This window comes from Saccharothrix carnea, assembly GCF_003014735.1.
Taxonomy (GTDB): domain Bacteria; phylum Actinomycetota; class Actinomycetes; order Mycobacteriales; family Pseudonocardiaceae; genus Actinosynnema; species Actinosynnema carneum.
Window position 1 is genome coordinate 115343 of the sequence record NZ_PYAX01000016.1, and the last position, 52595, is coordinate 167937.

At 70.2% G+C, this 52595-nt stretch carries 32 protein-coding genes and 2 pseudogenes; 16 read left to right on the forward strand and 18 right to left on the reverse strand.

The features are described 5' to 3' along the window. Positions 1-130 precede the first annotated feature (130 nt). From B0I31_RS43175 to B0I31_RS33635, 12 genes and pseudogenes are all read right to left on the reverse strand, one after another. A pseudogene (locus tag B0I31_RS43175) lies at positions 131-298 on the reverse strand (hypothetical protein); the annotation flags it as partial. 218 nt (positions 299-516) lie between these two features. Continuing rightward, the gene (locus B0I31_RS33580; RefSeq protein ID WP_106619423.1) at positions 517-930 is read right to left on the reverse strand and encodes a hypothetical protein; all 414 of its coding nucleotides are present in this window, start codon (positions 928-930) and stop codon (positions 517-519) included. Between the two features lie 285 nt (positions 931-1215). Continuing rightward, positions 1216-3939, reverse strand: coding sequence for a beta-L-arabinofuranosidase domain-containing protein (locus tag B0I31_RS33590; RefSeq protein WP_245950617.1), 2724 nt, complete (start codon positions 3937-3939; stop codon positions 1216-1218). A gap of 91 nt (positions 3940-4030) precedes the next feature. After that, positions 4031-5395, reverse strand: coding sequence for a CE1 family esterase (locus B0I31_RS33595; RefSeq protein ID WP_106619425.1), 1365 nt, complete (start codon positions 5393-5395; stop codon positions 4031-4033). Positions 5396-5607: 212 nt separating this feature from the next. Then, positions 5608-6885: a cellulose binding domain-containing protein gene (locus B0I31_RS33600; protein ID WP_106619426.1), complete on the reverse strand. Its 1278-nt coding sequence runs from the start codon at positions 6883-6885 to the stop codon at positions 5608-5610. A gap of 74 nt (positions 6886-6959) precedes the next feature. Next, the gene (locus B0I31_RS33605; protein ID WP_106619427.1) at positions 6960-8324 is read right to left on the reverse strand and encodes a glycoside hydrolase family 10 protein; all 1365 of its coding nucleotides are present in this window, start codon (positions 8322-8324) and stop codon (positions 6960-6962) included. Positions 8325-8851: 527 nt separating this feature from the next. Beyond that, positions 8852-10945, reverse strand: a complete 2094-nt coding sequence (locus B0I31_RS33610) for a family 43 glycosylhydrolase (protein ID WP_106619428.1) — start codon at positions 10943-10945, stop codon at positions 8852-8854. Between the two features lie 78 nt (positions 10946-11023). Continuing rightward, complete coding sequence (locus tag B0I31_RS33615) at positions 11024-12547, reverse strand: non-reducing end alpha-L-arabinofuranosidase family hydrolase (protein WP_106619429.1); 1524 nt, start codon at positions 12545-12547, stop codon at positions 11024-11026. A 46-nt stretch (positions 12548-12593) separates the two neighbouring features. After that, a complete protein-coding gene (locus B0I31_RS33620) occupies positions 12594-13976 on the reverse strand; it encodes an endo-1,4-beta-xylanase (protein ID WP_425444451.1) in 1383 nt (460 codons plus the stop codon). Between the two features lie 287 nt (positions 13977-14263). Further along, positions 14264-15058 (reverse strand): carbohydrate ABC transporter permease, encoded by a 795-nt coding sequence (locus tag B0I31_RS33625; RefSeq protein ID WP_106619465.1) that lies wholly within the window; start codon positions 15056-15058, stop codon positions 14264-14266. Continuing rightward, positions 15055-15897, reverse strand: coding sequence for a carbohydrate ABC transporter permease (locus B0I31_RS33630; protein WP_106619431.1), 843 nt, complete (start codon positions 15895-15897; stop codon positions 15055-15057). Before B0I31_RS33630 ends, B0I31_RS33625 begins: the two co-directional genes overlap by 4 nt. Further along, positions 15894-17240, reverse strand: coding sequence for an ABC transporter substrate-binding protein (locus B0I31_RS33635; RefSeq protein WP_106619432.1), 1347 nt, complete (start codon positions 17238-17240; stop codon positions 15894-15896). Before B0I31_RS33635 ends, B0I31_RS33630 begins: the two co-directional genes overlap by 4 nt. A gap of 103 nt (positions 17241-17343) precedes the next feature. On the opposite strand from B0I31_RS33635, the gene B0I31_RS33640 reads away from it, so the two are divergent. From B0I31_RS33640 to B0I31_RS33670, 7 genes are all read left to right on the forward strand, one after another. Then, positions 17344-18450: a LacI family DNA-binding transcriptional regulator gene (locus B0I31_RS33640; protein ID WP_106619433.1), complete on the forward strand. Its 1107-nt coding sequence runs from the start codon at positions 17344-17346 to the stop codon at positions 18448-18450. A 309-nt stretch (positions 18451-18759) separates the two neighbouring features. Further along, complete coding sequence (locus B0I31_RS33645) at positions 18760-20415, forward strand: glycoside hydrolase family 27 protein (protein WP_106619466.1); 1656 nt, start codon at positions 18760-18762, stop codon at positions 20413-20415. Beyond that, the gene (locus B0I31_RS33650; RefSeq protein ID WP_181320666.1) at positions 20412-21791 is read left to right on the forward strand and encodes a glycoside hydrolase family 43 protein; all 1380 of its coding nucleotides are present in this window, start codon (positions 20412-20414) and stop codon (positions 21789-21791) included. Before B0I31_RS33645 ends, B0I31_RS33650 begins: the two co-directional genes overlap by 4 nt. Positions 21792-22056: 265 nt before the next feature. Further along, positions 22057-23322 (forward strand): extracellular solute-binding protein, encoded by a 1266-nt coding sequence (locus B0I31_RS33655; protein ID WP_106619435.1) that lies wholly within the window; start codon positions 22057-22059, stop codon positions 23320-23322. A gap of 4 nt (positions 23323-23326) precedes the next feature. Then, positions 23327-24280: a carbohydrate ABC transporter permease gene (locus B0I31_RS33660; protein ID WP_245950618.1), complete on the forward strand. Its 954-nt coding sequence runs from the start codon at positions 23327-23329 to the stop codon at positions 24278-24280. Beyond that, positions 24277-25125 carry a carbohydrate ABC transporter permease gene (locus B0I31_RS33665; RefSeq protein ID WP_106619436.1) on the forward strand — a complete coding sequence of 283 codons (849 nt, stop codon included), beginning with the start codon at positions 24277-24279 and terminating at the stop codon, positions 25123-25125. The genes B0I31_RS33660 and B0I31_RS33665 overlap by 4 nt, the downstream gene beginning before the upstream one ends. 24 nt (positions 25126-25149) lie before the next feature. After that, a complete protein-coding gene (locus B0I31_RS33670) occupies positions 25150-26691 on the forward strand; it encodes a glycoside hydrolase family 43 protein (RefSeq protein ID WP_219910925.1) in 1542 nt (513 codons plus the stop codon). A gap of 77 nt (positions 26692-26768) precedes the next feature. On the opposite strand, the gene B0I31_RS33675 is transcribed toward B0I31_RS33670, so the two are convergent. The 5 genes from B0I31_RS33675 to B0I31_RS33695 form a co-directional block, all read right to left on the reverse strand. Further along, the gene (locus tag B0I31_RS33675; RefSeq protein WP_245950619.1) at positions 26769-28085 is read right to left on the reverse strand and encodes a ricin-type beta-trefoil lectin domain protein; all 1317 of its coding nucleotides are present in this window, start codon (positions 28083-28085) and stop codon (positions 26769-26771) included. 45 nt (positions 28086-28130) lie between these two features. Beyond that, the gene (locus tag B0I31_RS33680; RefSeq protein WP_106619437.1) at positions 28131-28793 is read right to left on the reverse strand and encodes a hypothetical protein; all 663 of its coding nucleotides are present in this window, start codon (positions 28791-28793) and stop codon (positions 28131-28133) included. Next, positions 28790-32257, reverse strand: coding sequence for a ThuA domain-containing protein (locus B0I31_RS33685; protein ID WP_106619438.1), 3468 nt, complete (start codon positions 32255-32257; stop codon positions 28790-28792). Before B0I31_RS33685 ends, B0I31_RS33680 begins: the two co-directional genes overlap by 4 nt. 301 nt (positions 32258-32558) lie before the next feature. Beyond that, positions 32559-33344 carry a FadR/GntR family transcriptional regulator gene (locus tag B0I31_RS33690; RefSeq protein ID WP_245950620.1) on the reverse strand — a complete coding sequence of 262 codons (786 nt, stop codon included), beginning with the start codon at positions 33342-33344 and terminating at the stop codon, positions 32559-32561. 157 nt (positions 33345-33501) lie between these two features. Then, positions 33502-36360, reverse strand: a complete 2859-nt coding sequence (locus tag B0I31_RS33695; RefSeq protein WP_106619439.1) for a glycosyl hydrolase family 95 catalytic domain-containing protein — start codon at positions 36358-36360, stop codon at positions 33502-33504. Positions 36361-36787: 427 nt separating this feature from the next. Between B0I31_RS33695 and B0I31_RS33700 the strand changes: the two genes are divergently transcribed. From B0I31_RS33700 to B0I31_RS33710, 3 genes and pseudogenes are all read left to right on the forward strand, one after another. Next, positions 36788-39583: a PQQ-dependent sugar dehydrogenase gene (locus B0I31_RS33700; protein WP_219910926.1), complete on the forward strand. Its 2796-nt coding sequence runs from the start codon at positions 36788-36790 to the stop codon at positions 39581-39583. Positions 39584-39605: 22 nt separating this feature from the next. After that, positions 39606-41303, forward strand: a complete 1698-nt coding sequence (locus tag B0I31_RS33705) for a ThuA domain-containing protein (protein ID WP_106619441.1) — start codon at positions 39606-39608, stop codon at positions 41301-41303. A 172-nt stretch (positions 41304-41475) separates the two neighbouring features. After that, a pseudogene (locus B0I31_RS33710) lies at positions 41476-42684 on the forward strand (RICIN domain-containing protein); the annotation flags it as partial. A gap of 105 nt (positions 42685-42789) precedes the next feature. On the opposite strand, the gene B0I31_RS33715 reads toward B0I31_RS33710, so the two are convergent. Continuing rightward, the gene (locus B0I31_RS33715) at positions 42790-43845 is read right to left on the reverse strand and encodes a LacI family DNA-binding transcriptional regulator (protein ID WP_106619443.1); all 1056 of its coding nucleotides are present in this window, start codon (positions 43843-43845) and stop codon (positions 42790-42792) included. 275 nt (positions 43846-44120) lie between these two features. On the opposite strand from B0I31_RS33715, the gene B0I31_RS33720 reads away from it, so the two are divergent. From B0I31_RS33720 to B0I31_RS33745, 6 genes are all read left to right on the forward strand, one after another. Beyond that, positions 44121-45392, forward strand: coding sequence for an ABC transporter substrate-binding protein (locus B0I31_RS33720; RefSeq protein ID WP_106619444.1), 1272 nt, complete (start codon positions 44121-44123; stop codon positions 45390-45392). Positions 45393-45458: 66 nt separating this feature from the next. Further along, a complete protein-coding gene (locus tag B0I31_RS33725; protein ID WP_245950621.1) occupies positions 45459-46337 on the forward strand; it encodes a carbohydrate ABC transporter permease in 879 nt (292 codons plus the stop codon). Further along, positions 46337-47164: a carbohydrate ABC transporter permease gene (locus B0I31_RS33730; protein WP_106619446.1), complete on the forward strand. Its 828-nt coding sequence runs from the start codon at positions 46337-46339 to the stop codon at positions 47162-47164. The genes B0I31_RS33725 and B0I31_RS33730 overlap by 1 nt, the downstream gene beginning before the upstream one ends. 1 nt (position 47165) lies before the next feature. Beyond that, positions 47166-48356, forward strand: coding sequence for a mandelate racemase/muconate lactonizing enzyme family protein (locus tag B0I31_RS33735; RefSeq protein ID WP_106619447.1), 1191 nt, complete (start codon positions 47166-47168; stop codon positions 48354-48356). A 62-nt stretch (positions 48357-48418) separates the two neighbouring features. Next, positions 48419-50797 (forward strand): RICIN domain-containing protein, encoded by a 2379-nt coding sequence (locus B0I31_RS33740; RefSeq protein WP_106619448.1) that lies wholly within the window; start codon positions 48419-48421, stop codon positions 50795-50797. 251 nt (positions 50798-51048) lie between these two features. Then, positions 51049-52164 (forward strand): RICIN domain-containing protein, encoded by a 1116-nt coding sequence (locus B0I31_RS33745; RefSeq protein WP_106619449.1) that lies wholly within the window; start codon positions 51049-51051, stop codon positions 52162-52164. Positions 52165-52595 lie beyond the last annotated feature (431 nt).

Here is a 52595-nt window from a genome sequence, read left to right on the forward strand (position 1 = left end):
CGGTGGAGTCGACGTTGATGTCCCAGGTGATCAGGTCCTTCGCGTCCGCCCGGGCCTGTAGTTGGGTGACGATCCGCTGCCAGACGCCGTTTCGCTGCCAACGGCGGAACAGGTCGTACACCCGGCCCCACGGCCCATACTCCTCGGGTACGTCCCGCCAGGGGATGCCGGTGCGGACCCGGAACCGTATGCCGTCGACCCACCTACCCCGCACCGCCCGCACCGAACTGCATCGCCTGCTCACCCCGCTGGACGAGGAATCCCGCCGGCGAACCTTGCCAAACCCGCACTCGACCACCCCAGGCCACTGGTGGCGCCGAAGACTGTACGACCGCGACTAGACCTCAATGCTCTGACCTGCACCTTCGCGAGTCACCAGTTCCACGATCGGGTGATCATGCTCCCGACTTCAAAGAACACGGTGTTATTATTCAACTGAAACGTCGGGAGAAACAACAAGGCCCGCCTCGACCGGCCGCATGCCCGCCACGGGAAGGGCCTCGCGAGCGTCCGGGTTCAGCCGAAGTCCAGCCGGCGCCGCCCGCCATGGGCGACATCGTCCCACCAGGCGCCGGCCGACTCGGCAGCTGCGGCCTCGATCGCCTCGATCCGGTGCGGGCCGTCGCGCACGTGGACGCGGACGGCGGTGGCCGCCTCGTGGACCCTGGCGGCGCCGAGGCCCGCCGGCACGGCGAGGGTGGTCCTGGTGATGATGGCCCCGGTCGTCCGGTGCTGTCCGGCGGCTGGCTGCGGTGGCCGAGTGCGGTGGCTGCGTGCGGTGGCCGCGTGCGTCGGCTGAGTGCGGTGGCCGAGTGCGCTGGCCGACTGCGCGCTGGCACGGGTGAGGGCGCGGGCCCGTTGGGTCAGCTGCATCGTGCGGTCGTCGACCTGCCGGGCCCAGTGGTGGTCGGGTGCGGTGCGGTCCTGCACGGGGGTCGGCCGAGTCGGCGGTCACGGGCATCGGTTGCGGCCGCGGTGGATCGTCCTGGCGCGGGGGCGGCAGGTGCTGGGTGCGTTGACGCCACGGTGGGCACGGGAGTGGTGGGCGCGAGAACGGCGGTTGAGGCGCGGGAGCGGCGGGTGTGGCGGCGGTGGGCGGGGCGGTGGGTGCGGGAGTGGTGGGTGGGTGCGGGAGTGGTGGGTGGGGTAGTGGGTGGGTTTGGGCGGCGTCGCACCCGGGGGAGCGGGTGCGACGCCGGGGGTGGGTGGGGGTGGTCAGATGAAGCGCCAGAGGTGGTCGGTGGTGCCGTTGTCGTCGTACAGCACGACCTGTGTGCCGCGGGCGGTGGAGGCGTTGGTTAGGCCTAGGACTCGGCCGCCGTTGGCGCACTGGATGCGGAAGTAGCCGTTGGTGCCGTGGCGCAGGCGCCACTTGTGGTCGGTGGTGCCGTTGTCGGACCACTGGAGCACTCGGGCGTTGTTGGCGTTGGCGCCGTTCTCGACGCCGAGGACCTTGCCGCTGTGCGAGTTGCGCAGCCGGAAGTAGCCGTCGGGGTCGAGAACTGCGGTCCACAAGTGGTCGGCGGTGCCGTTGTCGTCCCACTGCACGACCAGCCCACCATCCGAAGTGGACATGTCTTGCACGCCGAGAACCAAGCCACTGGCACGGTTCTGCACGCGGCGGGTGCCGGTCGGTACGAAGCGCCACCGGTTGTCGGCCGAGCCGTTGTCCGAGTCCTGCACGGCCTGCGCGCCCTGGGCCGTCGAGGCGTTCAGGATGCCCAGCACCTTGCCGCTGTTGGCGTTGCGCAGCTTGTGGGTGCCGTCACCGTGGTCGACCACGGTCCAGCGGTGGTCGGCCGTGCCGGTGTCGCCCCACTGCAGGACGCGGGCGTTGTCGGCGGTGGACATGTTCTCGACGCCCAGCACCTTGCCGCTGTGCGAGTTGCGCAGCCGGACGTCGCTCCCGTCCACCACGATCTGCCAGTTGTGGTCGGCGGTCCCGGTGTCGCCCCACTGCACGGCCGGCCCACCATCCGAAGTGGACATGTCCTGCACGCCGAGCACCAGGCCGCTCGCGGCGTTGAACAACCGGTAGGAGGCTTCCGAGCCGCCCCCGCCACCGGCGGTGGTCCAGTAGACGGTGTAGTTGAAGCCGTGGGCGTCGTGGAACGGGCCGAGGTTGACCGTCGCACCATCGGCCTGCGCGGTGAACGCCAGCGACGACGTGCTGGTGCGGGTGATGGAGCCGACGTTGAGCGCGGGCGGCCGGGACAGGGCGGTGTTGCCGTAGTTGCCCGCCAGGACCGCCGGTCCGTAGCTGATCGCGGCGACGGCGGGGTTGTCGTTGGCGGCCTGCATGATCACCCGCATGGGCAGGCGCAGGGTCACCGCGTCACCGGGAGCCCACGACCTGGTCAACGAGGCGTAGCTGCCGGGAGTCGCGGTGACGCCCTGGGCGACGCCGTTGACGCTGACGGTGGCACCGGTGGTCCACGCGGGGATGCGCAGGCGCATCGTCCACGACCCCTCCACGCTGCCGCTGACCGTGATGGTGGTGGTGTCGGACGCCGGGTAGGTCGTGGTCTGGGTGACCGTGATGCCCCGCTCCGACCAGGTCAGCACGGACGGCGCGTAGAGGTTCACCGTGAGCGTGGTGCCGCTGCGGAAGTAGATCGAGTTGGCCAGGGACGTGTTGACCTCCAGGGCGGTGCCCTGGCAGCACCAGAACGTGGTGTAGTCGGTGCTCCAGTTGCCGCCGCCCCACGCGGGCCCGGTGTTGCCGCGCCGGTGGCCGGGGTTGAGGCCGGTGAAGTAGCAGATGTGGCCGTGCGGGTCGGCGGTGTTCTGCTGGCCGATGAGGTGGTTGATGAGCGCGCGCTCGTAGAAGTCGAAGTACGCCGCGTTGTCCGGTTGCAGCAGCCACAGCTCGCGGGTCAGCTTGAGCATGTTGTAGCTGTTGCACGCCTCGGCGGTGTCGGTGTTGAGGTAGGAGGCGATGGCGTTGGGCGCGCGGAAGTGCTCGGCCTGGCTGTTGCCGCCGATCGCGTACGTGTGCGCGCCGACGGTGATGTTCCACGCGTTGGACGCGATGTCGCGGTAGCGGGTGGTGCCGGTGGCCTTGTACTCGCGCGCCGCGCCGATCCACTTGGCCACCTGGGTGTTGGCGTGCAGGCCGTTGAGCCGGTCCTGGTTCGCGGCCAACGGGTCGAACACGGCCGCGTGGTCGAACCGCTGGGCGGTCGCGAGCCACCGGGCGTCCCCGGTCTGCTGGTACAGGTCGGTCAGCACGGCGTTCATGCCGCCGAACTCCGTGCCCAGCACGCGCTGCATCTGGCTGTAGGACAGCCTGGCCGTGCGCCAGTCGACCCAGCCCGCGAACCGCAGCAGCACGTCGCGCGCCTGGGTGTTGCCGATGTGGCGCCACACGTCCAGCAGACCGGCCAACGTCTTGTGCAGCGCGTAGTACGACACCGACTTGGGGCTGCCCGCCTCCATCGAGTCGAAGTCGGACTCGGGGAAACCGGACAGGTAGCCGGTGTTGAAGCCCGCTGCCGCGTTGTTCGCCTGGCACTTCGCCAGCTCGGCGACCATGAGGTTCGCCCTGTCGCGGCACGTGGTGTCGCCCAGCACGGCCCACGCCTGCGCCCACGCGCTGAGGAAGTGACCCTGGCTGTGGGTGCGGAAGGGGAAGTTCGGCGCCTCCCACCCGCCGAGTGCCGCCGCGCCGTTGGTGGACAGCCGGTGGTTGGCCCGGAAGTTGTAGAGCAACCGGTTCACGTCCACGAAGCGCAGGTAGGTCAACGTGCGGTTCTGGTTGTCCAGCCAACGCCCGGAGGTCAGCCGGACCTGGCTCAGGTCGAACGGGTGGGCCGCTACCCCGATGTCCCCGCGGACCGGCGGAACGGAGGCGGCGTGTGCCGTTCCGACGATCAGGGACGGTGCGGTGGTCGCGACGGCGGCGACCCCGGCGGCTTGCAGCAGTCTGCGTCGGCTCAACGATGAGGACGACATGGCACTCCTGTCGTGGGCCGCCCCGGGCGTCGCGAGTCGTACGAGCCCGGGGCGGCGTGGTCGGTCCTCGGTGCCCTCAGCCGGTCGTGCAGGTGTTGCCGTTGAGGGTGAACGAGGCGGGTGCGGCGGTGTTGCCGGTGTGGTTCGCCTGGAAGCCGATGGTGACCGAGGCGTTCGGGGCGAGGTTGGCGTTGTAGGAGACGTTCCGGGCGGTCACCTGACCGGAGGTCGGGGAGTAGGTGGCGTTCCAGCCGGAGGTGATGGTCTGGCCACCTGGCAGCGTGAACACCAACGACCAGCCGTTGACCGGGGTGGTGCCGGTGTTGGTGACGGTGATGCTCGACGTCAGGCCGGTGTTCCAGGCGTTGACGGTGTCGGTGACGCGGCAGGTCGTGCCGGGCACCGAGGTCGTCGTCGTTGTCGTGCTGGTGGTCGTGGTGGTCGTGGTGGTCGTCGTTGTGGTGGTGGTGGTGGTTGTCGTCGTCGTGGGGCCGGTGCCCGCGAACTGGTTGACGAACTTCCACACCTCGGCCGACGTCCAGGTCCGACCGCCGTCTTCGCACGCGCACCCGTCGACCGGAGCCGGGGTGTGGCCGTTGTCGAACGCCGCCCACACGACCGGGTACCCGGCACGGCAGCCGCTGTAGGTCGTGACCACGTGGGACAGGCTGCCCTGGCGGGGCTCCGGCGGGTTCTGCGCGGTGCAGCCGTTGTTGCGCACGAACGTGTCGCGCATCGTCCGACCCTGGGAGATGTTGAGCACGTTGTCGGTGAGACCGTGCAACCCCATGTAGGCGATGGGCTGGGTGCCGCCGTTGCACCCGCTGAGCAGTCCGCCCGCGTAGACCACGACCGCGCGGAACGTGGTGGCGCGGGCGCAGGCCACCGCGTACGACATCGCGCCGCCGTAGCTGAAGCCGCCGGCGAAGCGCTGGGTGGTGTCGATGCACAGGGCGGCGTCGAGCTGCCGGAGCAGGTCGTCGACGAAGGTCAGGTCACGGCCATTGGTGTTCGCCCAGCCGTTGCTGATGCCCTGCGGTGCGACGAAGATCATGGAGTTGTTCGCCGCGTCCGCTTGCTTGCGCAACCCGTAGTAGGACCAGTTGTACCCGGAGCCACCTCCCGAGTCGACGTCGTTGGCCGTCCCGTTGAGCCAGTGGAAGCCGACGAACAGCCGGTACTGGCGGTTGGGGTCGTAGTTCGCGGGCACCCGCAGGATGTAGGTGCGGTTCTGGCCGCCGCTGGTGATCGTGTGCGTGCCGCTGGCCAGACCGGGCGCCTTGCCGCACCCGGCCGTGGCGGCTGCGGCGCCGACCTGGTCGGCCTGCGTGCCGCCGAGCGCGACGCCGCCCGCTCCCAGTAGGAACAGGGCACCGGCCGCCGCGGCGGCTATCAGGGACCTGCGCCGGGACGTGGCGCGGCCCGCGTGTTGGTGGAACATCGTTGTCCCTTTCGTTGTCGGATGAGTCTGCCCCGTCATGTTCACGCTCACAAGTGCTTCCACCCTGGTTTCAGGGAGGTTGCACCATTAGATGGAACTGCGGTAGTTAGCGATAACATTGGATGGCGGAGTTGGCGGGAGACGACGAACGGCCGCCTGCGCACGCGGGTGACGCGTGCCCGTGGCGGCCGTTGCCCTCGGTGTTGTCCGAGTCAGAAGTTCTTCGTGGACACCGTCCAGGGCGCCTTGGCCGCCAGCCCGGAGGGGCTGAGGATGTAGGTGCGCGCTGCCTGGTTGCCGTTGAGCACCATGTCGAGGAACTGCACGACCGTCGTCATGCCGTCGCTCAGCTGGCTGCCGGTGATGAAGCCACCGTGACCGGCCTGCGGGTGGCGGGCCAGCACGGACGGGACGGTGGCCAGGTCGTAGGTGGCCTGGTTGTTGGCGTAGGCGACGTCGGAGGGGCCGCCGTCCATGAACAGGGCGGGCGTGTGCAGCTCGCGGACCTCGGAGCGCGGGTAGCCGAAAGAACCATCGGCGAAGAACCCGCTGTTCAACGAGACGACCGCGGACACGCGGCCGTCCTGGCCCGCGACCATGGCCTCCAGGCCGCCGCACGAGTGGCCCGCGGTGGCCACCTTGGTCAGGTCCAGGCGCTGGCGCAGCGGCGCTCCGGAGCGGTTCTGCTCCCGCTCGGCCCACGTGATCGCGTCCGTCAGCAGGGAGGGGATCGGAGATCCGCTCGGCACGCCGTTGGGAGAGCCGTCGACGGAGCCGGTGTCCACCACGACGAAGCCCTTCGACGCGATGAACGTCAGGATCCGGGTGACCTCGCTGTTGTCCGTGTGCGCGCACGCGCCGTTCCCGAACGCCAGCACGGGCAGCGGCCGGTCGACCGCCTGCGGGTTCGCCGGGCGGAACACGGTGTAGCGGTTGTCGCCGTACGCGCCTTCCCGGGTGACGGGGAAGTTGTTCTCGATCAACGGACGGCCCGGTTGAGGCGTCGTGGTCGTGGTCGTCGTCGCGGTGGTGGTGGTGGTGGTGGTCGTCGTCGTCGTCGTGGTCGTCGATCCCGTGCACACGGTGCCGTTGAGGGTGAACACAGACGGAGGCGTCGAGCGGGCGCCGGACGCGGCGTTGAAGCCGAACGACACCGTCGCACCGGTGGCCATGGAGCCGTTCCACGGTGCGTTGACGGCGGTGACCTGGGCGCCGGACTGGGTGTGCGACCCGTTCCACCACTGCGTGATCCGCTCGTCACCCGAGAACGACCACGACAACCGCCACCCGCTCACGGGGTCGCCGAGGTTCGTCACGACCACGTTGGCACCGAACCCGCCCGGCCACTGGGAGGCGATGGCGTAGTCGACCCGGCAACCGGCTGCGGCCGATGCGGACTGCGACCCGAGCAGGGCCGCGGTGGTCGCGGCGAGGGCGACGGCGGACACCAGCGCGGCCGACCGTGACGCGGGGGAGTGGTTCCTGCGCATGGGATTGCTCCTTCCCGGCTCATCCGGTTCGAGGGGTGGGAGGACCCGGGGCGCCGGGCCCTCCCACCGCGTGCTCAGCCGACCTGGCAGGAGACGCTGGGCCAGTTCCAGTTGCCCCCGTGCTGGACGGTGAAGCCGAACGTGTTGCCGTTGCCGTTGGGGCGGGCCACCATCACGTTGGCCGAAGGCCACGTCGCGGTGGTGTTCCAGGTGGCGATGATCCGCTGCGGCGAACTGACGGTGACCGTGACGACCCAGTTGTTCGTGCCCGAGACGGTGACCTCGCCGTTGAAGCGGTCGTTCCACTTCTGGCCTTCGCGGTACGTCGCGGTGCAGCCGCCGGGGTTCTGCGGCGTGGTCGTCGTGGTCGGGCCGGTCGGGTCGGTGGTGCTGGTCGGCGTGGTCGGGACGGTGCTCGAAGCGTTGTTCAGCACGTTGAGGACCGACGTGTAGGCGGCCTTCTTGTTGCCCGAGCCGTCGAACAGCAGCGGGGTGCCGGAGGCGCGCCACGAGTCGGTGTCGCGGATGCCCCAGACGGTGATGCCGGTGCAGCGCGTCACCGAGAGGCAGGCCTGCACGACGCCCTGGTACTGCTGCGCCTGCGTGGAGCCGGAGCCCTCGATGTCGAGCTCGGTGATCTGCACGTCCACGCCCAGGTTGGCGAAGTTCTGCAGGGTGGTGTGGTAGTTGGAGGGAACGGGGTTGCCGCTGTTGAAGTGCGCCTGGAAGCCGACGCAGTCGATCGGCACGCCGCGGGACTTGAAGTCCTGCACCATCCGGTAGACGCCCTGGGTCTTGGCGTGCGACCAGTTGTCGGTGTTGTAGTCGTTGTAGCAGAGCTTGGCACCCGGGTCGGCGGCGCGGGCGGCGCGGAACGCGGCCTCGATCCAGTCGTTGCCGGTGCGCTGGAGGTTGGAGTCACGGCGTCCGCCGCTGCTGCCGTCGGCGAACGCCTCGTTCACCACGTCCCAGGCGTAGATCTTGCCGCGGTAGTAGCTGGCGACCTGGGTGACGTGGTTCAGCATCGCGTTGCGCAGCGCGGTGCCGGACATGTTCTGCATCCAGCCGGGCTGCTGCGAGTGCCAGGCCAGGGCGTGCCCGCGGACCCGCTTGCCCTGGTTGCGCGCCTGGTTGACGATCCGGTCCGCGTTGCCGTAGCTGAACTGGCCCTGGCTCGGCTCCGTGGCGTCCATCTTCATCTCGTTCTCGGCCGTGACCATGTCGAACTCACGGTTGAGAATCCCGACGTACGTGGAGTCGCTCAGCTTGTTGGCCGCGACCGCGGTGCCGAAGTAGCGGCCGCTCTGCTGTGCCGCCGCGGCGAGGGTCGAGGCGGCGCCACTGGCGGGTGACGCCACGAGGACCGCGGCGCCCGCGGCGGCGGCGACCAAGGTGGACACGAGCGCGGCTCGTGCGACTGACTTCGATGTCAGCGTCATGTTCGGCGCTTTCTGAGGAGCACCCGCGAAGAGCACGGGTGGGGACGGATGGGGTGGGAGCGGTCGATGGTCCGCTCGTGTGGGTGGCCTGGAATGCCTGGCAGCCACACGCTGTTCGGTTCGAAACGTTAAGCAGTATTAACCGAAACAGTTTGGGCAATCAAGGCCACCCTGACCCGCTCATCCGCCGAGGTTTACATCCGTGAACCGATGCGAATCGGTTAAGTGTGATCTTGGAGTTGGGGTGAACGTGCTGGTGAAAGGCCCAATAGTGCTGCTGGGGACGGTGGGGGCGTCGAGGTCTTGAAGTGGGGTGCGCCGAGGTATTCTTTCGCAAAAATTCGAAACAATATTCGCAAATTTCGAGTGCGCGCACCGGCCTTCTTCGCCGGGTGTTGAGCCGTTCGGTCGAATACCGTGCGCCCGCTCGCCGCGGAAGTTCGGGAGCAGGCCGAATCGGCGGCGGTCCCGGCGGACTCGCGTCGTGCCGGGACCGCCGCCGTCTGCGGTTGTCGCTGGAGCGGCGGTCAGGGAGTGGTCAGGTCGAACTCGCGCACGGTGACGGAGCCGCCCAGTGCCTGGGTGGCGTGGTTGAAGATGCCGAAGCGGTAGCCCATGAAGAACTGCCAGGCGTTGTTGAGGGTGAAAGACGGCCCGAGCGCGGTGAAGTTGGTGCCGTCCGTGCTGTAGGAGAAGCGGGCGACGCGGTTGGACCCCGGTTGGATGTCGGCGTTGACCCGCAGCCAGATCCGGCCGCCGCTGACGGCCGCGCTCGCGGCCTCGGTGCCGGTGCTGGTGGTGCGCCAACTGCTGTCCATCGCCAGCCCGGTGGTCATGGACACGCGGGTCTGGCCGTTCTCGCGCTTCACCCCGATCCAGGCCGAGGACTGGCGCAGCATGGCCAGGCCGGACCGGTCGCCGTCGCGCATCGCGCTGTAGTCCAGTTCGACGGTGGCGGTCGACGTCGGCCCCTGGATGCGGTGGGTCAGCGTGTTGCGGGCGGCGTAGAGGTCGTTGGTGACGGTGGCCGTCTGCAACGTCAGCCCGTTGTTCACCGAGTACCGGCTGGTGTCCGGGTCGTGGTTCCACTCCCACTGCGGGCCGAGCGCCGTCCCCGCGAACGTGTCGGACCCGGTGAGCGGTTTGACCGGTCGGGTCGGCAGCGGCGAGGGGTAGTTGACGCCCCACCGGCCGTTGACCGTCTGCAGGGTCGGCCACCCGTCCGCGGTCCACGTGATCGGCGCGAGCGCCGGGACGCGACCGCCCGGGTAGGCGTCCACGAACGACATGTAGTACCAGGACCCGTTCTGGGTCTGGACCAGGCCGCCCTGGTGCGGCACGCCGCCACCGGGGATCGGGCCCGGCAGGTCGAGCAGCACCTGCCTCAGGGTGTACGGGCCGAACGGGTTGCTCGCCTTGAGGACGTACTGGCCGTTCGCGGGTCGGGTCAGCCAGATGTAGTAGCTGCCGTTGCGCTTGTAGAACCGCGCGCCTTCCAGCGTGCCGATGTTCGACGGCGTCTGGAACACCTGCTGCGCGCGGACCTGGGTGCGGCCGTCCGCGGAGAGCTGGGCGACGCTGATCGTGCCGTTGCCGTACGCGACGTACATCGTGTCGTTGTCGTCGATCAGCATGCCCGCGTCGTAGTAGCAGTTGTCGAGCTGGGCGTGCCGGTTCCAGGGCCCCTCGACGCTGCTCGCGGTGTAGATGTAGGTGTCGTTGAAGTCGATGCACCCGGCCCAGTAGTAGGTGCGGTTGCTCGGCCGGTACTGCAGCGTCGACGCCCAGATGCCGTTGACGTAGGCCCGCTGCCCGTTGGTGAGGTCGTACTTCGTGCCGAAGTCCAGGGAGGGCACGGAGTGGCCGGCGAACTCCCAGTTGACCAGGTCGTAGGAGCGCAGGATCGGCGCGCCGGGGGAGTAGTGCATGGTGGAGGCGGTCATGTAGTACGCGTCACCGACCCGGATGACCTCGACGTCGGCGAAGTCCTGCCACACCAAGGGGTTGGTGAACTGGCCACTCGGTGGGGGCGTGGTGGTGGTCGGCGGCGTGCCGACGCGGACGAGCTGCCACTGCTGGTTGGCGCCGCCCCAGTCGCTGTACTGCACGATCTGGGCCCCATCGGTGGTCGCGGCGTTCTGGACCTCGACCGCCTTGTTGCTGTTGCGGTTGACCAGCCGGACGTGGCCGCCATCGGAGTCGGCCAGCCGGAACTGCTGGTTGGTGCCGTTGCCATCGGCCCACTGGACGATCGCGCCGCCATCGGCGGTGGAGAAGTTGTGGACGTCGAGCACCTTGCCCGAGTGGCGGGACTTGAGCCGGTAGTAGCCGCCGCCGGAGTCGACGAACTGCCACTGCTGGTTCGCGCCGTCGTTGCGGGCCCACTGGGTGATGCGGCCGCCGTCGGCGGTGGAGAGGTTGTAGACGTCCAGCGCCTTGCCGCTGTTGCGGTTGACCAGCACGTACCAGGCGTTGGTGTCGACGGTGGCGGCGGAACTGGTCGCCGAGCCGAAGACGACCATCACACCGCCGAGCACGACCGCGGCCATGACCGCGGCCATCCTCGACACCCGGCCACGTCTGCGCGCCGAGCGCCGCGGGAGTTGATCGGGGACGGACATGACTGCTCCTCACCCGCCGCTGGAGGGCGGATCGCGGCCCGGCGCCCCGCACGTGGTCGTGCGGGGCGCCGGGGTCGGTCAGCGTTGCAGCGTCAGCACGCCCGGTCGGTAGGGCAGCAGGCCGTAGTCGCCGCCCGAGTTGGGACTGCGCCCCTGGTAGAGGAGCTGCAGGTTGCAGGGGTCGATGGTCTTGGTCTGGTCGGCGGTGGCGCGGACCAGGTCACCGTGGCTGATGTCGTTGGTCCAGGTCGCGCCGCTGTTGGCCTTGCCCGCGAACGGGTTGCTCTCGGTGGCGGCCTGCGGCGTCCACGAACCGCCCAGGCTGCCGGACGTGAACGAGCGGAAGTAGCGCCCGTTGGCCCCGATCGCCTCGACGATCATGAGGTACTGGTTCTGGCCCTTGACCTTGTAGACCTCGGGGGCTTCGAACAGGTTGTTCGTCGTGTCGCTCATGATCGTGGTGTACGACGAGCCGAAGCTGCTCGGGAAGTTCCCGAGCGGCATGACCTGGCGGTAGATCTTGCCGTTGTCACCGGCGAAGAACAGGTACATGTTCGTGTCGTCACCGATGAGCGTCTGGTCGATGGGTCCGGTACCGGAGCCGGTGATGCTGGCCGTGGAGAGCACCTGCTGCGCCGACCACCCGTTCGGGTTGGTGGGGTCGGTCGACGTCCGGTAGCTGAACGCGGTCCCTCCCCACTGGTAGGCGAGCACCCAGATGTTCTTCGGGGCGAAGTAGATCAGCGTGGGCGCGACGGTGCCGGTGTTCATGGCCTGCTGGGGTGCCGAGGCCATCTCGGACCAGTTGCTGAACAGCCCGAAGTTCATCGAACCCCAGCTCGTGCCCGTGTCGTGCGTCGTGCCGTAGACCAGGTGCCTGCCGTTGTAGGGGACGTAGGTGAAGTCCTTGAGCGAGACCCAGCCCGACCTCGGCTGCGCCAGCACGCCGGACGACGACCAGCGGTAGGTCGACGGGAGCGAGCACGTGCCCGGGTTCGTGGTCGTCGTGGTGGTGGGGCCGGTGCCCATGCGCACGAGCTGCCACTGCTGGTTGGTGCCGCCCCAGTCGGTGTACTGGACGATGTTGCCGCCGTCGTTCGTGGCCGCGCCCTGGACCTCGACCGCCTTGTTGCTGTTGCGGTTGATCAGGCGGACGTGGCCGCCATCGGAGTCGGCCAGCCGGAACTGCTGGTTGGTGGTGTTGTTGTCCGCCCACTGCACGATCGCGCCGCCGTTGGCGGTGGAGAAGTTGTGGACGTCGAGCACCTTGCCCGAGTGGCGGGACTTGAGCCGGTAGTAGCCGCCGCCGGAGTCGACGAACTGCCACTGCTGCTGGTTGCCGTCGTTGCGGGCCCACTGGGTGATGCGGGCGCCGTCGTTGGTGGCGAGGTTGTAGACGTCCAGTGCCTTGCCGCTGTTGCGGTTCACCAGCACGTACCACGCGTTGGTGTCCACGGTCGCCGCTGACGCGGTCGTCGCGCCGAACGTCGCCAGCAAGCCGCCGAGCAGCACGGTGACGACCGCGGCGGCGAGACCGGCGACCTTGCGGCGCCTGCCGACTCGCGGAACGGTGGTGGGCGGTTGGTGGCCTGACCCGGCCATGGGCGTGCTCCTCTTCGTCGAGGTGGGGGGATGGGAGTGGGACGGATCAACCGACGCGGACGAGTTGCCACTGCTGGTTGGCGCCGCCCCAGTCGGTGTACTGGACGATGTTGCCGCCGTCGTTGGTCGCCGCGCCCTGGACTTCGAGCGCCTTGCCGCTGTTGCGGTTGATCAGGCGGACGTAACCGCTCGCGTCGACCGCCCGGAACTGCTGGTTGGTTCCGTTGTGGTCGGTCCACTGGACGATGGCGGCGCCGTCCGTGGTGGAGAAGTTGTGGACGTCGAGCACCTTGCCCGAGAGCCGTGACTTCACCCGGTAGTAGCCGCCGCCGGAGTCGACGAACTGCCACTGCTGCTGGTTGCCGTCGTTGCGGCTCCACTGGGTGATGCGGGCGCCGTCGTTGGTGGCGAGGTTGTAGACGTCCAGTGCCTTGCCGCTGTTGCGGTTCACCAGCACGTACCACGCGGTCGGGTCGATGACCCCCGGCTGGCCGGAACCCTCGTTGAGGGCGTTGAGCACAGCGGTGTAGGCGGGCTTCTTGTTGCCGGCCGCGTCGAACAGCAGCGGGTTCTGGCCGGTGCGCCACGAGTCGCTGTCGCGGATGCCCCACACGGTGATGCCGGTGCAGCGGGCCACGGCCAGGCACGCGCGGGTGACGGCGGCGTAGGCGTTGGCCTGGTTCGAGCCGGAGATGTCCAGCTCGGTGATCTGCACGTCCACGCCGAGGTCGGCGAAGCGCTGGAGGTTGGCCTGGAAGTCGCCGGGCGCGGAGTTGGTCAGGTGCGCCTGGAAGCCGACGCAGTCGATGGGCACGCCGCGGGCCTTGAAGTCGCGCACCATGTTGTAGATGCCGGTGCTCTTGGCGTTGATGCCATCGGTGTTGTAGTCGTTGTAGCAGAGCTTCGCGCCGGGGTCGGCCGCGCGAGCGGTGCGGAACGCGACCTCGATCCAGTCGTTGCCGGTGCGCTGCAGGTTGGAGTCACGCCGACCGCCGCTGGTGCCGTCGGCGAACGCCTCGTTCACCACGTCCCACGAGTGGATCTTGCCGCGGTAGTAGGACGCGACCCGGTTGACGTGGTTGACCAGGGCGGAGCGCAGGGCCGAGCCCTCCATGCGCTGCATCCAGCCGGGCTGCTGGGAGTGCCAGGCCAGCGTGTGGCCGCGGACCTTCATGCCGCGGCTGATGGCGTGGTTGACGATCCGGTCGCCGTTGGTGAACGTGAACTGGCCCTGGTTGGGCTCGGTCGCGTCCATCTTCATCTCGTTCTCGGCGGTGACGCTGTCGAACTCGCGGTTCAGGATCGTCGTGTACGTGCTGTCGCCGAGCTTCCCGGCTGCGACGGCGGTGCCGAAGTACCGGCCCTTCTCCGCCGCCGAGGCCCCCAGCGTCGTACCCGCCAGGGCCTGGCCGTGGAACGCCGTCACCATCAGGGTGGCGACGAGTCCCACGACGAGCAGCAACGCCGTTGTCATTGCTCGTGTCGAATGTTCCATCAAGTGTCCTTACGGATCCGCCAGCGCTGTTAGCGCTAACAACTATGTGTCCGATGTGCCGATGTCGAATTGGAATCGCGGAAGGGTGCGGTAGTCGTCACCGCCCGTGCTTGTCGTGACTCCGACTGTGAACGATGGTCCTACGCCGGGTCAAGACGTCGCGAAAATGTTTCGTAGCGGAACGAATGCGGTTCGGATTGCTAAAGTTAGCGCAAACAATTTTAGCGGTGTCGGCGGTAAAGCAGCGCCAACACCGCGAGCAGCGGCGTGATGAGCGACAACGCCCCGGCGCACAGCAGCGGCACGTCCGTGCCCCAGCGCCCCTGGAACGCGCCGAGCGCACCCGCCGCGGTGCGCCGCACCGGGTCGTCGACCAGCACGATGGCCAGCAGGAAGTGGTTCCACGTCCAGACCAGCAGCAGGACCGCGAGCGACGACGTCGCCGGCCGGGCCAGGGGCAGGTGCACCAGCCGGAACACCTGCCACGGCCCCGCGCCGTCCAGGCGGGCGCTGTCGGTCAACTCCGGTGGCACGCCGGCGAAGTGCGCGCGCAGCCAGAACACCGCGAACGGCAGGTGCACCGCGACCAGCGCCACCACCAGGCCGGACCGGGTGTCGAGCAGACCGAGGTCCCTCATCTGGTGGTAGAGCGGCGTGACGACGGCCTCCAGCGGCAGCACCAGCCCCACCGCGAACAGCCCGAACACCGCGCGGTGGCCGGTGAACCGCAGGTGCCCGAGCGCGTAGCCCGCCGGCGCCGCCAGGGCGAGCGTCAGCGGGACCACGCCGAGCGCGATCAGGCCGCTGGACGCCAGCACCTCGGCCACCTCCGCGGACCGGAACGCCGTCGCGAAGTTCGACCAGTGCGGGTCGCGCGGCCAGGTCAGCCCCGGCGGGTAGGTGCCCGGCGGGTGCAGCGCGGTCACGAACAGGTCGGCGAACGGCACCAGCGTCACGAAGACCAGCACGAGCAGCACCACCCTCCCCGCCGCCCGCTCCCACCGCCCGGTGGTCATCGCGACCACCGCAGGGCGGGCGCCACCGCCGCCAGGGCCGGCACCACGAGCACGACGGCCAACGCCGAGGCCAGGCCCACCTCCCGCTGTGCGAACGCCAGGGAGAACACCTCGAAACCCGGCACGGACGTGGCGTCGCCCGGACCGCCCCGCGTGGTCACGTAGACGATGTCGAAGCTCGCCAACGCGGCGATCGCCGTCACGGCCACGCACACCCACAGCTCACGCCGCACGCCGGGCAGCGTGACCGCGCGGAACTCCGCCCACGGACCGGCACCGTCCAGCCGTGCCGCCTCGTACAGCGCCGGGTCGATGCGCTCCGCGCCCACCAGCAACAACGTCGTGCAGAGCCCGAGCAGCACCCACGCCCCGACCACCCCGACCGCGGCCAGCGCCGTTGACGAATCGCCGAACCACGCCCGCGCCGCACCACCGAGCCCGACCACGTCCAGCAGCCGGTTCACCGCGCCCGTGGACGACAGCAGCAGGCTCCACGCGATGCCCGCCGCCACCAGCGGCACGGCCTGGGGCAGGAGCAGCACCGCCCGCACCGGCCTGGTCGCGGTGCGCCGGATCACCGCGGCGGCAAGCAGGCCCAGCGGCACCGGCAGCCCGGTGAAGAACACGACCAGCACCAGCGCGTGACCGATCGCGCCGTACAGGTCGGGGTCGGTGAGCACCTCCCGGTAGTTGGCCAAGCCGACCCACGTGGACGGGCCGACCCCGTCCCACCGGTACAGCGAGTACTGGGCCGTCAACGCGAGCGGCCGCAGCACGAACACCGCGTACACCGCCAGCGCGGGCAGGACGAACAGCCAGCCGACCCGCCGCCACCTCACCGGTCGACCTGGTCGGCGTAGTCGGCCTGCACCTTCCGCAGCAGGTCGTCCGGCTCGCCCTCGCCCGCCGCCAGCTCCTGCAGGCGCGGCGTCCAGCTCTCGGAGAGGATGGCGCGGGTGGCGTTGGCCATGAAGTCCATGCCCGTGCCGTTCGCGGCGACCAGGGCGGCGGCGGTGAGCGTGGTGGCCGTGACCGACCCCGGCTCGACCGGGGGCACGTGCGCGTCGGGCGGCCCGAGGGGGAGCGCCCCGCCCACGCGCACGGTGAGCTCGCGCGCCGCGCGGTCGGTGACCGCCCAGTTCAGGAAGTACGCCGCGCAGTCGGGGTGCGCCGCACCGGCCGGGATGCCGAACGTCGGCGGTCCGGTCATCGCCGCCCTCGGCTCGCCGGCCCGCACCGGCGGCACGAGGAAGAAGCCGACCCGGCCCGGCATCAGGCGGTCGAGCGTCGCGGACTCCCAGTCGCCGTCGACCATGAACAGCGCCCGGCCGGAGGTGAACCGGTCGAGCATCCGGGCGTAGTCGGTGGCGTTGAGATCGGCGTCGAAGTACCCGGCGTCCAGCCACCGCCGCAGGTGCCGCACGGCCTCGGTGTTCGCCGGGGTGTCGATCCTCGCCCCGGGTTGCTGGAAGGTCCAGGCGTCGATCGCGGACGGTGAGCCGTGGGCGGCCATGAGGCTCTGGAGGGGGAACGCGAGACCGGCCGCGGCACCCGAGTTGAACCCGGCCAGCGGCGTGATGCCCGCGCCCTTCGCCCGCGCCAGGGCGTCGTCCCACTCCGCCAGCGTCGAGGGCTCGCGGAACCCGATCCGCGCCGCCAGGTCCTTGTTGTAGAACACGCCGGTCACGCTCGTGGAGAACCCCATCGCGTACAGCGGACCCGTGCCGCGGGGCCGGCCGCCGGGTCCCACGCGCAGCTGCCGCAGGTGCGCCGCGGGCCAGTCGTCCCAGCCGAACCACGCGGCGTAGCCGTCGAGGTCGCGCAGCAGGCCGTCGGCCGCGAGGTCGGACACCTGGGGCAGCCGCACGAGGTCCGGCGGGTCGTCGGCCAGCAGCCGCGGCGCGTTCTGCGTCAACACCGCGTACTGCTCCTCGCGCACCTCCCACGTCACGTCCGGGTGCTGGCGGGTGAACTCGTCGGTGAGGGCCTTCGCCAGGGGGAAACCGGTCTCGAAGCGGGCGCGCAGCACGACCGGTCCCGAGCCGCAGTCCGGTTCGGACGTCACGGCCGCCGACGTGCCCGCGCCGCTCGCCCGGTCACCGCCCGGCGCCGCGCAGCCGACCAGGAGCGCCGCGGCCAGCGCGGTGCCAACGACCGCGCCGCAACGTCGTGGACCGGACAAGACTCTCCCTCGGCTGCGCTAAATCGTGTTAGCTTCCCAGAGTTTCAGGACGGTGCGATCCGGTGTCAAGGCCGGTGGCCGTCCCTTGAGGACGGAGGGCGCAGTGGGGCGACGACGCGTCACGCTGGCCGACGTGGCCAAGGCGACCGGTGTCTCGACCACGACCGTGTCCCTCGTGCTGGCCGGTCGAGGCGCGGAGCTGCGGATCTCCGACGACGTGCAGCGGCGGGTGCGGTCGACCGCGCAGGAGCTGGGCTACCGGCGCAACACCCTCTCGGTCGGCCTGCGCACCGGGCACACCCAGACGATCGGGTTCGTGTCCGACACCGTGGCGTCCTCGCTGCTGGCCGGCAACATGATCAAAGGCGCGATGGAGGCCGCCCACCAGCGGGGCTTCATGCTGTTCTGCGGCGAGAGCGGTGGCGATCCCGACGTCGAGCGCGCCCTGGTCGAGGCGATGCACGACCGCCGCGTCGACGGCATCATCTTCGCGGCGATGTACACCCGGACGGTCGCTGTGCCCGAAGGCCTGGACGATGGCCCGGCCGTGCTGCTCAACGCCCTGCCCGCGGCGTACTCGTCCGTGCCTTCGGTGCTGCCGGACGAGGTGGAGGCGGGCCGCGCCGCCGCGCGGATCCTCGTCGACGCGGGCCACCGCGAGGGTGTCCACCTGGTCGGTGCCGGTCCCGGGCTCGACGACGTGCCCCCGAACAGCATCGCCGCCAGGGAACGGCTGATCGGCATGCGCCAGGTGTTCGACGCCGCGGGGGTCGAGGTGGTGAGCGCGCACCAGTGCCCGAAGTGGATGCCGGAGGACGGCTACGACACCACCCGGGAGATCCTGCGCCACCACCGCCCGAGGGCGCTGGTCTGCTTGAACGACCGCCTCGCGTTCGGCGCCTACCAGGCGCTCGCCGAGGCCGCGCTGTCCGTGCCGGACGACGTCTCCGTGGTCTCCTACGACGACCACCCCATCGCGTCCTGGGTTCGGCCCCGCCTCACCACCATCGCCCTGCCGCACCACGAGCTGGGCGCGAAGGCGGTGGAGGTGCTCTTCGCGGCGTCGGAGCGGCGGAGGCGGGCCAAGAGCGCTCCCGTGGTGCACCGCGTCCCCATGTCCGTCCAGCTCGGCGCGTCGGTCCGGAACGTGTCCGCACCGTCGCGGCAGAGCGGGGACCGGGCGTCTGTGCACGCTCACAAGACGAAATGACGGGACGGTCGGGTTCAAGGGACTGAACGGAGTAACCTGCCGGAAAATCGGGTCTAGCTGCGTAAAAGGTCACGGTGTGTATCGGCTTTAACTCGGGCGTGGCTAAAGTTAGCGCTCACAAATTTAGCTTTGACCTGGCTGTGCGCGCGTGGTTACCGTGACGGCACGACCCAGGGCCGCTCCGCTTCCGGTGTGACTCCGCCGCGTCAGGAAAGCCACCTCCGGACGGCCCTCGCACCCCTGCTCGAACCCCGCGCCGCCGACCGTCCGACGTCGGCGGCGCCCTCGTCGAAGCGGAAAGGGGCAATGATGCCCACCCGTACCCGTGGCCGATTTCTCCACCTCGCCCTGGCGGCCGTCACGGCGCTGGGCGTGCTCGCCGCGGCCCCGACCACCGTGCCGGTCGCCCAGGCCGCGCCCGGCAGCCCGGCCCTCACCCCGCCGATGGGCTGGAACAGCTGGAACAGCTTCGGCTGCGGCATCACCGAGGCGCAGGTCCGGCAAGCCGCCGACGCGATGGTGTCCTCCGGGATGCGCGACGCCGGCTACCAGTACGTGGTCGTGGACGACTGCTGGTTCGACCCGCAGCGCGACTCCGCGGGCAACCTGCGCGCACACCCGACGAAGTTCCCCAGCGGCATGAAGGCGCTCGGCGACTACATCCACGCCCGCGGCCTGAAGTTCGGCATCTACCAGGCGCCCAACGAGAAGACCTGCGCCCAGGGCGTGGGCACCCATCCCGGCTCGACCGGCAGCAAGGGCTACGAGGTGCGGGACGCGCAGTCGTTCGCGTCGTGGGGCGTGGACTACCTCAAGTACGACTGGTGCTCGGGCAGCGGCACCCGCGACGAGCAGGTCGCCCGGTTCACCATCATGCGCGACGCGCTGCGCGCCACCGGTCGCCCGATCGTCTACAGCATCAACTCCAACAGCTTCCACGCGCCGACGGGTGACAAGTACGACTGGGGCGAGGTCGCCGACCTGTGGCGCACCACCGAGGACCTGCTGGACATCTGGCAGAACGGCAACGTCAACAGCTACCCCATGGGCGTGGGCAACGTCCTGGACGTCACCGCGCCGCTGGCCGCGCAGACCGGTCCGGGCAACTGGAACGACCCCGACATGCTCGTCGTCGGTCGACCCGGCCTGACCCTCACCGAGTCGCGCACGCACTTCGCCCTGTGGGCGCTGATGGCCTCGCCCCTCATGGCGGGCAACGACATCCGCACCATGTCGTCCGACATCAGCGCGGTGCTGCGCAACCCGCGGCTGATCGCGGTCAACCAGGACCGGCTGGGCGCGGGCGGTCGGCGCGTGCGCGACGACGGCAACACCGAGGTCTTCGCCAAGGCCCTGTCGGACGGTTCGGTCGCGGTCGGCCTGATCAACCGGGGCAGCGGCAGCGCCACCATCAGCACCACCGCGGCGCAGGTCGGCCTGACCGGTGGCTCGTTCACCCTCACCGACCTGTGGACCGGGGCCACGTCCGGCAGCACCGGTCAGATCAGCGCGAGCGTCCCGGCGCACGGCTCGGCCGTCTTCCGGGTCTCCGGCGGCACCCCGGCCGCCGCCACGACCTCGCGCCTGCGCGGCACCGGTTCCGGCCGCTGCGTGGACGTGGACAACGCCTCGACCGCCTCCGGCGCGGCGGCCCTCATCTGGGACTGCCACACCGCGGCCAACCAGCTGTGGACGACGTGGGCGAACGGTGAGATCCGCGTCTTCGGCGACAAGTGCCTCGACGCCCACAACCAGGGCACCACCAACGGAACCCGGGTCATCACGTGGCCGTGCAACGGCCAGGCCAATCAGCGCTGGACGTTCCAGGGCGACGGCTCCATCCGCAACGCCCAGGCGGGTCTGTGCCTGGACGTCAACCAGGCGGCCACCGCCAACGGCTCCACGCTGATCCTGTGGACCTGCAACGGCCAGAACAACCAGAAGTGGACGAGGTTCGCCGCATGACACCGACGTTGTCCTCCCCGATGATCCGGCGGGCGGGAGCCCTGCTCACCGCGCTCCTGTGCGCCTTGGTGCTCGCACCCGCACTGGCCAAGGCCGACAACCCGATCGTGCAGCACATCTACACCGCCGACCCGGCGCCCATGGTCCACAACGGGCGCGTGTACCTCTACACCGGGCACGACGAGGACGGCTCGACCTGGTTCACCATGAAGGAGTGGCGGGTCTGGTCCTCCGACGACATGGTCAACTGGACCGACCACGGCGCGCCCATGAACGTCGGCACGTTCGCCTGGGCGAGCAAGGACGCGTGGGCCGGGCAGGCGATCCAGCGCAACGGCAAGTTCTACTGGTACGCGCCGGTGGTCAACCGGGCCACCGGCCGGATGGCGATCGGCGTGGGCGTCTCGGACAGCCCCACCGGCCCGTTCCGCGACGCCATCGGCCGCCCGCTGGTGGAGAACGGCGAGATCGACCCGAGCGTCTTCATCGACGACAACGGCCAGGCGTACCTGTACTGGGGCAACCCGAACCTGTGGTACGTGCGGCTCAACGCCGACATGACCTCGTTCTCGGGCAGCCCCACCAAGATCCCGCTCACCACGGCGGGCTTCGGCAGCCGGACCGGTGACGCGGCCAGGCCCACCCTCTACGAGGAAGGCCCCTGGGTCTACAAGCGCAACGGCCTGTACTACAACGTGTTCGCGGCGAAGTGCTGCTCGGAGTTCATCGCCTACTCCACCGCGCCCACCCCCACCGGGCCGTGGACGTACCGCGGCACGATCATGCCCACGCAGGGCAGCAGCTTCACCAACCACGCGGGCATCGTCGACTTCAAGGGCAGCTCCTACTTCTTCTACCACAACGGCGCCTTGCCGGGCGGCGGCGGCTTCACCCGTTCCGTGGCGGTGGAGCGGTTCAGCTACAACGCCGACGGGACGATCCCGACCATCAACATGACCACGGGCGGAGCGCCGCAGGCGGGCACGCTGAACCCCTTCGTGCGCCAGGAAGCCGAAACCATCGCCGCGGGTTCGGGCATCGAGACCGAACCGTCGTCCGAGGGCGGGATGAACGTCGGCTGGATCGAGAACGGCGACTACCTCAAGGTCAAGGGTGCGGCGTTCGGTTCGGGCGCGAGGACGTTCAGCGCGCGGGTCGCCTCGGCCGGCGCCGGCGGCACCGTCGAGGTCCGGTTGGACGGTCCGAGCGGTGCGGTGGTCGGCCGCTGCGGGGTGTCCGGCACCGGTGGTTGGCAGAACTGGACCACGGTCTCGTGCCCGGTCAGCGGCGCGACCGGCACCCGTGACCTGTACCTGCGGTTCGCCGGTGGGAGCGGCTACCTGTTCAACGTCAACTGGTGGCAGTTCACCGCGTAGCTTAGATAGTTCGCGTTAACAAAGTTTATCGGACGACGAGTCCTCGGAGGGGAGTGTTTCGGCGGAGGATGGCAGGCGGCACAGGAGTTCTTGACGACCCTTGTGACACAGCTTACTGTCGTGAGCGCTAACAATCGGAGTTGAGAGCGAAACTTTCGGCCGCACGGTGCGGCAGGCACTCGACCCGGTTCACGCGATCGCCGACCCGCGGTGGCCCACCGCGCGGTGGCGGTGCCGCCTGTTCTCGCACACTTGGAGAAGCGCCGTGAAACTCCGCTTGCCCCTGCTCAGCACTGCCGCGGTCCTGGCCCTCGTCGCCGCCTGCACACCCGGCACGGGAGGCGGCGGGGGAGGGGACGGCAAGTCGTTCGAGTTCTGGTCGTTCTCCGCCATCAACCAGAAGCTGACCGTCGACGCGTACACGGCGAAGCACCCGGACATCGAGATCAAGCTGACCGAGGTGGGCACTTCGACCGAGACCGCCCAGTCGCTCACCACCGCGCTGGCCGGCGGGAAGGTGCCCGACCTGGTGCTCATCCAGGGCGACAACCTGCCGCAGTTCGTCGAGCAGCCGCAGAACTTCGTCGACCTGCGGACGCTGGGCGCCGACGACATCAAGGGTGACTACCTGGACTGGGTGTGGAACCAGAGCGTCGCCAAGGACGGCGAGGTGCTGGGCGTGCCCACCGACGTCGGCGGCATGGCGGTGGCCTACCGGACCGACCTGTTCGCCGCCGCCGGGCTGCCCACCGACCGCGAGGCCGTGAGCGCGCTGTGGCCGACGTGGGACGCGTTCATCGAGACCGGCAAGCGCTACAAGCAGGCCACCGGCAAGGCGTTCACCGACAACGCGGCGACCAGCGTCTTCTACCAGGCGGTCAACCAGGTCTCGGAGAAGTACTACAGCGCGGACCGCAAGCTGGTCTACAGCACCAACCCGCAGGTGAAGGCGGCGTTCGACCTCGGCATCAAGGCCGCCACCGCCGGGATCACGTCCGGGCAGTCCTCGTTCGAGAGCGCGTGGAGCGCCGGCATGGCGCAGGGCCAGTACGCCGCCGTGTCCGCGCCGTCGTGGATGCTCAACAGCATCCGCAGCACCGCACCCGACACCAAGGGCAAGTGGGACATCGCGAAGATCCCCGGTGCGTCGGGCAACTGGGGCGGCAGCTACCTGGCCATCCCCAAGCGCGCCAAGAACCCCCAGGCCGCCTGGAACTACATCAAGGAGATGCAGTCGCCCCAGGGCCAGCTGGAGCACTTCTCCCGCGTCGGCGCGCTGCCCTCCACCCCCTCGGTCTACCAGGACGCCAAGCTCACCGACGCCAAGGACCCGTTCTTCTCCGACGCGCCGACCGGCAAGATCTACACCGACTCCCTGCTGGGGCTCAAGCCGTTCTACATCGGCCCGGACAGCGCGGCCATCGGCCAGGAGTTCCTCAACGCCATCACCAACGTCGAGCAGAGCGGCGGTGACCCGGCGACGGCGTGGGACGACGCGGTGCGCAACATCAAGACCGCCATCGGCGAGTGACGCCGTGACCGCCGGCACGCTCACCCCACTGCCCTCGGCCGACCTGCCACCGCCCGCCGCGCCGAAGGCCCGCGGGCTGGGCGAGCGCCTGTCGCCGTACGCCTACATCGCGCCGTTCTTCGTCATCTTCGGTGTGTTCGGGCTGTTCCCGTTCGCCTTCACGTTCTACGTCGCGCTGTTCGACTGGAACCCCATCGGCGACCAGGTGTTCATCGGCGTGGACAACTTCACCCGCATGTTCGGCGACCCCCGGTTCTGGAACGCCACCGGCAACACGCTGAGCATCTGGGCGCTGTCCACCATCCCGCAGCTGCTGCTGGCCCTGGTGCTGGCGCACGTGCTCAACCACGCGCGGCTGCGGTTCGCGTTGTTCTTCCGCATGTCGGTGCTGGTCCCGTACGTCACGTCGGTGGCGGCCACCGCGATCGTCTTCGCGCAGCTGTTCGACCGCGACTACGGGTTGCTCAACTGGCTGCTCGGGCTGGTCGGCGTCGAACCGGTCGACTTCGTCCAGTCCACCTGGGGCAGCCACGTCCTCATCGCCACGATGGTCACCTGGCGGTGGTTCGGCTACACGACGCTGCTCTACCTCGCGTCGCTGCAGTCGGTGCCCAGGTCGGTGTTCGAGGCGGCGGCGATCGACGGGGCGGGACCGTGGCAGCGGTTCCGCCACATCACCGTCCCGTCGCTGCGGCCGGTGATCATCTTCACCGTGGTCACCTCGACCATCGGCGGCTTGCAGATCTTCACCGAGCCGCTGCTGATCGCCTCGGGCGCGCCGCTGACCTGCGGCGCGGTGCGGCAGTGCCAGACGCTGACGCTGTTCTTGTACGAGCAGGGCTTCGGGCAGTTCGAGTTCGGCTACGGCTCGGCGATCGGCGTCGCCCTGTTCGTCATGGTGGTGGCGATCGCGGCGATCAACTACCTGCTGTCCACCCGGATCAAGGCGGACCGATGACGAGCACCCCACCGCGCCACCGGCCGATCGACCGGGTCCGCTGGTGGACCTACCTGCTGCTGGGCGCGGCCACCGTCGTGTGCCTGTTCCCGCTGTACTGGATGTTCATCGTCGCGACCACCGACACCGCCACCGCGACGAAGATGCCGCCCGAGGTCGTGCCGGGCGGCAACTTCTTCCACCTGCTGGGGCTGGTGCTGGAGACGGTGCCGTTCGTGCAGTCGCTGGTCAACAGCCTGGCCGTGGCGACCGCGATCGGCGTGGGGCAGGCGCTGCTGTGCGCGTTGGCGGGGTTCGCCTTCGCCAAGCTGCGCTTCCCCGGCCGCAACACCCTGTTCCTGATCGTCGTGCTGACCATGACCGTGCCGACGCAGCTCTCGGTCATCCCGCAGTACCTGATCATGTCGGAGCTGGGCTGGGTCGACACGCTGCAGGCGCTGATCGTGCCCGGCCTGGCCAGCGCGTTCGGGATCTTCTGGATGCGCCAGCACATCTCCGCGACGATCAGCGACGAGCTGATGCAGGCCGCCACGATCGACGGTGCGTCCGCGTGGCAGGTGTTCTGGCGGATCGCGTTCCCGATCGTGCGGCCGGCGGCATTCGTGCTGGGCCTGTTCGGGTTCGTGACCGCGTGGAACGACTTCCTGTGGCCGTTCATCGTGCTCAAGTCGCCCGAGCGGTACACCGCCCAGATCGCCATCAAGGCGCTGCAGAACAGCTACGACGTCGACCTCGGGCTGGCCATGTCGGGCTCGTTCCTGGCCACCATCCCGCTGGTGTTCCTGTTCGTCCTCGTCGGTCGCCGCATGGTCGCCGGGATCCTCGACGGCGCCTTCAAGGGCTGAACCCCTCGCACAACAAGGGAAACCATGACCTCACCGCAGTCCGAGGTGTCCTTCTACGACAACCCCGTGATCCCCGGGTTCCACCCCGACCCCAGCGTGTGCCGGGTGGGGGAGGACTACTACCTGGTGTGCTCCAGCTTCGAGTACTTCCCGGGCGTGCCGCTGTTCCACAGCCGGGATCTGGTGCACTGGCGGCAGATCGGCAACGTCCTGGACCGGCCGTCCCAGCTGCCGCTGCCGGACGACGCGATGGCGTCCGACGGGATCTACGCACCGACGATCCGGCACCACGACGGCCGGTTCTGGATGATCACCACCAACGTCTCGCACGGCGGCAACTTCATCGTCACCGCCGAACGGCCGGAAGGCCCGTGGTCGGACCCGGTGTGGATCGACCTGCCCGGCATCGACCCCGACCTGGCGTGGGACGACGACGGCAACTGCTGGTGCTCCTTCGCGGGCGCCCACGGGCCGAGCTTCTCCGGCGTGCAGGTCGCCCGGATCGACCCCGAGGCCGGGAAGGTGCTGGAAGGACCGGTCCCCGCGTGGGCCGGTACCGGGTTGCAGTGGCCGGAGGCGCCCCACCTGTACCGCATCGGGGACTGGTGGTACCTGATGATCGCTGAGGGCGGCACCGAGCGCGGCCACACCGTGGCCATGGCACGCGCCCGCTCGCCGCTGGGTCCGTGGGAGTCGGCGCCGGCCAACCCGGTCCTGTCGCACCGCAGCACGAACCACCCGATCCAGAGCACCGGTCACGCCGACCTCGTCACCACGCCGGACGGCCAGTGGTGGATGGTGCTGCTGGCCACCCGCCCGGTCGGATACAGCCCGAAGTTCCACGTCCTGGGCCGGGAAACGTTCCTCACGCCGGTGCGGTGGGAGGACGGTTGGCCTCGTGTCGGTCCCGTCAACGTGCGGGAACGGGCGCCGAGCGGCACCCGGCCGGTGGCGGAGGCACCGCGGCGGGACGACTTCGACGGACCCGGGCTCGAACCGCGGTGGATCTCGCCGCGGTCGCGCCCGGACGGCTCGTGGTCGCTGGCCGAACGGCCCGGGTGGCTCGCGCTGCACGCCACCGGCTCCACGCTCGACCGGCCCGGCTGCACGTTCCTCGGTCGGCGGCAGCAGCACACCGCGAGCCGGACCGCCGTCCTGCTGGACCACGCCGCCGGTCGTGCCGGGCTGTCGGTACGGCTGGACGAAGGCCACCACTACGACTTGGAGGTGGCAGACGGGCAGGTCGGCGTCATCGCCCGCATCGGCCCCGTGCGCCAGGTCGTGGCCACGCGCCCCGTACCACCGGGCCCGGTGGCGCTGGTGATCACCACCCGGTCGGCTCGGCAGTGGTCGGAGGGTGAGGAACGGCGGTCGGGCCTGCACGTCGCCGCGCCGGACTACGTCGCCTTCCACGTCGGCGACGACCCGGAGCCGTTGGCCGAGCTGGACGGCAGGTACCTGTCCACGGAGGTGGCGACCGGGTTCACCGGCCGGGTGATCGGCATGTACGTCACCGAGGGCACCGCCTGGTTCGACTGGTTCGAGCACGGCCCGCTCGAACCCTGACGGGCATCGACCACGCCGACGCGCTGCCGGACCGCCGTCGCACGGCGGTCCGGCAGCGCGTCCCGGTGGCCGGTGTCCTAGGCCCGGACCCAGCGCTGGTTGGCGCCGGTGTGGCAGGTCCACACGATCACCGCGGTGCCGTTGGCGGTGTTCGCGCCGTTGACGTCAAGGCACAGACCGGTCTGGGCGTTGCTGATCGTGCCGTTGGTGTTGAGGTTCCACTGCTGGTTCGCACCGCTGGTGCAGTCCCAGATCCGCACCGCGGTGCCCGCGGCGGCGTTGCCCGGCGCGTCCAGGCACTTGCCCAGCACCTGCAGTGCCTTGCCGTTCTGGGTGAACAGCTGGTTGGCGCCGCCGTTGCAGTCCCAGATGATCATCGCGGTGCCGTTGGCGCTGTTCGCGCCGTTGACGTCCAGGCACCTGCCGCCGGCCTCGCCGCGCAGCCGGAACGTGGTCGGGGTCGGCGGCTGCTCACCGGTGAAGAACTTCCACACCTCGCCCTTGACCCAGCTCCTGGCGCCGGACTCGCAGCCGGGGCACCCGTCGACGGGTCCCTGCTGGTGCCCGCCGTCGAACGGGGCCCAGACGACCGGGTACCCGGCCCGGCACCCCGAGTAGGAGGTGCTGATGTGGGTGGCGCTGCCCGCCGCCGGCTCGGGCGGGTTCTGGGCCGCGCAGCCGTTGTTGCGGACGAACCTGTCCCGCAGCGCCCGCCCGGAGCCGATGTTGTCCGAGATGCCGTGGATGCCCATGTAGGCGATCGGCTGCGTGCCGCCGCTGCACCCGCTGAGCTCGCGCGGCGCGCCGATGACCGCGACCGCGCGGAACGAGGACGCCCGCGCGCACGCGATCGCGTAGCTCATGGCCCCGCCGTAGCTGAAGCCCAGGGCGAAGCGCTGCGCCGGGTCGACGCAGAGGTCGTCCTCGATGCGCCTCATCATGTCGTCGACGAAGGTGAGGTCTTCACCGTTGGTGTTGGCCCAGCCGTTGCCGATGCCCTGCGGCGCGACGAAGATCGCGGTGTTGTTCGCCAGCCGCCGCAGGCCGTAGTGGGCGTAGACGTCACCGTCGCTGCCGCCCGAGGCGACGTCGTTGGCGGTGCCGCCCCACCAGTGGAACCCGAAGACCAGCCGGTGCTGGTAGGTGTTGTCGTAGTTGTCCGGGACGCTGAGGATGAAGCTGCGGCTCTTGCCGCCGCTCTGGATGGTGTGCGTGCCGCTGCGCAGGGTGGGTGCCTTGCCGCAGCCCGCGGTCGCGGCGGCGGTGGTGGTGACGGTCTCCGCCGCGACCGGCGCGGGCTCGGCGGCGGCGGCGACGTTCGTGCCGCCCAGGAGCAGCGCGGCGACGGCGCCGATCAACGTCCAACGCCGGCGTGGGCGTTCGTCCTTTGACACGGGTGTGCTCCCGTTCTGTCCGGTGTCGCTGGTGATGGGTGTCGGTCAGCCGCTGCCTTCGGGCGCCGTGTCGGCCGGGATGGTGCCGGCGTCCGGCCCGGAGGGCAGGTAGACGTGCACGTGCCCCTTGCCGGCGTCGACGCTGATCACGTCCAGCTGGAGCGCGGCGACCGACCAGGTGCGCAGTGCCAGCGTGCGTTGTGCGCCCGCCAGGGACAGCAGGTCACCGGCCGGCGGCGGGGCGGCGGTGACGGCGGCGGCGAAACCGTCGACCGCCGCGGCGAGCTGCTGGACGGCGGTGCGCATCCCGGTGCGGGCGACGTTCACGCCGTTGCCCGCGGACGGTGTCTCCGCATACCGCTCCACCTCCGCGGACACCACCTCGCGCCACCCACGCACCTCGTCGAGCGTGGGCGCGGTCGGCCGCGCGCCATCGTCCAGCGGAACGGCTCGGGCCATCGCCTCCAGCACCGGCGCCAGGCGGTCCCGCCCACCTCGCGCCAGCTCGATCAACGCACCGACCTGCTCGACGTCGCGCCGTGCTTCCTCGTCCTGCAACTCGGCGATCCGCCGCTGCGTCGCGTCCGGACCCGACGCCCACGAGACAGCGACGAACGCGGCGGCGAAGCCCAGCACGAACGTGGTGACCAGGGCGGTGACCGAGGTCCACGGGGAACGTGGCCGGGCAGCCGGTGGCCTCCTGCTCACAGCGTCCACCGCTGGTTGGTGCCGCCGTTGCAGGTCCAGATGATCAACTGGGTGCCGTCCGCCGAGCTGCCGCCGTTGGCGTCGAGGCACTTGGTGCCGTTGCGGATCGTGCCGTCCGACTGCACGGACCAGTTCTGGGCGGCGGAGCCGTTGCACGTCCACAGCTGCACCAACGCGCCGTCCGCGGTGCTGCCGCCTTGGACGTTGAGGCACTTGCCGAGCGCCTGGAGCGTCTGCCCGGTGCGGGTCCACGTCTGGTTGGTGCCGCCGTTGCAGGTCCACAGCTGGACCTTCGCGCCATCAGCGGCGCTGTTGCCGTTGACGTCGACGCACTTGCCGCCGATGCCCACGATGCGGCCGGTACCGCCGGTGCCGGGTGTGCCGACGCCCGGTCCGACGAACGTCAGCGAGTCGACGTCGAAGGAGTTGGCCGAACCGGTCCTGAACACCAGGAACAACTCCGTGGTGCCACCGGGGTTGGTGACGTTCACCGCGGGCGTGCCGGCGTAGTTGTCCCAGCCGCCGGTGCTCGGCACCGGGACCGTGGCGATCAGCGCACCGGTCGGCGAGCCGGCCCGCAGCTCGACCGTGCCGCCACCGCTCGGCGAGGACAGCCGCAGGGACACCTGGTTGACCCCGGTGAGGTTGTACGGGGTGAACGAGATCCAGTCGTTGTTGCCGATGTCGCCGATCCGCGCACCCGACTCCGCACCGGCCTGCGACACCACCCGCACACCGGAGGAACCGGTGAAGTACTCGGCCTGCTTGCGCTTGGGCTGCAGCAGCACCTTCCGGCTGCCGTCCAGCGCGGGCACACCGGTCGTGCCGTTGTCGGTGTACTTGCTCGCCGCCACCCAGAACGAGTTCAGCTCGGCGTGCGCGGTGTCGGTCTCCGCCCTGAACGTGCCGGTGCAGCCCGGGATCGGCGAGAGGTCGTGCCCGTGTTGGTCGTGGCCCAGTGCGGGGGTGGTGGTCACCCTGCCGCAGTCGACCGTGCCGTCCTCCGGATCGGTGACCGTGACGGTGTACGGGATCGTGTCGCCCCAGCCGAACACGCCGCCGTCCGGGATGCTCAAGTTCACCGTCGGCGCGGTGTTGCCCGAGGTCACGATCACGTTGGTCACGCCCGACTTCCCGCCGACGTCGGTGACGGTGAGCTTGGCGTTGAACTGGCCCCGGGCGGTGTAGGTGTGCGCAGGGTTGGCCTCGGTGGACGTGGTGCCGTCACCGAACTCCCACCGGTAGGTCACCGGGCCACCCTCCGGGTCACCGGAGCCGGCGCTGGAGAACCGCACCGTCAGGGGCGCCGGACCCGACGTAGGTGACGCCGTGGCGGTCGCGACGGGGCTGCGGTCGCCGCTGCGGTAGTCGATGCGGTAGAGCCCGGAGTCGGGGTTGTCCCGTCCGTAACCCGAGCCCCATTCGAGCAGGTACATCGCGCCGTCCGGGCCGAACTTCACGTCCAGCGGCGACTTGAAGCTCAGGTTCGACAGGAAGTCGTTGATCTTCAGCAGCTTCCCGTCCTGGCCGAGGCGGAACTCCCACATCCGGTTGCGCGACCACTCGCCGAAGAACGGCGTCTGGTCGAAGTAGGCCGGGAACTTGGTGGGCGACGGGTTGTTCGCGTCGTACTGGTAGATCGGGAACGCGCCGGGTGCCTCACCGCCCGCCGGGCTGCCCATCTCCGGGAACTTGTTGCCGTTCGCGCCGTTGCCGTACCAGACGTCCGCCTTGCGCGCGGCGGGCAGCTCGGTCAGGCCGGTGTTGTTGGGTGAGTTGTTCACCGGCCGGTCGCAGTTGAACTTCGCGCCCGACTGGCCGGTGGCGAAGTTGTAGTCGTTGAACGGGATGTTGTCGCCGATGCAGTACGGCCAGCCGTAGAAGCCCGGCGAGGAGATGATGTTCCACTCCACGGTGCCACCGGGGCCGCGGTTCGGGTTGTCGTTGGCCGCGTCCGGGCCGTAGTCGGCCGCGTAGACCACCCCCGTGGTCGGGTGCACAGAGAACCGGAACGGGTTGCGGAAGCCCATCGCATAGATCTCGGGCTTCGTCCGGGCCGTGCCGGGCGCGAACATGTTGCCCGCCGGGATCGTGTAGGCGCCGTTGGTCTCCGGGTGGATGCGCAGGATCTTGCCGCGCAGGTCGTTGGTGTTGGCGGAGGTGGCCTGCACGTCGTTGTTCGCCCAGCCCGGCCGCTCGTCGATCGGCGCGTAGCCGTCGGAGCGGTGCGGCTGGACGTCGTCACCGGTGCCGATGTAGAGGTTGCCGTTCGGGCCGAACGCGATGTACCCGCCGGTGTGGCCGGGCTCCGGCGCCTGCCGCGACGACGGCACCTTCATGACCACCCGCTCGCTGGCGATGTCCAGCGCGTCACCGTTCACGGTGAACCGGGAGACCCGCGCGATGTCCTCGCCGCCGCCCGCGGGGGAGTACATCAGGTAGATCCACCTGGTGGTGGCGAAGTTCGGGTCGAGCGCGAGACCGGTCAGGCCGTCCTCACCGCCGGTGTAGACGCTGAGCGTGGCCGCGGTGACCGTGGTCCGGGTGTCCGGCTTGTAGACCTTCACCTTGCCGCCGTACTCGGCGTAGAACACCCGGCCGTCCTTGGCGACGTCGAGCGCGGCGGGTCCGACCGTGTTGTCGTCCAGCGCGACCTTCTCGAAGCTGCTCCACACCGTGGGACCGCAGTCGGCCTGGACCTTGCCGCCCGCCGACTCGACGCCACCCCTGATGTGCTCGCGGAACAGCGGTTCCGAGTAGCTGGACGCCTGGTGGCCCATGGCGGTGGCCCACAGCCGACCGCCCTCGAAGTTGCGGCACCACGAGATCGGGTGGTCGTAGCCCATCCGGCTCGTGCCGGGGTCGTACGTCGTCTCGTCGGCGGTCACCAGCACGTGCGCGTTGCCGCGGACCGAGCGGGTGAAGTTGTACCACTCCTCGGTGCGCGTCCACCGGTCCGGCAGCGCCGTGCCGGACGGGTGCTTGCGGTCGGCGACCTTGGCGGTGCCGGACACGGTGGCCGAGTGCTGGGTCATGGTCGCGCCGAGCATCTGGTCCCACCACGGGAACTGCTGCTCGATGTTCATGTCGGTCGCGTTGTGGATGGCGACGAAGCCGCCACCGCCGCGCATGTACTTCTGCGCCGCCGCGCGTTGGGCGTCGTTGTCCCACACCATGCCGGAGGTCTGGAGCATGACGACCACGTCGAACGTGGCGAGCGCGGCGTCGTTGAAGATCGACGAGTCCTCGCTCTTGGTCAGCTCCCACTCGTGCTGCGCGGCCAGCTGCTCGAACATCGTGATCCCCGCGGGGATCGAGTCGTGTCGGTAGGCCCCGGCGGCGGTCTTGCTGAACAGCAGCACGTGGAAGCCCTCGGGGTGCGCGGGTGCGGGCGCGGACGCCAGTCCCATCAGCACCAGCGCGCAACCTGCGATCGAAAGAAGGCGCGCGAACCTGTGTCGCATGGCCACTCCTCTGGGGCACTCGAACGGCGACGGATTCGGACTACGCGGCGGCGGTGTGCGCGGTAGGGGTGTGCATCGGACTCATCCCGCGGGTCCGGCCCGGCCGTCGCGCTGAAGGCGGCGGCCTACCGCGCCATGGGCGGGAGGTGAGTACGTGGAGGTCGAGCCTGCGTGGCGCTCGGCGACACGCGCGGTGCGGAACGACTCGATGTCGTACAAAGACACGCTACTGCGCTGAGATTTGTAGCACACATTTCGGGAACGAGTCCAGACGCGCGAGCGCTGTCCGGGACCGTCCCGATCAGCCGAAGACGCGGCGCTGGATCTCGCTGCGGTAGTCCTGCAGGGTGTTGTCGATGTGGACGCCCGCGGCGTGCGCGGCGGCCTCCGGGTCGCCGTCGCGGATCGCGCGGTAGATCGCCAGGTGCTCCTCGACCGCCTCCGCCGCGTGCCCGCCGACGGTGCCGTGCAGGCCGATGGTGCTGGACTGGCGTTGCAGGCGGCGGGCCTCGCGCACCGCGGCGACCAGGAACTGGTTGTGCGACGCGGCGGCGACGGCCAGGTGGAAGTCGTCGTCGCCCTGGTCGAACAGCGCGACCTGCTCGGTCACGTGGCCCTGCCGGCAGGTCTCGGCCGCGTCGCCGATGGCGCGCAGCTCGGCCGGGGTCGCGTGGATCGCGGCCAGCCGGCTGGCCGCGGTCTCCTGCACGCGGCGGAACTCGAAGAGCATGTAGACGTGGTCGAGGTCGGTCGGCAGGAAGAACCCGCCCCACCGGGACGAGCCGAGCATGCCCTCGTCGTCGGCCACGTAGAGCCCGCGGCCCTTGTGCGCGCGCACCCGCCCGATCGCGGAGAGGATCTTGACGGCCTCGCGGACCACCGTCCGGCTGGTGCCCATCCGCGCGGCCAGCTCGTTCTCGGTCGGCATCCGGTCGCCCGGCCGCAGCTCCAACTCGGCGATGAGCTGCAGGATCTGCTCCGCCACCAGCTCGTAGCCCGGGCGGTAGGGGCCGGTCGCGCGGGTGGTGCCCGGCTGCCCGGGAGACGCGCCGGTCGGGTCCCCGGGCGCGAGTGCGCCATCCGTCAACGCCGCTCCTTCGTGACGGGTCGCCTGAAGACGACGGCTCAACACCGTCCGGACAGCTTACATCCGACCGGTCGGCCGCAGGAGCGCGGTGGCGGGTATGAGTACTACTCATCGGGGTGATGTGGTGGCCGGGTACCTCCCTCCCACGGGTCGGTGGTCAGCCGCGCTGGAGCTGGAAGCGCTGGTTGGGGCTGCCGGTGAGCGCCCACTGCGAGATGCGGGCACCATCGGTCGTGGCCGCGGACCAGACGTCCATCGCGAGCCCGCTCTGCTGGTTGACCAGGCTGATCACGCCCCCGCCGTGGTCGACCAGCCGCCACAGCTGGTTCGGGGTGCCGGCGTCGCGCTGCTGGGTGATGTCGGCGCCACTGGCCGTGCCCGCGACCTGGAGCACCAGGCCGCTGTGCCGTGCCCGGACCCGGTAGTTCTCGCCCGAGGGCAGGAAGTCGAACTGCTGGTTCTGGCCCGTCGTGGCCGACCACTGGACCAGGACGGCGCCGGCGGCCGTCGAAGCGCCGGTGACGTCGGCACGCTTGCCGCTGTGCTGCGCCACGAGGCGGTAGTGCACGCCCGGCTCGACCAGCGGCGGCCGTCCCTGGGACGTCACGCGGTAGGTGTGGCCGGCCTGCCCGGCGAACCGGACCACGTCGGGCTCGACCCGCTCCGGCTGGACCACGGCGCCACCGGTCTCGTCGCGCAGTTCGAACGCCCCTGCGAACACCCGGCTGCGCACCTTCACGACCCCGTCGCGATCAGGGGTGACGGACAGCTCGGTCGCCCAACCGCCGCTCCACGCGGCACCCACCGTGTACCCGCCCCGGCCCCGCAGCCCCGCCACCCGCCCGGTCGACCAGGCGGACGGCAGCGCGGGCAGCACGTGCAGCTCGCCGTTGTGGCTGTGCAGCAGCATCTCGGCGATGCCGGACGTGGCGCCGAAGTTGCCGTCGATCTGGAACGGCGGGTGCAGGTCGAACATGTTGGGCGCGAGCCTCGCCGGTGTCACCAGGGAGCGGATCAGGTCGTGCGCCCGGCCGCCCTCCTCCAGCCGCGCCCAGTAGTTGATCTTCCAGGCCAGTGACCAGCCGGTTCCGTCGTCGCCGCGCAGCTGGAGCGTCCGGCGGGCGGCCTCGAACAGCTGCGGCGTGCCGCGCTTGGTGATCTGGTTGCTCGGGTGCAGGCCGTACAGGTGGGAGACGTGCCGGTGGTTCGGCTCCGTCTCCACCCAGTCGTGCAGCCACTCCATGATGTTGCCGCGGGAGCCGATCCGCGTCGGCGCGAGCCGACCGCTCGTCGCCCGCAGGCGCGTCCGGAAGTCGGCGTCCACGCCCAGCACCTCCGAGGCGCGGGCGCAGCCCTCGAACAGGTCGCGCAGGATCTGCATGTCCATCGTCGGACCCGCGCACACGCTGGCGTTCGGGTGGTGCGGCAGTTCCGGCGAGTTCGACGGGTTCGTGACCAGCCACTTCAGCGTCGGTTCCTCGACCAGCGTGTCGAGGAAGAACTGGGCGGCGCCCTTCATCGCGGGGTAGTAGGACCGCAGGAACGCGACGTCGCCGGTGAACAGGTAGTGGTCCCAGATCATGGTGGCCAGCCACGCGCCGCCGGTCTGCCACATGCCCCACACCGCGCCGTCGACGACCGAGGAACCCCGCCACCCGTCCGTGTTGTGGTGGGTGACCCAGCCACCGGCGCCGTACTGCGCCCGCGCGGTGCGGGCACCGGTCACGGTCAGGTCGTCGATCATGCGGAACACCGGCTCGTGGCACTCGGACAGGTTGGTCGAGTCGGTCGGCCAGTAGTTCATCGGCAGGTTGGCGTTGAGCGTGTACTTCGAGTCCCACGACGGTGCCATCTGGTCGTTCCAGATGCCCTGGAGGTTGGCCGGTTGGGTACCGGGTCGCGACGACGCGATCAGCAGGTACCGGCCGTACTGGAAGAGCAGGGCGGAGAACTGCGGGTCGACGGTGCCGTTGTGCTGCGTGATGCGCACGTCGGTCGGCTGGTCCGCCGCGGCGGTGCGGCCGAGGTCGAGGGTGACGCGCCCGAACAACCGCTGGTAGTCGGCCACGTGCCGACTGCGCAGCACGTCGTACGCCAGGCCCTGCGCGCCGCTGAGCCGTCCCCGGGCGATGCCCTGGTAGTCGCCGCTCACGTTGCGGTAGTCGACGTAGCTGGTGCCGATCGAGATCAGCAGCGTCACGCTCGTGGCGTTGGACACCCGCAACGTGCCGCCGGAGCTGCTGGTGCTCCCGCCCTCGGCGACGGCCTTGGCCAGCGCGAGGAACCGGACGGAGCCCGCGATGCCCCGCTGGTCGCCCGACCGGCCGTCCAGCCCGATCGTCGTGCCGTCCGGGCTGGACAGCGTCGCCCGCTGCGGTGTGCCGAACGTCGCGGTGAACGAGATCGACCCCGGCGTCTCGGCCGTCAGGCGCACGGCGATCACCTGGTCCGGCGCGCTGGCGATCACCTCGCGCCGGTACCGCACGTTGTTCGCCGTGTAGGTCACCACCGTCGTCGCGGTGGTCAGGTCGAGCCACCGCTGGTAGCCGGTGACCGTGCCGGGGGAGGGGAAGGCGAGCCGGAGGTCGCCGACTGGCTGGTAGGCGAGCTGGCCCGCCGGGTTGCCCAGCATCGCCTGGTCGACGAGGGTCTGCGCCTGCGCCCACTGGTTGGCGAACACCAGCCGTCTGATCTCGGGCAGGGCGGCCGCACCGCGGGTGTTGGTGTAGTCGTGCGGCCCGCCCGCCCAGACCGTGTCCTCGTTGAGCTGCAACCGCTCCGCGTCGACGTTGCCGAAGACCATCGCGCCGAGGCGGCCGTTGCCGACCGGCAACGCGCGCAGCCAGTCCGTCCCGGCCTGCTCGTCGTACCACAGCGCGAGGTCGCCGACCGCGCGCACTTCCGGCGGCGCGGCCGACCCGGCACGGGCCGCCGCAGTCCACCCGGCCGGCGCGAGCACGGCACCGGCGCCCACCGCACCGAGCTTCATCAGTCGCCTTCGTGGCAAGTCCGTCATCGAAGCACCCTCCAAAGGGGACGGTCGTCGACGCGCCGGCGGTGTGGTGGGCGGAACCTCGCGACCGGAGCCTGCGGGCAACGTAGCCAGGGGCGATCGTGGCCGTCAATCACCCGGACCTGCTCAATGTGAACGCTAACATCTTTAGCACCGCGCTGACCTCATCGAACCCGGATTCGACGGGTGAGGCCGTTGCGATAGAGGTGAATTAGTTGTCCGCTGACTAGTTAGCGCTAACACTTTTAGCACCGACGAGCGTTGACGCCTCACGTCGCCGATGGTTACGGTGCCGAGCAGGCGCCGGTGTCGCGCGCCTTGCCGGTCCGCCCGTCGACGATGACGAGGAGACTCTTCGATGCGACGATACTTATTTGCCGCCGAGCGGATCAGAACCGGCAGAAAGTCCACAAAGGACAAAATCGGCACCGTGTCGGGCGCCGCCCTCCTCGTGGCCGCGAGCGTCGTCGCGACGGTGGTGGGCTCCTCGCCACCCGCCGCCGCCCACGCGGTCAACCCGGCCGACTTCCAGCAGGTCGAACTCGCGCGCGGGGTCGCCGAGATGGGCGAACCCATGACGCTCGCCGTGCTGCCGGACCGCTCGGTGCTGCACACCTCGCGCAACGGGACGGTGCGCCGCACCACGGCCGAAGGCGTCACCAGCGTGATCGGCACCGTGCCGGTCTACACCCACGACGAGGAAGGCCTGCAGGGCATCGGGGTGGACCCGGGCTTCACCACCAACCGGTTCATCTACCTGTTCTACGCACCACCGCTGTCCACCCCCGGCGGCGACGCACCGGCCACCGGCACGGACTTCTCGGCGTGGAAGGGGGTCAACCGGCTGTCCCGGTTCACCCTGAACGCCGACTTCACGCTCAACACGGCCAGCCAGGTGACCGTGCTGGAGGTCGCGACCGACCGGGGCATGTGCTGCCACGTCGGCGGTGACATCGACTTCGACGCGGCGGGCAACCTGTACCTGTCCACCGGTGACGACTCGAACCCGTTCGACTCGGCCGGCTACACCCCGATCGACGAGCGGACCAACCGCAACCCCACCTACGACGCGCAGCGCAGCGCGGGCAACACGAACGACCTGCGCGGCAAGGTGCTGCGGATCAAGGTGAACGCCGACGGCTCGTACTCGATCCCGCCCGGCAACCTGTTCCCGGTCGGCACCGCGGGCACCCGGCCGGAGATCTACGCGATGGGCTTGCGCAACCCGTTCCGCTTCAACGTGGACAAGCCGACCGGCGCGATCTACCTCGGCGAGTACGGCCCCGACGCGGGCACGAGCAGCAACACCCGCGGCCCCGCCGGCCTGGTGGAGTTCAACCGGATCACCTCGGCGGGCAACTTCGGCTGGCCCTACTGCGTCGGCTCGAACACCACCGCCGAGGCGTACGTGGACTACACGTTCCCGTCCGGGCCGTCCGGCAGCCGGTTCACCTGCGCCGCGCCGGTCAACAACTCGCCGCGCAACACGGGCCTGTCCACCCTGCCCGCCGCCAAGTCGGCGTGGATCAAGTACGACAACTGCTCGTTCGCGGCGTTCGGCTGCGGTTCTGAGTCGCCGATGGCCGCGCCGGTGTACCGGTACGACGCGGCCAACCCGTCGTCGGTCAAGTTCCCGGCCGCGCTGGACGGGCACGTGTTCGCCACCGAGTTCGGCCGGCGCTGGATCAAGGTCATCGACGTCAACGCGGACGGCTCGGCCGGGCAGGTCAACGACTTCCCGTGGCGCGGCACGCAGGTCATGGACGCGACGTTCGGCCCGGACGGCGCCCTCTACGTGCTGGACTACGGCACCGGTTGGGGCAGTGGTGACGCCAGCTCCGCCCTCTACCGCATCGAGTACAACCCCGCCGGGAACAGGGCGCCGACCGCGCGTGCCGCCGCCGACCGCACCTCCGGCGCCGCTCCGCTGACGGTGAACTTCTCGTCGGCGGGCTCCTCGGACCCCGAGAACGGCGCGCTGACCTACCACTGGAACTTCGGTGACGGCACCACGTCGACGGCGGCCAACCCCAGCCGCACCTACAACGCCAACGGCCAGTACTCGGTGACGCTCACCGTGACCGATCCCGGCGGGCGCTCGGGTTCGGCGGGCGTGTCCATCTCGGTCGGCAACACGCCTCCCACGGTCAGGATCGACACACCGGCCAACGGCACCCTGTTCAGCTTCGGTGACACCGTGCCGTACACGATCACGGCGTCGGACCGGGAGGACGGCACGATCGACTGCGCCCGGGTGAAGCTGAGCTACGTGCTCGGCCACGACAGCCACGGCCACCCGATCACCACGCAGACCGGCTGCTCGGGCACGTTGCAGATCCCGGTGGACGGTGAGCACGACACGGCGGCGAACCTGTTCGCGGTGTTCGACGCCGAGTACACCGACCTCGGCGCCAACGGCCAGCCGCCGGTGACCACGCACACGCAGCACGTGCTCCAGTTGCGGCACCGCCAAGCCGAGCACTACTCGACGCAGTCCGGCACCGGCCTCTACGACAAGGCGACCGCCGAGGGCGGCCGGACTGTCGGCGACATCCAGAACGGCGACTGGATCGCGTTCGAGCCGTACGCGCTGGGCGGCACCAACAGGTTCACCGCCCGGGTGTCGTCGGCGGGCGCCGGTGGCACGCTGTCCGTGCGGACCGGGTCACCGACCGGGCCGGTGCTCGGCACGGTGACCGTGCCGGTGACCGGCGGGTGGGAGACCTTCACCGACGTGTCGACCACCCTGGCGAACGTGCCGACCGGCACCGTCACGCTCTACCTCACCTTCGCCGGCGGCACGGGCACCCTCTTCGACGTCGACGCGTACACGTTCGGCACCTCCGCGGGCACCCGGACCGGGCCGATCGTCGGCGTCTCGGGCAAGTGCGTGGACGTCAACGCCGGCGCCACGGCCGATGGCACGAAGGTGCAGCTGTGGACGTGCAACAGCGGCGCGAACCAGCGCTGGACGGTGAGCGGGTCGACGTTGCGGGCGCTGGACAAGTGCCTGGACGCGGCCGGCACCGCGGACGGCGCCCTGGTGCGGCTGTGGACGTGCCACGGCGGCGCCGGGCAGAACTGGACCGCCGGTGCCAACGGGTCGCTGGTCAACTCCCAGTCGGGCAAGTGCCTGGACGCCAACGGCGGCAGTTCGGCCGATGGCACCCAGTTGATCCTCTGGAGCTGCCACGGCGGCACCAACCAACGGTGGACCCTGCCCTGACCAACCGCGAGGACGGCGAACGATGAGACGCTCACTGACCCGACGCGTGATCGGCCTGACCGCGGCCGCGATCACCGCCGCCGCGCTCAACCCCGGTCCACCGGCCGTCGCCGCCGACGTGCCGTACGACGTGCTGGTGTTCTCCAAGACCGCGGGCTTCCGCCACGACGCGATCCCGGCGGGCATCCAGCTGGTCCGGGACCTGGGGGCGGCCAACAGCTTCACGGTCACCACCACCGAGGACTCCGCCCACTTCACCACCGCCAACCTGGCCCGGTACGAAGCCGTGGTCTTCCTCAACACCACCGGTGACGTGCTCAACGCGACCCAGCAGACGGCGTTCGAGTCCTACGTCCGGGGCGGGGGAGGGTACGTCGGCGTGCACTCGGCGTCCGACACCGAGTACGACTGGCCGTTCTACGGCGAGCTGGTCGGCACGTACTTCACCTCGCACCCGGCCATCCAGCAGGCCACGGTCCGGGTCGAGAACCGGGCGCACGCGGCCACCGCGCACCTGGCCCCGGCGTGGACCAGGACCGACGAGTGGTACAACTTCCGCGGCAACGTCCGCTCCACGGCCCGGGTCCTGGCCACCTTGGACGAGTCGACCTACAGCGGCGGCTCGATGGGCGCCGACCACCCGCACACCTGGTGCAAGACCGTCCAGGGCGGGCGCTCGTTCTACACCGGCAGCGGCCACACGCAGGCGAGCTACGCCGAGCCGGGGTTCCGCGCCCTGATCCTCGGCGGCATCCGGTACGCGGCCAACCGCACCAAGGCCGACTGCCGACCCGAGACCGGCTACACCGCGCTGTACAACGGCGCCACGACCGGCTGGTCGCAGGCCGGACCGGGCGGTTTCACCAACGGCGACGGCACGCTGACCTCGTTCGGCGGCCTGGGCATGCTCTGGCACAGCGCGCGCGAGTACCGCTCGTACTCGCTCAAGCTGGACTGGCGGGCGGCGGGTGACGACAACTCCGGCGTCCTCGTCGGCTTCCCGGCGAGCTCCGACCCGAACTCCGCGATGGCCAACGGCTACGAGGTGCAGATCGACGCCACCGACACCGCGGACAGGACCACCGGCGCGGTCTACGGCGTGAAAGCCGCCGACCAGGCCGCCCGTGACGCCGCGCTCAACCCGCCGGGCGAGTGGAACACCTTCGAGCTGCTGGTCGAAGGCGAGCGCCTGCGGGTGTTCCTCAACGGCGTGCAGGTCAACGACTTCACCAACACCGACCCGGCGCGGTCGTTGACCTCCGGGCACATCGGCCTGCAGAACCACGGCGACGGCGACGACGTGTCGTTCCGCCACGTCCGGATCAAGGAACTCGGTGGCACGACCCCGCGCACCGGCCCGATCGTCGCCGCCTCGGGCAAGTGCGTGGACGTCAACGGCGGCGGTACGGCCGATGGCACGAAGGTGCAGCTGTGGACGTGCAACAGCGGTGCGAACCAGCGCTGGACGGTGAGCGGGTCGACGGTGAAGGCACTCGACAGGTGCCTGGACGCGGCCGGTACCGCGAACGGCGCGGCCGTGCGGCTGTGGACGTGCCACGGCGGTGGCGGTCAGAACTGGACCGCGGGCGCCAACGGGTCGTTGGTGAACCCGCAGTCGGGCAAGTGCCTGGACGCCAACGGCGGCAGCTCCGCCGATGGCACCCAGTTGATCGTCTGGAGCTGCCACGGCGGCACCAACCAGCGGTGGACCCTGCCTTGAACCGAAGGAGTGCTCGATGACAACCAGCGGTGAGGCCTCCGCCTCCACCCAGACCCGAGGGCGACGACCGGTGACGGCCGCGGTGGCGGCCGTGGTCCTCGTGGCCGGTGCCATCACGGCGGTCAACGCGGTGCCGGCCGCCGCGGCGACGGTCGACCCGGCCGCGTGGTACGTGCTGGTCAACCGCCACAGCGGCAAGGCGCTCGACCTGGCGGGCTCGGCGACCAACGACGGCGCCCGGGTCACCCAGTGGTCACGCCACGACGCGGCCAACCAGCAGTGGCAGTTCGTGGACTCCGGCGGTGGCTACTACCGGATCCGGTCACGCCACTCCGGCAAGGTCCTCGACGTGCCCGGCTCGTCCACCGCCGATGGTGCCGCGATCCAGCAGTGGGCCGACCACGGCGGCACCAACCAGCAGTTCCGGCTGGCCGACTCGGACGGCGGCCACGTGCGGCTGATCGCCCGCCACAGCAACAAAGCGGTGGAGGTGCAGGGCGCGTCCACCGCGGACAACGCCAACGTCGTCCAGTACTCCGACACGGGCGGGAACAACCAGCAGTGGGCGTTGGCCAAGGTGGGCGGCGACCCCGGCGGCGGCACCGGCTGCGGCAAGACCCCGACGCTGCGCAGCGGCACGCACACGATCCAGAGCGGCGGCAAGAGCCGCAGCTTCATCCTGCGCGTGCCCGACGGCTACAGCAACACCCGGCCCTACCGGTTGATCTTCGGGTTCCACTGGCGCGGCGGCACCATGAACGACGTGTCGTCCGGCGGGACCAGCGGCACCGCGTGGTCGTACTACGGCATGCAGGAGCAGTCGAACAACAGCGCGATCCTGGTGGCGCCGCAGGGCCTGGGCAACGGGTGGGCCAACTCCGGCGGCGAGGACGTCACGTTCGTGGACGACATGATCCGGCGGATCGAAGCCGACCTGTGCGTCGACCCGAAGCTGCGCTTCGCGATGGGCTTCAGCTACGGCGGCGGGATGAGCTACGCGCTCGCGTGCGCCAGGGCGACGGTGTTCCGCGCGGTGGTGGTCTACGCCGGGGCGCAGCTGAGCGGGTGCTCGGGCGGGAGCCAGCCGATCGCGTACTTCGGCCTGCACGGCCTCTCGGACAACGTGCTCAACATCTCGATGGGGCGGTCGCTGCGCGATCGGTTCGTGGCGAACAACGGCTGCACGCCGCAGAGCCCGCGTGAGCCCGCGTCGGGCAGCATGACCCACGTGACCACGACGTACTCGTGCCGAGCGGGTTACCCGGTGCAGTGGGCGGCGTTCGACAACGGCCACATGCCCGGACCGGTCGACGGCACGTACGCCGAGAGCGGTGTCCGGACCTGGACCAAGGGCGAGGCCTGGCGGTTCATCTCGCAGTTCTGACCGGCACCGGCATTGCCGGCCTGGGGTTCCCGCCCATCACCCGGGCGGGAACCCTCCAGGCTTCCCGGTGGGTGATCACGTTCCAGCGAGAGGCCGCCGCGGTCATCGGGGTGGTGCGACGGAATCACGGTCGCGGACGGGCATCGGGACGTAGTGGCGCCTGCCCCGCTCGGACCGACCCGCGTCGCGCTGTCCGACCTCGGCGACGAGCAGGTCCACCGCCTTCGCGCCGAGTTCGTGGTGCGGCAGGGCGACGGTGGTGAGACCGGGTCGCAGCCACGCGGCCACCGGGTGGTCGTCGAACGAGACCACGGAAACGTCGTCCGGCACGGTGAGACCGGCGTCCTGCAACGCCTGGTACGCGCCGAACGCGAGCCGGTCGTCCAGGCAGATCAACGCGCGGGGGCGGGTCGTGCCCAGCAGCTCGCGCGTGGCGTCGAAACCGTGCTCCGGCAGCCACCACCGGCACGGCCGGCCGCTCTCCACCTCGACGCCCACCTCGCCCAGCTCCCGGCGGATACCGGTGAGCCGGTCGACCACCGAGGACCGCCCCGGCGGGACGTCGTGCCCGTCCGCGTCGGCGCCGATGACGTGGATGCCCTCGCCGTGGCCCGCGTCGAGGAGCAGGCGTGCGGCGGACCGTCCACCTCGGACTTCGTCGGGCAGGACGGACAGCAGCGGTGACGGTTCCCGGGGCACCGCGTTGAGCAGCACCGCGGGCCCGGCGGCGAGCCCGGGCGGCACGCTGATCGTCCGGGTGTGCGCGCAGGCCAGCACGATGCCGTCGACGGGGTACCCGCGCATCGCCTCGATCAACGTGCGCTCCAGGCCCGCGTCGCCCTCGGTCTCACCGGACAGCAACGTCACGCCGTGCCGGCGGGCCGCGCCGTGCGCACCCGCGACCAGGTCGCCGGCGAGCCGTGAGCCGGCGACCGAATCGGACACGAAGGCGATCGTCCGCGTCGCCGCCCCACCGTGCCCCGACGAGGCCCGGTTGCGGCGGTACTCCATCTCGATCGCGGCCTCGCGGACCCGCCGCTGCACCGCCTCGGAGATCCGCAGGTCCGGGCCGCGCCCCGACAGCACCAGGGACACGGTGGTCTGCGAGACGCCGACCACCTTCGCGACATCGGCCAACGTGACCCGTCGTGTGCGCAACGTCGACCTCCCGTCGGCTCATGAGCCTCGGTCCGGCGAGCAGGATCCCACGTTGATGAGTCGTACTCATCGGTACGGTGGTTCTCGCCACCCATCACAGCTCTTCTGTTGCTACGGCGTCAAGGGGAAGCTGAGACTTGGCGCGGTCGACCGCAGTAAGTACGACTCATCATTCCCAGTCGGGCCTCGGATCAGTATGCTGCGAGGTGGTTTCGTCGGCGCAACCACGCCGAGCGGGTGGATCACCCGGTCGCCGTCTGAAGAAGTGAGCAGCGATGAGGCAGCGCACACTGTGGTCGGCCGTCCTGGTCCTCGGGTTGGCGTTGAGCGCCGGCTGTGGCAGCGCGGGGGTGTCCGGTTCCCCGCCCGGCGGTTCGGGCGACAAACTCGTCGTCTGGGACTGGAAGTCCGGCGATCCCAGTGCGGCGGCCTACCTGGAGAAGGCGCGAGCGGACTTCGCCAAGAGCCACCCCGGTGTCGAGGTCGAGTTCGTCGCGCAACCGTTCGACCAGTACTACACGCTGCTCGGCGCGGCGATCCAGGCGGGCAAGGGCCCCGACGTCATCCTGTTCAACGGCGGCGGTCAGCTCCGCGACCGGGTCGACTCCCTCCTCCCGCTGGACACCTACGTCGCGGCGGACCGGGAGCGGCTGGCCGGGTGGGACGCGTTCGCGCACGGCGGCAAGACCTACGCGTCACCCGTGACGCTGCAAGGACATCCTTGGTACTACAACAAGTCGCTGTACGAGCAGGCCGGGCTCGACCCCGACGCGCCTGCCGGGACGTGGGACGAGTTCGTCGAGGACTGCGGCGTCATCGCCGACAGGACGGGCGCGAAGTGCTTCGCCGTGGGCAACAAGGAAGGCATCGGCATCCAGTTCTTCCTGTCCGCCACGGGATCGGCGGTGCTGGCGCCCGACGAGTACGACCGGTGGATCGCGGGCGAGCGGGACTGGACCTCGCCGGGCGTGAAGCGGATCTTCGAGCTGTGGCGGCAGGTCGAGGCCGCCGGGCTGAACAACGACGGGGTGAACTCGACCGCGATGTTCAACGACGCGTTCGCGGTCTTCCAGTCGGGCAAGGCAGCGCACGTCATCGGCCTGATGTCGGATGTCGGGCACTGGAAGGACTTCGCCGAGTTCCTCGAACCCGACGACGTCGGCGTCATGGCGGCGCCGGTCGTCGTACCCGGGGTGACACCGAGCCTGCCGTACGACGGCGGCATCGGTTACGGGGTCGCCAAGTGGACGCGTGACCCGGAGGTGGCGGCCGACCTGGTGCGGTCGCTGACGTCGACCGAGGCGTTGCGGGCCTTCCACGCGGACGCGGGCGCGATCGCGTCCGACACCACCGTCGACGTCTCCGCCGGCGGCCCGGCCGTCACCGCGATCTCCTCGGGGCTCCGGACCGGCAAGCCCGCGCTGCACGTGGCGCTGCCCAGCAAGACGGTCGACCTGATGGGACGCCTCTCGCAGCAGCTGCTCAGCGGCTCGGTCACCGTGGACGAGGCCGTAGCGCAGTTGGCCGCCTCCGACGAGGCGAGCTGACCCGTGCCGCCCGGAGCCGCACCGACCCCGGTCCGTCCCGCGCCGACACCTCAGCCGTTGGGCGCGGTGGCACGCCGTCGCGGGCCGCGGACCGAGTTGCTGGCGCCGTTCGTCCTGGTCGCGCCCGCCGTGCTGATCATCGTCGGGCTGCGGCTGTGGCCGCTGGTGCTCGGGATCAACTTCTCCTTCACCGGTGACGGCGACCGCAACGGCATGCCGGTCGGCCTGGACAACTACGTGACGCTGCTCGGCGACCCGCTGTTCCGCACCGCGTTGCGCAACGTCGGCCTGCTGGTGCTGCTGCTCCCGGTCGCCGTGGCGATCCCGGGGCTGCTGGCCACGTTCATCTACCTGCGGACACCGGGGCACCGGGTGTACCGGGCCGTCTACTTCTTCCCGGCGGTGCTCTCCCCGGTCATCGTCGGGGCGATCTTCAACCTGCTGCTGGCCTACGACGGACCGTTCAACGAAGTCCTCGCGGTGGTGGGCCTCGGGCCGGTGGACTGGCTCGGCGATCCCGACGTGGCGATCTTCGCGGTCGCCGGGGTGCACGTCTGGGCGACGTTCGGCATGGCGCTGGTGGTGTTCCTGGCCGGTTTCGCCAACCTCGACCCGTCGCTGCTGGACGCGGCCCGGGTGGACGGCGCGTCGCTGCCGCAGTCCATCCGGCACGTGATCGTGCCGGGCCTGACCCGCACGATCCAGTTCGTCTTCGTCACCACCATGATCGGGCTGCTGACCTCGATGTTCGGCCTGCTGTTCGTGATGACCGGCGGCGGGCCGGAGGCGTCCACCTACCTGCCCGAGTACTACATCTGGGTCCAGCAGGGGCAGTTCAACCAGCCCGCGCTCGCGTCCGCGGCCTCCACGGCGCTGTTCCTGATCATGCTGCTGGTGGGGCTGGCCCAGATCGGCGTGCTGCGGCGTGCGGGCCGGGAGGGCTGATGGCCGGCAGGCGGTGGACGAGGTGGGTCGTCGCGATCCCGATGGCCGCGCTCGCGCTGGCGACGGTCTACCCCCTGGTGTTCACCGCCAACGTCGCGATGAAGACGCGGCGCGAGTACGTGCTCGACCGGTTCTCGCTGTCGGATGCGCCGCGGTGGGACAACATCGCGTCGGCGTGGACGAGCGTCGGCATGTCGCGGTACTTCCTGAACTCGGCGGTCGTGGTGACGTGCTCGGTCGCGTTGCTGCTGCTGTTCGGGTCGATGGCCGGGTTCGCGCTGGCCCGGCTGCGGTTCCGCGGCTCGTCGGCGCTGTACCTGGGTTTCCTGGCGGCGTTGTTCATCCCGTTCCAGGTCATCATGGTCCCGCTCACCCGGGTCCTGGCCGGCACCGGCCTCGTGGACACCTATCCCGGGCTGGTCCTCGCGTACGTGGCGCAGTTCCTGCCGTTCACCGTCTTCCTGATGACCAGCTACTACTCGACGGTACCCGCCGAAGTGGTCGACGCGGCCCGGATCGACGGGAACACGGCGTTCGGCGTCTACTGGCGGATCATGCTCCCGATGGGCGTGCCCGCGCTGATCTCGGTCGGCGTCCTCAACGCCCTGTTCTGCTGGAACGACGTGCTCATCGCCCTGCTCGTGATGCCGTCCGCGGAACACCGCACGCTCATGGTCGGGGTCACCTCGCTGCGGGGCCAGTACTCCGACGACATCCCCGTCTTCGCGTCCGGCGTGCTGGTCGCCGCGGTGCCCGTCCTCGTCGTCTACCTGTTCCTGCAGCGCCAGATCGCCGATGGCGTCAGCGCCGGAGCCACGAAGGGCTGATATGCGCATCACCGGTTATCGGACCCTCACCACCGTCCAGGACTGGGGCAGGCCGGTCGGCGACGCCAACGGCGTCTTCGCCGACGGCGTGGTCCGGGTGCCGATCGTCGTGGTGGAGACCGACGTCGGCCTCACCGGCGTCGGTCTCGGGCCGCACGTGGAGATCGAGTCGGTGTTCGCCGCCCTCGACGGCGAGGACCCGCGCGGCGTCACCGCCCTCTACGACCGGATGCTGCGCCAGGTGTTCAAGGCGGGCCACGCGGGCGCGGTGTTCGGCACCATCGGGGCCCTCGACACCGCGTTGTGGGACATCAAGGCGCAGGCCGCCGGTGAACCGCTGTGGCGGTTGCTCGGCGGGCGCGACCGCCGCGTGCCCGCCTACGCCTCCGGCCTGGACATCGGGCTGGGCGACGACGAGCTCGTGGCGGCGTACGAGACCTACGCCGCGCGTGGGCTGCGTGCGGCGAAGATCAAGGGAGGTCTCGACGTCGAGCGGGACCGGGACCGCCTCATCCTGGTGCGCGACGTGCTCACCGCCGCCGGTCGCGGTGCCCGGCCGGGGCTGATGCTCGACGTCAACGAGGCACTGACCCGCAAGCAGGCCGTGCGCCACGTCGGCGAGCTGGAGCGGACGCTCGACCTGATCTGGGTCGAGGAGCCGGTCCGGCGGTGGGACGCGGAAGGGCACGCGGCCGTCAGCCGAGGGGTCCGGGCGTCGGTCGCCAGCGGGGAGAACCTCACCGGGCTCGAGCAGTACCGCCCGCTGCTCGCGGCGGGCGCGGTCGACGTCGTGCAGGCCGGTGCGGGCTGGGGCGTGACCCACTTCCTGCGGGTCGCGGCCCTCGCCCACGCGCACGACCTGCCCGTCAGCCCCATCGGCAACACCCCGATCGGGTTGCTGCACGCGGCGACGTCGGTGCCGAACCACCTGGTCAGCGAGCTGCAGGAACTGCGGCCGCCGTCCGGCGTCGCGATCGACCTCCGGATCGAGGACGGTGCGTTCGTGCTGGGTGACACCCCGGGGCTGGGCCTGCGCGTCGACGAGGAGGCGATCACGGCGTCCCGGTCCCGGCTCGCCGCACCGACCGCCGACGGCCCCCACATCCGGCCCGAACGCGCCGGGCAGCGCCTGCTGGCCGTGGGGCCGGGCGCCGCCGTCCCACCCGATCACCTGAACCCGCTGCCGTCCTGATCGACGCGGCCACGCGATCCCGACCGGCCGCCGCACACCACACCCCATGCCAGGAGGTCCCCTTGTTCGCGTCCTCGTCCCCCGCGGTGCGAAGGTCGGTGTCGGCCGGTGCCGCTGCCGCGGTGCTGGCGGCGGTGGTGACCCTCGCCCCGACCGCGCACGCCGCCACCACGACCCTCTACGCGTCACCCTCCGGTACCGGTACGAGTTGTTCCGCCACCCAGCCGTGCTCGCTGCCCGCCGCGCAGGCCGCGGTGCGGTCGCAGGCCGGTGCCATGTCCGGTGACATCGTCGTCCAGTTGGCGGACGGCGTGTACCGGCTGTCCGAACCGCTGCGGCTGACCGCGGCGGACTCCGGCACCAACGGCTACCGCGTGCTGTGGCAGGCGGCGCCGTCCGCGCGTCCGGTCGTCAGCGGCGCCCGTGCGGTCGCCGGCTGGTCGCTCGTCGACTCCGGGAGGAACATCTGGCGCGCGAACGTGCCCACCGGGATCGACTCCCGGCAGCTGTACGTCAACGGCGCGGTCGCGACGCGGGCGCGCACGCAGGTGAACCGGGCCGACTTCACGTTCACCGCCACCGGCATGAGGTTCTCCAACTCCGCGCTGGGCTACCTGAACAACCTGGCCAACCAGAACCGGGTCGAGGTGGAGAGCGTCAACTCCTTCACCGACCGGTACTCGCCGGTGCAGAGCATCAGCGGGAACTTCCTCACGATGCAGCAACCCGCCTGGAACAACAACACGTTCGGCTACGACACGCTCAGCCAGCCGCACCGGGCCGGTCCCTTCTACCTGGCCAACGCCTACGAGTTCCTGGACTCGCCGGGGGAGTGGTACCTCAACCCCGGGACGGGCGCGTTGTCCTACATCCCGCTGGCGGGGCAGAACATGAGCACCGTGAGCGTGGAGCTGCCGGTGCTGCAGTCGTTGGTCAACGTGGGTGGCACCTATGACGCGCCCGCGCACCACATCTCGTTCAGCGGCATCACGTTCACCGGCACGAGCTGGCTGGGGCCCAGCAGCAACCAGGGGTACGCCGACCAGCAGACCGGCGCGTACATGGCGGGCAACTGGAACTGGCCCGCCGACCGGATCACGTCGTGCCAGAACGGGTGCGCCCAGTTCGAGGCCGTTCGACCGCACTGGTCGCAGATGCCCGCGGCCGTGCAGGTCTCCGCCGCCAACAACATCACGTTCAGCGAGTCGCAGTTCGTCAACCTGGGCCAGACGGCCATCGGCATCGGCAACGACGCCAACGCCCACGCCAGCGGGGTCGGCCTGGGCGCGAGCAACATCACGGTCACCAGGTCCGAGATCGCCCGCAGCTCGGCCGGTGGCGTCGTGGTCGGCGGCGTGCGCGCCGACGCGCACCACCCGAGCGACCAGCGGATGGTCAACCGGGACATCACCATCAGCCACAACCGCATCCACGACCTCGGCATCGAGTACCGGGGCAACGTCTCGGTGCTCAACACCTACGTCAGCACCGCCACCGTGGCGCACAACGAGGTCTACAACATGCCGTACTCGGGCATGTCGATCGGCTACGGCTGGGGCGCCAACGACGCGGGCGGCAGCAACCACTACGCCAACCGCGGCCTGTACAACTACCAGCCGCGCTACACGACACCCACCACCGCGTCCAACAACCGGCTGATCAACAACTACATCCACGACGTCATGCAGCAGATGAACGACGGCGGCTGCATCTACACCCTGGCGTGGAACCCGAACGCGATGATCAGCGGGAACCACTGCCTGCGCACCAACGGCCACTTCGGCGTCTACTTCGACGAGGGCTCCCGCTACTACACGGTGACGAACAACGTGTTCTCCTCCACCGGGGTCTGGGCCACCGCCAACTACTGGGGCGGCGAGAACATGGGCAACTGGACCGTCACCAACAACTGGTCGACCAACAACAGCACCAACGTGACCAACGGCGACCGCGGCAACGTGGTGTCCGGCAACGTCACGGTCACCGGGGGCAACTGGCCGTCCGGCGCGCAGGCGGTGATGGCCAACGCCGGTCCCGGCGGCAGCACGAGCGGCCCGCAGAACGCCATGCTCGTGGGCGCCCAGTCGGGCCGCTGCGTCGAGGTCGCCGCCGGGAGCGCGAACGGCGCCCAGGCGCGGCTCTGGGACTGCAACGGCGGAGCCAACCAGCGCTGGACCTACACCGCGGGCAAGCAGCTCATGGTGAACGGCAAGTGCTTGGACGCCAACGGCCGGGGCACCACCAACGGCACCGCGGCGATCATCTGGGACTGCAACGGCCAGCCGAACCAGCAGTGGAACGTCAACGCCAACGGCACCATCACCGGCGTGCAGTCAGGGTTGTGCGTGGACGCCAGCGGCAACGGGACCGCCAACGGCACCCTGATCCACCTCTGGTCGTGCCACGGCGGTACGAACCAGCAGTGGGGCGTGCGCGCCTGAGCCCCGCCGCGGGGGCCGGCACCCGTCCGGCCTCCGCGCGGTTGGGCCGAACGCTGTCTCAACAGCGCGATGTGAACGCTAACGTCGTGCGTGTCTTGACATGGTTCTCCGGTCGTATTCAGACTCCATCGTGCACGGTCGTCCAGTGTGGGGCGCGGAATGTGAACGCGAACAACCGCTACCCCGGCGACGGCGGTGGGCGCCCTCGCGACTTCCGCGCCGGCGCTGATGACGTCCGATATGGAGAACACATGCGACCACGCTTCCCCCGACTCGCCGCCGTGACCGCGGCTCTCGTCACCGCCGCGCTGCTGACGGCCGCCCCCGGCCCCGCCTCCGCCGAGTCCAACGGCGGTGTGCGGGTCATGCCGCTGGGCGACTCCATCACCGAGGGGACGCAGGTGCCCGGCGGTTACCGGATCGGGCTGTGGCAGCGGTTCGGGACCGGCAACTACCGGGTGGACTTCGTCGGTTCCCAGTTCAACGGTCCGGCCTCGCTCGGCGACCACGACCACCAGGGCCACCCGGGTTGGCGCATCGACCAGATCGACGCCAACGTCGTCACCTGGCTGCGGAACACGAACCCGCGCACGGTGCTGCTGCACATCGGCACCAACGACATCCTGCAGAACTACAACGTCGCCAACGCACCCGCCCGCCTGTCGGCCCTGATCGACCGCATCACCGCGACCGCGCCGAACGCGGACGTGTTCGTCGCGACGATCATCCCGCTCGCCAACGCCGGCCAGGCAGCCGCGGCCAGGACCTACAACGCCGCGATCCCCGGCATCGTGCAGGGCAAGGTGAACGCGGGCAAGCGGGTGCGCCTGGTGGACATGCACTCCGCCCTGACCACGGCCGACCTGATCGACGGCGTCCACCCCACCGCCACCGGCTACGACAAGATGGCCGCGACCTGGTACACCGCTCTGCGCGCCGTGCCCGGGAGCATCGGTGATCCGGTCACCTCGTCGGGCAGGCAGGTCGTCGGCGTACCTTCGGGCCGTTGCCTGGACTTGCCGGGCTCGTCGACCACGAACGGCACGCAGCTGCAACTGTGGGACTGCCACCGCCAACCGAACCAGTCGTGGACGCACAACTCGTCGCGGCAGTTGGTGGTTCTGGGCACCAAGTGCCTGGACGCCTACGGCCGGGGTACGACGAACGGCACCCAGGTGGTGACGTGGGACTGCCACGGTGACACCAACCAGCAGTGGAACGTGAACGCCAACGGCACGATCACCAACGTGCTGTCCGGTTTGTGCTTGGACGCGTACAACTTCGGTACCGGCAACGGCACCAAGCTGGTCCTGTGGGCGTGCACCGGCCAGCCCAACCAGCAGTGGACGATGCGCGTTCCGGTGTGAGAAGCCTTGAAAGCTTGAAAGCCCTGAAAAGCCTTGAAAAGCGTCCTCGCCGGACGGGCAGATCAGCAGGATGACCCCAACTGCGCCTGGATGTCCTGTTGGGTTGTGGGTCCGGGTTTCGTGTCATCCCACCGACCTCCCTCCGGGTTACCACACGTGTCAAGGGCGGCGCGCGGTCCCAGTTGACGCCGCGGGCAGAGGTGGACGCGCCGCCCTTGACACGTGCGGTAAGGCTTCGCCAGGTCGGCGGGATGACACGAAGCCCTCCTTTGGGAAGAAGGACGTGCCCAGTGGACGGTCCGGTGCTCGCCGGCGGGCGCGGGGTCGGGCGGCGCCGGGGCGTGTGCGGCTGCGATGCACTTCGACTTTCTCAAGGTAGGGGTTCGTGTCATCCCGCCGACCTGGCGTAGCCCTACCGCACGTGTCAAGAG

Bases quoted from the DNA above. Each gene is read 5' to 3' on its own strand.
- B0I31_RS33595 (WP_106619425.1), bottom strand. From the start codon at position 5,395: ATGTTCCACCAACACGCGGGCCGCGCCACGTCCCGGCGCAGGTCCCTG.
- B0I31_RS33600 (WP_106619426.1), bottom strand. From the start codon at position 6,885: ATGCGCAGGAACCACTCCCCCGCGTCACGGTCGGCCGCGCTGGTGTCC.
- B0I31_RS33605 (WP_106619427.1), bottom strand. From the start codon at position 8,324: ATGACGCTGACATCGAAGTCAGTCGCACGAGCCGCGCTCGTGTCCACC.
- B0I31_RS33610 (WP_106619428.1), bottom strand. From the start codon at position 10,945: ATGTCCGTCCCCGATCAACTCCCGCGGCGCTCGGCGCGCAGACGTGGC.
- B0I31_RS33615 (WP_106619429.1), bottom strand. From the start codon at position 12,547: ATGGCCGGGTCAGGCCACCAACCGCCCACCACCGTTCCGCGAGTCGGC.
- B0I31_RS33620 (WP_425444451.1), bottom strand. From the start codon at position 13,976: ATGGTGACGGCGTTCCACGGCCAGGCCCTGGCGGGTACGACGCTGGGG.
- B0I31_RS33625 (WP_106619465.1), bottom strand. From the start codon at position 15,058: ATGACCACCGGGCGGTGGGAGCGGGCGGCGGGGAGGGTGGTGCTGCTC.
- B0I31_RS33645 (WP_106619466.1), top strand. From the start codon at position 18,760: ATGCCCACCCGTACCCGTGGCCGATTTCTCCACCTCGCCCTGGCGGCC.
- B0I31_RS33650 (WP_181320666.1), top strand. From the start codon at position 20,412: ATGACACCGACGTTGTCCTCCCCGATGATCCGGCGGGCGGGAGCCCTG.
- B0I31_RS33665 (WP_106619436.1), top strand. From the start codon at position 24,277: ATGACGAGCACCCCACCGCGCCACCGGCCGATCGACCGGGTCCGCTGG.
- B0I31_RS33670 (WP_219910925.1), top strand. From the start codon at position 25,150: ATGACCTCACCGCAGTCCGAGGTGTCCTTCTACGACAACCCCGTGATC.
- B0I31_RS33685 (WP_106619438.1), bottom strand. From the start codon at position 32,257: ATGCGACACAGGTTCGCGCGCCTTCTTTCGATCGCAGGTTGCGCGCTG.
- B0I31_RS33695 (WP_106619439.1), bottom strand. From the start codon at position 36,360: ATGACGGACTTGCCACGAAGGCGACTGATGAAGCTCGGTGCGGTGGGC.
- B0I31_RS33705 (WP_106619441.1), top strand. From the start codon at position 39,606: ATGAGACGCTCACTGACCCGACGCGTGATCGGCCTGACCGCGGCCGCG.
- B0I31_RS33720 (WP_106619444.1), top strand. From the start codon at position 44,121: ATGAGGCAGCGCACACTGTGGTCGGCCGTCCTGGTCCTCGGGTTGGCG.
- B0I31_RS33730 (WP_106619446.1), top strand. From the start codon at position 46,337: ATGGCCGGCAGGCGGTGGACGAGGTGGGTCGTCGCGATCCCGATGGCC.
- B0I31_RS33735 (WP_106619447.1), top strand. From the start codon at position 47,166: ATGCGCATCACCGGTTATCGGACCCTCACCACCGTCCAGGACTGGGGC.
- B0I31_RS33745 (WP_106619449.1), top strand. From the start codon at position 51,049: ATGCGACCACGCTTCCCCCGACTCGCCGCCGTGACCGCGGCTCTCGTC.